49 protein-coding genes and 1 pseudogene (1 of these 50 cut by a window edge) are annotated in these 57,388 nt (G+C 66.2%); 28 read left to right on the top strand and 22 right to left on the bottom strand.

Annotation, left to right across the window (positions count from 1 at the left end):
- The 4 genes from ABE434_RS17650 to ABE434_RS17635 all read left to right on the top strand — a co-directional run.
- Positions 1–887: the 3' portion of an MFS transporter gene (locus ABE434_RS17650; RefSeq protein WP_346479731.1), read on the top strand. 601 nt of this gene lie to the left of the window's left edge; only the last 887 of its 1,488 coding nucleotides appear in the window; its start codon lies beyond the left edge, outside the window; it ends in the stop codon at positions 885–887.
- Positions 887–2,608: an alpha-amylase family glycosyl hydrolase gene (locus ABE434_RS17645; protein ID WP_346479730.1), complete on the top strand. Its 1,722-nt coding sequence runs from the start codon at positions 887–889 to the stop codon at positions 2,606–2,608. Before ABE434_RS17650 ends, ABE434_RS17645 begins: the two co-directional genes overlap by 1 nt.
- 92 nt (positions 2,609–2,700) lie before the next feature.
- The gene (locus ABE434_RS17640; protein WP_179459553.1) at positions 2,701–3,198 is read left to right on the top strand and encodes a GNAT family N-acetyltransferase; all 498 of its coding nucleotides are present in this window, start codon (positions 2,701–2,703) and stop codon (positions 3,196–3,198) included.
- A gap of 69 nt (positions 3,199–3,267) precedes the next feature.
- Positions 3,268–3,660, top strand: coding sequence for an SseB family protein (locus ABE434_RS17635; RefSeq protein WP_346479729.1), 393 nt, complete (start codon positions 3,268–3,270; stop codon positions 3,658–3,660).
- Between the two features lie 9 nt (positions 3,661–3,669).
- On the opposite strand, the gene ABE434_RS17630 is transcribed toward ABE434_RS17635, so the two are convergent.
- The 4 genes from ABE434_RS17630 to ABE434_RS17615 all read right to left on the bottom strand — a co-directional run bounded on the left by ABE434_RS17630 (position 3,670) and on the right by ABE434_RS17615 (position 9,239).
- The gene (locus ABE434_RS17630) at positions 3,670–7,254 is read right to left on the bottom strand and encodes a M1 family aminopeptidase (RefSeq protein ID WP_346479728.1); all 3,585 of its coding nucleotides are present in this window, start codon (positions 7,252–7,254) and stop codon (positions 3,670–3,672) included.
- A gap of 13 nt (positions 7,255–7,267) precedes the next feature.
- Positions 7,268–8,161, bottom strand: a complete 894-nt coding sequence (locus ABE434_RS17625) for an ABC transporter ATP-binding protein (RefSeq protein ID WP_346479727.1) — start codon at positions 8,159–8,161, stop codon at positions 7,268–7,270.
- A 68-nt stretch (positions 8,162–8,229) separates the two neighbouring features.
- Entirely contained in the window at positions 8,230–8,646 is a 417-nt protein-coding gene (locus ABE434_RS17620) for a hypothetical protein (RefSeq protein WP_346479726.1), read from the bottom strand.
- Positions 8,643–9,239: a sigma-70 family RNA polymerase sigma factor gene (locus tag ABE434_RS17615; protein WP_346479725.1), complete on the bottom strand. Its 597-nt coding sequence runs from the start codon at positions 9,237–9,239 to the stop codon at positions 8,643–8,645. Before ABE434_RS17615 ends, ABE434_RS17620 begins: the two co-directional genes overlap by 4 nt.
- A 113-nt stretch (positions 9,240–9,352) precedes the next feature.
- Here ABE434_RS17615 and ABE434_RS17610 point away from each other — a divergent pair, with 113 nt between their 5' ends.
- A complete protein-coding gene (locus ABE434_RS17610) occupies positions 9,353–9,679 on the top strand; it encodes a hypothetical protein (RefSeq protein WP_176990115.1) in 327 nt (108 codons plus the stop codon).
- Positions 9,680–9,697: 18 nt separating this feature from the next.
- Here the strand turns inward: ABE434_RS17610 and ABE434_RS17605 are convergent, their stop codons facing one another.
- Positions 9,698–10,729 (bottom strand): LacI family DNA-binding transcriptional regulator, encoded by a 1,032-nt coding sequence (locus tag ABE434_RS17605; RefSeq protein ID WP_179459549.1) that lies wholly within the window; start codon positions 10,727–10,729, stop codon positions 9,698–9,700.
- 312 nt (positions 10,730–11,041) lie between these two features.
- On the opposite strand from ABE434_RS17605, the gene ABE434_RS17600 reads away from it, so the two are divergent.
- The 6 genes from ABE434_RS17600 (at position 11,042) to ABE434_RS17575 (ending at position 16,224) form a co-directional block, all read left to right on the top strand.
- Complete coding sequence (locus ABE434_RS17600; protein ID WP_346479724.1) at positions 11,042–11,587, top strand: single-stranded DNA-binding protein; 546 nt, start codon at positions 11,042–11,044, stop codon at positions 11,585–11,587.
- Between the two features lie 160 nt (positions 11,588–11,747).
- Positions 11,748–12,041, top strand: a complete 294-nt coding sequence (locus ABE434_RS17595; protein ID WP_179459535.1) for a hypothetical protein — start codon at positions 11,748–11,750, stop codon at positions 12,039–12,041.
- Between the two features lie 235 nt (positions 12,042–12,276).
- Complete coding sequence (locus tag ABE434_RS17590; protein WP_346479735.1) at positions 12,277–13,179, top strand: TIM barrel protein; 903 nt, start codon at positions 12,277–12,279, stop codon at positions 13,177–13,179.
- A gap of 26 nt (positions 13,180–13,205) precedes the next feature.
- A complete protein-coding gene (locus ABE434_RS17585; RefSeq protein WP_346479723.1) occupies positions 13,206–14,891 on the top strand; it encodes a GMC family oxidoreductase in 1,686 nt (561 codons plus the stop codon).
- Entirely contained in the window at positions 14,891–15,466 is a 576-nt protein-coding gene (locus tag ABE434_RS17580; protein ID WP_346479722.1) for a gluconate 2-dehydrogenase subunit 3 family protein, read from the top strand. Before ABE434_RS17585 ends, ABE434_RS17580 begins: the two co-directional genes overlap by 1 nt.
- On the top strand, positions 15,466–16,224 hold the full coding sequence (locus ABE434_RS17575; protein ID WP_346479721.1) for a DUF1080 domain-containing protein: 759 nt from the start codon (positions 15,466–15,468) through the stop codon (positions 16,222–16,224). Before ABE434_RS17580 ends, ABE434_RS17575 begins: the two co-directional genes overlap by 1 nt.
- A gap of 39 nt (positions 16,225–16,263) precedes the next feature.
- Here ABE434_RS17575 and ABE434_RS17570 read toward each other — a convergent pair whose 3' ends face one another.
- Genes ABE434_RS17570 through ABE434_RS17550 form a run of 5 tightly spaced genes read right to left on the bottom strand, consistent with a single transcriptional unit; the run spans position 16,264 to position 20,907 of the window.
- Positions 16,264–16,554 (bottom strand): cytochrome c, encoded by a 291-nt coding sequence (locus ABE434_RS17570; protein ID WP_346479734.1) that lies wholly within the window; start codon positions 16,552–16,554, stop codon positions 16,264–16,266.
- 21 nt (positions 16,555–16,575) lie between these two features.
- Positions 16,576–17,454 carry a sugar phosphate isomerase/epimerase gene (locus tag ABE434_RS17565; protein WP_346479720.1) on the bottom strand — a complete coding sequence of 293 codons (879 nt, stop codon included), beginning with the start codon at positions 17,452–17,454 and terminating at the stop codon, positions 16,576–16,578.
- A 19-nt stretch (positions 17,455–17,473) separates the two neighbouring features.
- The gene (locus ABE434_RS17560) at positions 17,474–18,598 is read right to left on the bottom strand and encodes a Gfo/Idh/MocA family oxidoreductase (protein WP_346479719.1); all 1,125 of its coding nucleotides are present in this window, start codon (positions 18,596–18,598) and stop codon (positions 17,474–17,476) included.
- A 12-nt stretch (positions 18,599–18,610) separates the two neighbouring features.
- The gene (locus ABE434_RS17555; RefSeq protein ID WP_346479718.1) at positions 18,611–19,828 is read right to left on the bottom strand and encodes a nucleoside permease; all 1,218 of its coding nucleotides are present in this window, start codon (positions 19,826–19,828) and stop codon (positions 18,611–18,613) included.
- Between the two features lie 26 nt (positions 19,829–19,854).
- On the bottom strand, positions 19,855–20,907 hold the full coding sequence (locus tag ABE434_RS17550) for a sugar phosphate isomerase/epimerase family protein (RefSeq protein ID WP_346479717.1): 1,053 nt from the start codon (positions 20,905–20,907) through the stop codon (positions 19,855–19,857).
- Positions 20,908–21,002: 95 nt separating this feature from the next.
- Here ABE434_RS17550 and ABE434_RS17545 point away from each other — a divergent pair, with 95 nt between their 5' ends.
- Positions 21,003–22,010 carry a LacI family DNA-binding transcriptional regulator gene (locus ABE434_RS17545; protein ID WP_346479716.1) on the top strand — a complete coding sequence of 336 codons (1,008 nt, stop codon included), beginning with the start codon at positions 21,003–21,005 and terminating at the stop codon, positions 22,008–22,010.
- 89 nt (positions 22,011–22,099) lie between these two features.
- Positions 22,100–22,228, top strand: a pseudogene (locus ABE434_RS17540) (single-stranded DNA-binding protein); the annotation flags it as partial.
- 125 nt (positions 22,229–22,353) lie between these two features.
- On the opposite strand, the gene ABE434_RS17535 reads toward ABE434_RS17540, so the two are convergent.
- From ABE434_RS17535 to ABE434_RS17515, 5 genes are all read right to left on the bottom strand, one after another.
- Positions 22,354–23,058, bottom strand: a complete 705-nt coding sequence (locus tag ABE434_RS17535) for a hypothetical protein (protein WP_346479715.1) — start codon at positions 23,056–23,058, stop codon at positions 22,354–22,356.
- A gap of 97 nt (positions 23,059–23,155) precedes the next feature.
- A complete protein-coding gene (locus tag ABE434_RS17530) occupies positions 23,156–23,347 on the bottom strand; it encodes a hypothetical protein (protein WP_346479714.1) in 192 nt (63 codons plus the stop codon).
- A gap of 131 nt (positions 23,348–23,478) precedes the next feature.
- On the bottom strand, positions 23,479–24,585 hold the full coding sequence (locus tag ABE434_RS17525; RefSeq protein ID WP_346479713.1) for an MvdC/MvdD family ATP grasp protein: 1,107 nt from the start codon (positions 24,583–24,585) through the stop codon (positions 23,479–23,481).
- Between the two features lie 17 nt (positions 24,586–24,602).
- Positions 24,603–26,735, bottom strand: coding sequence for a peptidase domain-containing ABC transporter (locus tag ABE434_RS17520; protein ID WP_346479712.1), 2,133 nt, complete (start codon positions 26,733–26,735; stop codon positions 24,603–24,605).
- Positions 26,732–28,018: an HlyD family efflux transporter periplasmic adaptor subunit gene (locus ABE434_RS17515; RefSeq protein ID WP_346479711.1), complete on the bottom strand. Its 1,287-nt coding sequence runs from the start codon at positions 28,016–28,018 to the stop codon at positions 26,732–26,734. Before ABE434_RS17515 ends, ABE434_RS17520 begins: the two co-directional genes overlap by 4 nt.
- Positions 28,019–28,511: 493 nt before the next feature.
- Here ABE434_RS17515 and ABE434_RS17510 point away from each other — a divergent pair, with 493 nt between their 5' ends.
- Together ABE434_RS17510 and ABE434_RS17505 are read left to right on the top strand one after the other, a co-directional pair.
- Positions 28,512–29,537 carry an AI-2E family transporter gene (locus tag ABE434_RS17510; RefSeq protein ID WP_346479710.1) on the top strand — a complete coding sequence of 342 codons (1,026 nt, stop codon included), beginning with the start codon at positions 28,512–28,514 and terminating at the stop codon, positions 29,535–29,537.
- A gap of 15 nt (positions 29,538–29,552) precedes the next feature.
- A complete protein-coding gene (locus ABE434_RS17505; RefSeq protein ID WP_346479709.1) occupies positions 29,553–30,071 on the top strand; it encodes a GNAT family N-acetyltransferase in 519 nt (172 codons plus the stop codon).
- Positions 30,072–30,185: 114 nt separating this feature from the next.
- On the opposite strand, the gene ABE434_RS17500 is transcribed toward ABE434_RS17505, so the two are convergent.
- Positions 30,186–32,231: a TonB-dependent receptor gene (locus ABE434_RS17500; RefSeq protein ID WP_346479708.1), complete on the bottom strand. Its 2,046-nt coding sequence runs from the start codon at positions 32,229–32,231 to the stop codon at positions 30,186–30,188.
- A 221-nt stretch (positions 32,232–32,452) separates the two neighbouring features.
- Here ABE434_RS17500 and ABE434_RS17495 point away from each other — a divergent pair, with 221 nt between their 5' ends.
- The 8 genes from ABE434_RS17495 (at position 32,453) to ABE434_RS17460 (ending at position 39,364) form a co-directional block, all read left to right on the top strand.
- Positions 32,453–32,914: a DUF1801 domain-containing protein gene (locus ABE434_RS17495; RefSeq protein WP_346479707.1), complete on the top strand. Its 462-nt coding sequence runs from the start codon at positions 32,453–32,455 to the stop codon at positions 32,912–32,914.
- Positions 32,915–33,028: 114 nt separating this feature from the next.
- Complete coding sequence (locus tag ABE434_RS17490) at positions 33,029–34,153, top strand: metallophosphoesterase (protein ID WP_346479706.1); 1,125 nt, start codon at positions 33,029–33,031, stop codon at positions 34,151–34,153.
- A gap of 4 nt (positions 34,154–34,157) precedes the next feature.
- A complete protein-coding gene (locus ABE434_RS17485) occupies positions 34,158–35,051 on the top strand; it encodes an alpha/beta hydrolase-fold protein (protein ID WP_346479705.1) in 894 nt (297 codons plus the stop codon).
- Positions 35,052–35,132: 81 nt separating this feature from the next.
- Entirely contained in the window at positions 35,133–35,567 is a 435-nt protein-coding gene (locus ABE434_RS17480) for a pyridoxamine 5'-phosphate oxidase family protein (RefSeq protein ID WP_038689788.1), read from the top strand.
- A gap of 11 nt (positions 35,568–35,578) precedes the next feature.
- Positions 35,579–36,319 carry a DUF72 domain-containing protein gene (locus tag ABE434_RS17475; protein ID WP_346479704.1) on the top strand — a complete coding sequence of 247 codons (741 nt, stop codon included), beginning with the start codon at positions 35,579–35,581 and terminating at the stop codon, positions 36,317–36,319.
- On the top strand, positions 36,312–37,124 hold the full coding sequence (locus ABE434_RS17470; protein ID WP_346479703.1) for a DNA-formamidopyrimidine glycosylase family protein: 813 nt from the start codon (positions 36,312–36,314) through the stop codon (positions 37,122–37,124). The genes ABE434_RS17475 and ABE434_RS17470 overlap by 8 nt, the downstream gene beginning before the upstream one ends.
- A gap of 120 nt (positions 37,125–37,244) precedes the next feature.
- A complete protein-coding gene (locus ABE434_RS17465) occupies positions 37,245–37,922 on the top strand; it encodes a methyltransferase domain-containing protein (protein ID WP_346479702.1) in 678 nt (225 codons plus the stop codon).
- A gap of 215 nt (positions 37,923–38,137) precedes the next feature.
- On the top strand, positions 38,138–39,364 hold the full coding sequence (locus ABE434_RS17460) for an MFS transporter (protein WP_346479733.1): 1,227 nt from the start codon (positions 38,138–38,140) through the stop codon (positions 39,362–39,364).
- 147 nt (positions 39,365–39,511) lie between these two features.
- Here the strand turns inward: ABE434_RS17460 and ABE434_RS17455 are convergent, their stop codons facing one another.
- From ABE434_RS17455 to ABE434_RS17440, 4 genes are all read right to left on the bottom strand, one after another.
- Positions 39,512–41,710 carry a TonB-dependent siderophore receptor gene (locus tag ABE434_RS17455; protein ID WP_346479701.1) on the bottom strand — a complete coding sequence of 733 codons (2,199 nt, stop codon included), beginning with the start codon at positions 41,708–41,710 and terminating at the stop codon, positions 39,512–39,514.
- Positions 41,711–42,043: 333 nt separating this feature from the next.
- Positions 42,044–43,741: a malate dehydrogenase (quinone) gene (mqo, locus tag ABE434_RS17450; RefSeq protein WP_346479700.1), complete on the bottom strand. Its 1,698-nt coding sequence runs from the start codon at positions 43,739–43,741 to the stop codon at positions 42,044–42,046.
- A 152-nt stretch (positions 43,742–43,893) separates the two neighbouring features.
- Complete coding sequence (locus ABE434_RS17445) at positions 43,894–44,478, bottom strand: hypothetical protein (protein ID WP_346479699.1); 585 nt, start codon at positions 44,476–44,478, stop codon at positions 43,894–43,896.
- A gap of 81 nt (positions 44,479–44,559) precedes the next feature.
- Positions 44,560–45,465 (bottom strand): LysR family transcriptional regulator ArgP, encoded by a 906-nt coding sequence (locus ABE434_RS17440; protein WP_176990085.1) that lies wholly within the window; start codon positions 45,463–45,465, stop codon positions 44,560–44,562.
- Positions 45,466–45,599: 134 nt separating this feature from the next.
- Here ABE434_RS17440 and ABE434_RS17435 point away from each other — a divergent pair, with 134 nt between their 5' ends.
- Together ABE434_RS17435 and ABE434_RS17430 are read left to right on the top strand one after the other, a co-directional pair.
- A complete protein-coding gene (locus tag ABE434_RS17435) occupies positions 45,600–46,235 on the top strand; it encodes a LysE family transporter (protein WP_346479698.1) in 636 nt (211 codons plus the stop codon).
- Positions 46,236–46,374: 139 nt separating this feature from the next.
- Positions 46,375–48,348, top strand: a complete 1,974-nt coding sequence (locus tag ABE434_RS17430) for a S9 family peptidase (protein WP_346479697.1) — start codon at positions 46,375–46,377, stop codon at positions 48,346–48,348.
- Positions 48,349–48,425: 77 nt separating this feature from the next.
- Here ABE434_RS17430 and ABE434_RS17425 read toward each other — a convergent pair whose 3' ends face one another.
- On the bottom strand, positions 48,426–50,201 hold the full coding sequence (locus tag ABE434_RS17425) for an oligopeptide:H+ symporter (RefSeq protein WP_346479696.1): 1,776 nt from the start codon (positions 50,199–50,201) through the stop codon (positions 48,426–48,428).
- A 152-nt stretch (positions 50,202–50,353) separates the two neighbouring features.
- Positions 50,354–51,505, bottom strand: coding sequence for a heparan-alpha-glucosaminide N-acetyltransferase domain-containing protein (locus ABE434_RS17420; RefSeq protein WP_346479695.1), 1,152 nt, complete (start codon positions 51,503–51,505; stop codon positions 50,354–50,356).
- A gap of 223 nt (positions 51,506–51,728) precedes the next feature.
- Here ABE434_RS17420 and ABE434_RS17415 point away from each other — a divergent pair, with 223 nt between their 5' ends.
- The 3 genes from ABE434_RS17415 (at position 51,729) to ABE434_RS17405 (ending at position 57,331) form a co-directional block, all read left to right on the top strand.
- Positions 51,729–53,699, top strand: a complete 1,971-nt coding sequence (locus ABE434_RS17415; RefSeq protein WP_346479694.1) for an oligopeptide transporter, OPT family — start codon at positions 51,729–51,731, stop codon at positions 53,697–53,699.
- Positions 53,700–53,848: 149 nt separating this feature from the next.
- Positions 53,849–55,912 carry a S9 family peptidase gene (locus tag ABE434_RS17410; protein ID WP_346479693.1) on the top strand — a complete coding sequence of 688 codons (2,064 nt, stop codon included), beginning with the start codon at positions 53,849–53,851 and terminating at the stop codon, positions 55,910–55,912.
- 174 nt (positions 55,913–56,086) lie between these two features.
- The gene (locus ABE434_RS17405; protein ID WP_346479692.1) at positions 56,087–57,331 is read left to right on the top strand and encodes a DUF819 family protein; all 1,245 of its coding nucleotides are present in this window, start codon (positions 56,087–56,089) and stop codon (positions 57,329–57,331) included.
- Positions 57,332–57,388 lie beyond the last annotated feature (57 nt).

Here is a 57,388-nt window from a genome sequence, read left to right as displayed (position 1 = left end):
TGGTCAGCACCCGGGAATACTCACCGGCCGAACTGGCCCGCTTCGATGATGCCGAGCCGTCCGCGGTGCACCAGAGTGCGCGCGTGGCCGGACCGCCCCCGTGGGCGCAGATCGGCGGCTGGGTGGCGGTGGGTATCGCGCTGGCAGCGGCGATCACGTGGTACCAGGGCGACCGCATGCTGTACGTGCTGGCCGGCCTGTGCATCGCCTATGGCGTGCTGCTGGGCATCGCGCGCTGCGTGCCGGGGCCGCACATGCTGGCGACCATCGTCGACGACCTGCGTGCGATGCCACGCACCATGCGCCGCCTGGCCTGGGTGCAGTTCTTCTCCTGGTTCGCGCTGTTCGCGATGTGGATCTACACCACGGCCGCCGTCGCCGGCACCCACTTCGGCTCGACCGATACCGCCTCCGCCGCCTACAACGAAGGCGCCAACTGGGTCGGCGTGCTGTTCGGTGCCTACAACGGGTTCGCTGCGCTGGCGGCGTTGCTGATCCCGCTCATGGTGCGCGCACTGGGCCTGCGCTGGAGCCACCTCGTCAACCTGTGGCTGGGTGGACTGGGCCTGATCTCGATGCTGTTCATCCGCGACCCGCATTGGCTGCTGCTGTCGATGGTCGGCGTCGGCTTCGCCTGGGCCTCCATCCTGTCGCTGCCGTATGCGCTGCTGTCCGACAGCGTGCCGGCGGCGAAGATGGGCATCTACATGGGCCTGTTCAATTTCTTCATCGTGATTCCGCAGCTGGTCGCGGCCAGTGCGCTCGGCTTCCTGCTGCGCGCGTGGCTGGGGGGCGATCCGATGCACGTGCTCGCACTCGGGGGCGGCAGCCTGCTGCTGGCCGGCCTGTGCGTGCTGTTCGTGCCATCCCAACAGGAGAGTGTCTGATGTCCCGGTATTCGTCGTTGTCGCTGACCCTGTCGTTCGCGCTGTTGGCCAGCCCCGCCCTGGCCGTCGAGCGCCCGGACTATGTCGGCACGCGCGAGCCCTTCGCCAGCCAGGCGGTCTACTTCGTGGTGACCGACCGCTTCGTCAACGGCGATCCGTCCAACGACCACCGCGACCAGGGCGGCGCGCATCCCACGTTCGATATCCCGGTGCCGTGCCCGGACAAGGTGGACGGCAACATCGGCTACCTGGGCGGTGACTTCAAGGGCGTGCTCGACAACGCCGCGTACATCCGCAATCTCGGCTTCGGTGCGGTGTGGATCACCCCGATCATCGACAACCCCGACCAGGCCTTCACCGGCAGCAAGCCGATCAGCTGCACCAGCACGCTGACCGACCGCGGCAAGACCGGCTACCACGGTTACTGGGGCGTCAACTTCTACACGCTCGACGAGCATCTGCCGAGCAAGGGCCTGGACTTCGCCGCCTTCACCCGTGGCCTGCACGCCGCCGACCTGAAGGTGGTGCTGGATATCGTCGGCAACCATGGTTCGCCCGCGTGGACGATGCCGGTGGCGCAGCCACAGTTCGGCCAGATCTTCGACAGGGACGGCCGGTTGATCGCCGATCACCAGAACCTGCCGCCGCAGCAGCTGGACCCGGTCCACAACCCATTGCACGCGTTTTACAACAACATCGGCCCGGTCGACGGCAAGAACGGCTCGATCTTCGATGGCAACCTTGCCGAACTCTCCGACTTCAACGAGCACAACCCGGCGGTGATGGATTACCTGGTGGGCGCCTACCTGCAGTGGACCGCGCAGGGGGGGGATGCGTTGCGCATCGACACCATTGGCTGGCTGCCGCATCCGTGGTGGCATGCCTTCGTCAATCGCATCCGCGCCGAGCATCCGGGCATGTTCATGTTCGGCGAGGCATTCGACTACGACGCGGGCAAGATCGCCGAGCACACCTGGCCGGCCAACGCGAACGTCAGCGTGCTGGATTTCCCGCTGCGCGGCGCATTGTCGTCGGTGTTCGGCAAAGAGCAGAAGGGCTTCGAGACCCTGGCCGACCCGCTGCACCTGCTCGACGGTCCGTATGCCAATCCGTACGAGCTGATGAGTTTCTACGACAACCACGACATGGCGCGGCTGGATGCCAGCGATGCCGGGTTCATCGATGCCCACAACTGGTTGTTCACGGCGCGCGGCATCCCGGTGATCTACTACGGCTCGGAAACCGGCTTCATGCGCAGCCGCGCCGAGCACGCCGGCAACCGCGCCTACTTCGGGCAGGAGCGCGTCAACGACGCGCCGAAGAGCCCGATCTTCGCGCCGCTGCAGCGCATCGCCAGACTGCGTGAGGCCACGCCGGCCCTGCAGCGCGGCCTGCAGGTCAACGAGCGCCTGCAGGGCGATGAAGCGGTGTTCTTCCGCGTGCTGCAGCAGGGCGATACCGCGCAGACCGCACTGGTGCTGCTCAACAAGGGTGATACGGCGCGCTCCATCGAGGTCCGCCGCTACCTGCAGGCCGGTACCTGGCGTGACGCGCTGGGCGGTGCCAGCCAGACGGTGACGGGATCGCTGACCGCCGAGGTGCCCGCACACGGCGTGCGCGTGTTCGTGCTGGATGCGCAGGTCGAGCAGACGGCGCTGCAGCAGCAGTTGAAGGCGGCGGTGGACGACCAGCGTGCGCGCACCACGCGCCTGGCGAAGTAGCCGGAGCGTGCCCGGTCCGCCGCACTGCGGTGGCCCGGGCATTACAATCGGGTCCGCGACCGCGCAGTGCGGTCCTTCCGGGTCCGCTGTCCATGTCACGCCTGTCCCTGCACCACGCAACGCCCGACGATGCCGAGCGCCTGTTCCACCTGATGCAGTTCTACTACTTCGAGGCCTCGGCCTGGAGCGGAGAAGCGGTGCGTCCGGACGGCCTCTTCGATTGTGACCGGAGCGATGTCGAGTCGTCGCTGCGCGATGACCCGCAGTGGGCACGGTTGCTGTTCGTCGACGACGCGCTGGCCGGGTTCGTGCTGGTGGATCAGGTGGAGCGGGAAGGGCGCCACTATCCCGAGCTGGCCGACCTCTTCGTGCTGCCCACGTACCGGCGGCAAGGCCTGGCCGCGCATGTGGTCAAGGAACTGGTCCGCCCCGGCGACGGGCAGTGGCTGCTCGCGGTGTTCCGCGGCGACGTGACCGCGCATGCCTACTGGCTGCGGACGCTGCCGCGTCTCGGCCTGCCGCATGTCGCGCTGGCCGAGGAGGACGCGACCTTCCACCTGTTCCTGATCGGCGCCCCCGCGCGAGGGTAGTGCCGGCCGCTGGCCGGCTCCCGGTCACCCCGCGGGTACAATGAGGGATCCCCCGTATCCCTGCATTCCATGAACGACGCCGCCCCCCAGACCCCGATCGAAACCCTGCTCAAGACCGCGATGGACGGTCAGTTGCCGATCGGCCTGTTCATGAAGGCCTTCGTCGCCTCCGAGGTGGTGCTGCTCATCGGCAGCCTGGTGACCCCGGATGGCAACGGTTTCGATCCGCTGCTGTTCGACAAGCAGGGTGTCCTGCACGTGGCGGTGTTCACCGATATGAGCCGGGTCGGCTTCCACAGCCAGCAGGCCCCGCACACGATCCGCATGCTGATGCTGGAGGTGCTCAAGCGCGTGCCCGGCGGCTACGGCGTGGTGATCAATCCGGGTACGTCGCTGGGCTTCGAGATCTCGCCGTCGGGCGTCGGCGAAATCCTCAAGGACTTCGCCGACGGGCCGCGCTGACGCTGCGTCCTACTGCAGCGTCACCTTGCGCCGGTTGTCCGAGGAGACCCGGTCGATCAGCTTGTTGTACGGATCGAAGCCCGCCTCGTCCGGCTTTCCCTCCACCGTCACGGTGATCGACGGGCTGGCCGCGGTGACGTGGTGGCGCTGCAGGTACAGCACCTTCTGATCGCGCTCCTTGCCCGAGGGCGCGTTGGCGAACACGCCGATCTCGATCCAGTCGTCCATCCTGCCGGCGGTCTCCTTGCCATCGCCATCGGCGTAGCGCTTCTCGGCGTGCAGCGTCAGGGTGACGTCGTACTTGCCATCGGCCCGCTTGTGCGCGGTCGCGGCCAGCACCCGGTTGTCGTAGAAGCTGATCTTCTCGAACAGGTCGGTCACCAGCTGCTGGCGGTCGGCCGGCGTCTCGGCGCGGATGTACTCCAGCAGTTCGGTGGAGGTGGTGTAGGGCGGCTGCTGGAAACCCTTGTCCTGCAGGAAGCGCTTAAGCGCGCGGTTGAGCGCGGCCTCGCCGATCTCCTCGCGCAGGCGGTAGAACGCCAGTGCGCCCTTCTCGTAGTGGATGTACTGCTGGTTCTCCACCCGCGCCAGCGGCAGCTCTTCGATGCCTTCGCTACCGCGTCCGGACAGGTAGCCATCCAGTTCGGTCTTGAGGAACTGGCGCATCTGCTGCCGCCCGTATTCCTTCTCCATCACCATCAGTGCCGAGTACTGCGACAACGATTCGGAGAGCATCGTCGCGCCCTGCACGTTGGCGCCGATCACCTGGTGTGCCCACCACTGGTGCGCCACCTCGTGGGCGGTCACGTAGAACACGTAGTCCACCTTGTCGCGGTCGCGCAGGTCGGCGATGAAGCCGATCCCTTCGGAGTAGGGAATGGTGTTGGCGAAGGACTGGGCGAACCGCGCGTAGCCCGGGAACTCGATGATGCGTACCTGGCGGTGCTGGTAGGGCGTGAAGTTGGCTTCGTAGTAGGCCAGCGACTTCTGTACCGCTTCGATCATGCGGTCCACGTTGTAGCCATGGCGCGCATCGTAGTACACCTCGATCGGGATGCCCTTGTATGCCGCGCGCTTCACGTCCCAGCGGGCCGAGAGGTACGCATAGAAGTTGAGCATCGGCCGGTCCATGGCATAGCTGAAACAGCGCCGGCCGTTGACGGTGGCTGCGTGCTGCAGGTAGCCGGGCGCCAGCGCGATCTGGTCCGGTGCGGTGCAGATCGTGCTGCGGAACGCCAGCCAGTCGGCATCGTCGGTCACGTAGTTGTTCGCGCGGGCGGCCTGGTCTTCCAGCTTGGGCATGCGGCTCGGCTCGCCCAGGCCGCGCTTGCGGCGCTCGTTGCGGTCGGTGATCTGCACGCCCTGGTCGTAGCCGAAGGAGGGCAGCAGGCTGCTGTTGAAGAAGCTGCCGTTCTCCACCAGGTTGGTTGGTGCCTGATCGGCGGTGATGCCGGTCGGGTGCTGGTTCACGCGGAAGTGGATGCGGCGCTCCTCGCCCGGCTGCAGCGGGGTGGCCAGCTGGTAGATGCGGTAGCCCAGGTCGGCGTCATGCATGGCCAGGGTCTGGCCGCCAAGGTCGACCGCGGTCAGCTGCTGGTCGTCGTTCATCGCCACGTGGAGCTGGGCGATGGGCGCGGTGTGGGTGTTGCGCACGGTCCAGTACGCATCGATCACCACCGACTGGGTTTCCGGATGCAGGTCGATCCGGTTGTCCACGGCGACGATGCGCGGCTGTGGCAGGTCGCGGTAACGCGACAGTTCGCGCTCGTAACGGGCCTGCAGGTCCAGCTGCTGGTCCGGCGAGAGGAACGCATTGCGGATGTTGGTGCTCCAGTACAGCCAGCCACCCAAGGCGATGAAGCCCAGCATCGCCACGGTGGCGCCGAGCCCGGCCGGGCCCCGCAGGCGACGGCCGGCCAGCACCAGGCGCTGGCGCAGGCTGGTGCCGACGCCACGCACCCAGAACGCCGAGGCGACGCACAGCAGCGCCAGCAGGAACAGCGCCCAGTAGCCCTGGAAGGCCAGCTGCCCCGGGAGGAAGTGGCCGTAGCCGTTCATGTCCGAGTACGGCGCGATCGGCCAGCTGCCGAAGTTGTAGAGGTTCTGCGTGTAATCGAGCATGCCCAGCACGGCCTGGCCGATCATCACCACGATCAGCAGCGCGTAGCCGACGAACTTGTTGTTGGTCAGTACCTGCAGGACCAGCGCCAGACCGCCCATCAACAGGTAGACCACCGAGTCCAGCGCCAGCGTCTTGAGGTACACCAGCGGCTCGATCTGCGTATAGCCCTTGGCCAGCTGCACCCCGATCGCGGCGAGTGCGCCGATCGCCTGGAAGCAGGCGATCACCGCCACCAGCGTGGTGAACTTCGCCAGCAGCGGCACCCAGTTGGGGACGGGCATCGCATCGGTGACTTCATTGATCCGCGCCGCGCGCTCTTTCCAGACCAGCTCGCCGGCGAAGAACAGCACGATGATGATCAGCAGCCAGCTGAAGGCGCCCTGCAGGGCGGTCAGCATCTCCGAGGTGACCGGCCAGATCGGCGTGCCATACAGGGTCTGGCGGAACAGCGCACCGGGCAGGAAGTTGCACAGCCCCAGCACCAGCAGCACCAGGAAGGGCACGCTGCGCAGCACACCGCGGGTGTCGAAGCGGACCTGGTGCAGGAACTGCGCCCAGGCGGTAGCGGCGCCACGGCCCGGCACCACGCGGGGCACCACGACCTGGGCCGGACGCAGCGACGGCGCGGCCGGCGCGGCAGTGGCTTTGCGGCCCCAGCGACGACCGCCGCTGCCGCTGCGCTCGGTGCGGAACAGGGCAAACGTCGCGGCGTACAGGAGCGCGGCTACGCCCAGCCACAGCGCACGGTTGGCCAGCAGCTGCCCGGCCAGAGCAGGCAACCCGCTGTTGCGCTCGGCCACCGACCAGTAGCGGATGGTCCGCGACAGCGCGCGCAGGCCGAGCGGTTCGCTGAGTACGGCAATCCAGGTGTTGTCGATGTCGCTGAGCAGGGCCGCGCTGACCCCGTACAGCACGAAGTAGCCGATCACGCCGATGTAGACCCACAGGATCGATCGCGTGATCGCCGCCAGCAACGCCAGCAGGGCCGTGGTGAAGATCAGGTTCGGGATCACGATCACCCCGAATGCCCAGACGTAGCTGTACAGCGAGCCCGGCCCCATGCGTGCCGGATCGACCCAGGGCATGAGCGGTCCGAGCGCGAGGCCGAGCGCGATGATCACGTACACCAGCAGTCCGCTGACCAGGGCGGCGCCGATGCGGCCGGCCAGATAGTCACGGCGCTTGATCGGGCTGGCGAAGATCAGCTCGGCCGTGCCGAGATCGACGTCGCGCAGCAGCGCATTGCTGACGAACAACGTGGATACCAGCATGCCGAGCAGGGTGAAGACGCCCAGCATCGAGGCGATCACGGTCGGCGCATTACTGTGCACGTTGCCGGCGCCACCGCCGATCTGTATCGCGTCGGACGACGCGGCACCGAAGGCCATCAGCGCGAACAGGCCCGCCAGCAGCCACAGCAGGGGGGAACGGAGCTGCTCGCGCAGCTCGAAGCGGAAAAAGGCAGCGGTCATGGGCGGGCTCCGGTCAGGCGGCCCGCGACTGCAGGCGCAGTCGCTGGAAATAGACGTCTTCCAGATCGGGAGCAACGGCGGCGAAGCCGTCGCCGGGGTCGGTCGCGCTGTGCACGTGGATCACCGGCCGGCCACCGACCAGGCGCGTGGACAGCACCACATGGTTGGCTTCGTAGGCGGACAGTTCGGCAACGTCCACCTGCTTGCGCCAGACCTGGTGCTGCAGCGCGTCGATCGCATCGCTGGGCTTGCCGGTCAGCAGCACCTGTCCCTTGTTCATGATGGCCATGCTGGGGCACAGGTCGGTGACATCCTCGACGATGTGCGTGGACAGGATCACCGCTACGTTCTCGCCGATCGCCGCGAGCAGATTGAGGAAGCGGTTGCGCTCTTCCGGGTCGAGCCCGGCGGTGGGCTCATCGACGATCACCAGCCGCGGATCGCCGAGCAGGGCCTGCGCGATGCCGAAGCGCTGGCGCATGCCGCCGGAGTAGGTGCCGAGTTTGCGTTTGCGCGCATCCCACAGATTGACCTGCTGCAGCAGCGCCTCCACCACTTCGCGGCGCTGGGCCTTGTGGGTGAGCCCCTTGAGCACCGCGAAATGGTCGAGCAGGTCCAGTGCGCTGACCTTGGGATACACCCCGAAGTCCTGCGGCAGATAGCCCAACCGCCGACGCACCGCATCCTTGTCACGCAGCACATCGATGCTCGCCTCCCCGGGAATGGACAGGGTGGCGGTGCCGCTGTCCGCTTCCTGCAGCGTGGCCAGCGTCCGCATCAGCGAGGACTTGCCGGCGCCGTTGGGACCGAGCAGGCCGAACATGCCGCGGGGAATATCGAGCGTCACACCCGCAAGGGCATGCACACCATTGGCGTAGGTCTTGGACAGCGCGCGGATCTCAAGCATGCGAACAGCTTCCCCTGGGCGATACCTCGGTTATCCGCCCTATTCAGATAGGCTGCATCCGCCGTAAGTCATGGGTGCCTGCGGCCGGTCGTCCGCCAACGGGCCGCCAGCCACGATACCGCCACGCATCCGGCGCCAGCGAGCAGCCACCCGGTTGCTGCGCTGCCCGCCGCCTGCTCTATCGCGCTCCACCATGCCGGCCCGAACAGGGTGCCCACTGCCAGGGCAGCGATGGTCAGCACGGCCAGCAGCACCCGCGACACCCAGCGCTCGATGCCGGCGTCATGGCGGGCGATGCGCAGGGCGACCTCGCGGGCGAAGCGCATTGGCGGCCCGTTCTGTGGTGCGGAGGCGATCGCCTCGGCGATGCGCAGGTAGTCGACGTCGTCCGGGCCGGCGCGCTGGCCGTTCAGGGCGGCGCGCAGGCCACGTTCCTGCGCCTGCCATTCCTCGGGGTCGATCCGGGGATCGTCTGCGGTGCTCATGCGGGCACTCCAATACGGGATTCCAGCAGCTCGCGTAGTCGCTTGCGGCTGCGGAACAGGTGGCTCTTGATGGTGCCTTCGGCCAGGTCGGTCAGGGTGGCGATCTCTGCGATGGAGATCTCTTCCAGATGATAGAGCGTGAGCAGGGTGCGCTGCAGCGGCGGCAACGCGTCGATCGCGGCGTGCAGATGGGCGTTGATGTCCTGCTCGCTGGTCCGCGCCTCGAGGTCGTGGCCGTCGCCGATCTGGTCGATCAACGCGGCACCGTCTTCGGTCACGCTGTTGTCCACCAGCGGAATACGGCGTCGCTCCAGGTGGCGCCTGGCGATCGAATAGGCGACCTGCGCCACCCAGGATTTCAGTGCGCTCTCGCCGCGGTACTGATGCAGCGTCTGATGGATGCGAAGGAACGCTTCCTGGCACAGCTCGCGGGTGTCGTCCGGATGGCGGACCATGCGGTCGACCACGCGCCAGCACAGTCCTTGATACTCGCGCACCAGCTGCTCGAACGCCCCGGGCTGCCGCGACAGGATGGCGGCGACCAGGGCACGGTCGGCGTCGAGGCAGTCGGCAGGGGTGGGCGGCGCGCGCATGTCCCATAGGGATACGTCGAGTGCGCCATCGGTTGCAACCGGGGCCCGTGCAACCGATCCCGCCCCGGCTGTATCTCAGTGGACAAGCCCCTCCTCAACGGAACGTACGCACCATGGATTACAACCTGATTCTGCCCGTCGTCCTGATCCTCGGCATCGTGTATGCCATCAAGAGCGTGGTCGACGGCCACACCCGGCGGCGGATCGTCGAAGCCCGCGGCTCGGAAGAGCTGGTGCGCTCACTGCTGGCCGGCGACACCACCAAGCGGCGGCTGGCCGCGCTGCACTGGGGCTGCGTGATGCTGGCCCTTGCGCTCGGTTTCGGGCTGGTGGATGTCCTCGGCATCGACCGGGTCACGCCCGGGGCGATTGCGCTGCTGCTCGGTGCGACCGGGCTGGGCAATGTCGTGTACTTCGTGCTGGATCGTCGTTTGAAATAAGCCGACAGCGGTGGATGCTCAGCCGCGCAGCGAGGATTCCCGCAGCACCTGCTTCACCGCGATGCTCTGGCCTTCCACCGGCTGGCCTTCGATCAGTGCCAGCAGCTTTTCCACCAGCAGGTGCCCGGCCTGCTTGGTGTCCTGCTGCACGGTGGACAGCGGCGGGGACACCGAGGCGGCCAGCGGGATGTCATCGAAACCGGTGACGGCCACATCCTCCGGGACGCGCAGCCCATGTTCGCGCAGGGCACGCATCGCGCCGATCGCGATCAGGTCGCTGGCCGCGCACAGCCCATCGATACGCTCGCCGCCTGCCAACAGCGCCTGGCAGGCATCGAAGCCGGACTGCTCGGTGGTGATCGCATCGTGCTGCAGCGACGGCTCGGCGGTGAGGCCGCGCACCCGCATCGCCTCGACGTGGCCGCGGTAGCGCTGCTCGAATTCGGGATAGTGGCTGGAGGCGTGGCCGACGAAGGCGATCCGGCGGCAGCCCTGGTCGAGCAGGTGCGCGGTGATGTCGAACCCGCCCTGGAAATTGTCGCTGCCGATCGAGACACCCGGCTGGTCGGGCAGGGACGCTCCCCAGCGCACGAAATGGGTGCCTTGCTCGACCAGCCGCTGCAGGCGCTCGCGCGACTCGTGGTAGTCGCCGTAGCCGAGCAGGATGATGCCGTCGGCCTTGTTGCTGTCCTCGTAATCGGCCTGCCAGTCGGTGGACAGCTGCTGGAAGGAGACCAGCAGGTCGTAGCCGCGCAGCGCGCAGGCGCGCGTGATCGAGCCCAGCATGGCGTGGAAGAACGGGTTGATCAGCGAGTCGTCGTTGGTCGGGTCCTCGAAGAACAGCAGGGCCAGCGTGCCGGCATTGCGCAGGCGCAGGCTGGAGGCGTTCTTGTCGACCTTGTAGTTCAGCTCCCGGGCGATGGCCAGGATCCGCTGCCGGGTCTCGGCATTGACCATCGGGCTGCCGCGCAGCGCCCGCGACACCGTTGGCTGGGAGACGCCGGCCAGGTGGGCGATATCGAGGGAGGTGGCTTTACCGCGGATGGTCATTGCTGCAGGCGTGGGAACAGTGAACGGACATCATGCCATGCGCCGCCAGGGCCGGGCCGGGCGGAGGGAGGGCCCCCGCGCCAGCGGGCGGCAGCCTGCGGGCCCAACCGCCGTCACCCTTGCGGCATATGGCTCGAGCAGGTTTCCGGTCGCTTCCGGCCGGAATTCCGACAGGGCCGGGGACGATGGCAATGATAAGATGGGCCGTTCTGGATTCCCCCAATTTCACCTGGGGCGGCCCCGCGTATCTGCAGCCTGTCCGGGGCTGTGATATGACTGCGGCCTGCCCTCGGACAACGGAAGAGCAACCCTATGGCGCGCGGCATCAATAAAGTCATCCTGGTCGGCAACCTCGGCAACGACCCGGACGTGAAGTACACCCAGGGCGGTATGGCGATCACCCGCATCAGCCTGGCCACCACCAGCGTCCGCAAGGACAAGGATGGCAACCAGCAGGAGCGTACCGAATGGCACCGCGTGGTGTTCTTCGGCAAGCTCGGCGAAATCGCCGGTGAATACCTGCGCAAGGGCAGCTCGGTCTACGTCGAAGGCAGCCTGCGTTACGACAAATACACCGGCCAGGACGGCGTGGAGAAGTACTCCACCGACATCATCGCCGATGAGATGCAGATGCTCGGCGGCCGTGAAGGCGGCGGCGGTGGCGGCGGTGCTGGCGGCGAACGTCCGCAGCGCCCGCAGGCCCCGCGCCAGGAGTACGGCGGTGGTGGTGGTGGTGGCGGTGGTGGTCAGCGCGGCGGCGGTGGTGGTGGCTACGGCCAGCAGCGCCCGCAGCAGCAGGCCCCGCAGCAGTCGGCGCCGCCGATGGACGACTTCGCTGATGACGACATTCCGTTCTGATTCCTGATTTTTACGGATGCAGATGAAACCCCGGTAAGCCCCCGTGCTTGCTGGGGTTTTTCTTTTCTGCACGGGACGTTCGGGTTCCTGCGTGTCTGACGCCGGTCTTCCATCTCTGGTCGTGGCACGATGGGTCATTGCTCAAGGAAGGAGTGACGGCATGCGACTGACCGACCAGGAACTCAAGCACGTGCTCAATGTCGACTGGGGAATGCGGTTCTGGCGCTGGTTCCGTTGGGTGCTGCTGGTGATCCTGGCAGTGGCCGCGACCGGTGGTCATACCGGCCTGATGAAGCAGGCACCGAATGCGTGGCTGATCGCCGGCGCGGTCTATCTGCTGGTCGCCTGGCCGGGGCTCTGCCGCGCGTATGTCTATCGCTCGCTGCGCCGCATGATCGAGGCTGACCCGGAGGCGCGGGAGCAGCTGCGCCAGGCGATGCATCGCCGGCGATGAGCGGATGCCTGCCGCGCGGCGTCGCTGTCCTCCCGCAGCCCGGCGAACGCGATTGCGTGGCAGGCCGCCCTCCCATCGCACGCACGCGGCGACAGGCAGTACGCGCGTTGTGCCCCGCAACATGCGTTTTCGTGCACCGCGTCTTGCAAAAAAACGATCTCCTCCTCTATGGTGCAATCGATTGCATTGCAGCGGATCGTCAGCGTTTGATACCGGTTGGGAGGCCGGAAGACGGATGTCCATCCATTCGATCAGACCGGCGCCGGCATCGGGGCCGGGGATCACGCGGCGCGACGCACTGCGCCTGGCGGCCGCCGCGAGCCTTGGGCTGGGTGCTGCGGGCGTGCTGCCGGCGTTTGCCGCCGCCGCGCCGCTCAAGGGCAACCTGAAGCACGCCGTCGCCCGCTGGACCTTTCCGCAGCAGTCGGTCGCCCAGCTGTGCAGGACGGTGCAGGACATCGGGTTCGCCGCCATTGATCTGGTCGGCCCGGAGGACTGGCCCACGCTGAAGGCCCATGGCGTGGACAGTTCGATGTGCAACGGCGCAGAGCTGGGCCTGACCAAGGGCTTTGCCGGCCGCGAGTTCCACGACCAACTGGTGGAGCGCTACACGCGGCACATCGATCTGGTCGCCGATGCCGGCTACCGCAACCTCATCTGCTTCTCCGGCAATCGCAACGGCATGGACCCCGAGGAAGGCATGGCCCATGCCGAAACGGGGCTCAAGCGCATCCTCCGGCACGCCGAGAAACGCAACGTCGTGCTGGTGATGGAGTTGCTGAACTCCAGGGTCGATCATCCCGACTACCTCTGCGACACCTCCGCCTGGGGCGTCGAGCTGTGCCAACGGATCGGCTCGGATCATTTCGGCCTGCTCTACGACATCTACCACATGCAGATCATGGAGGGCGACATCATCGCCACCATCGGCAGGCATCACGCCTGCTTCAAGCATTACCACACCGCGGGCGTGCCTGGCCGGCACGAGATCGGAGACCAGCAGGAACTCCACTATCCCGCCATCTGTCGCGCGATCCGCGACACCGGTTTCGATGGGTATCTGGCGCAGGAATTCATGCCTGCAGCGCCGGATCCCGTCGGCTCGCTGCGCGAGGCGATCCGCCTCTGCGACGTCTGAAACGATATCCACCAGGTGAGAGATCCATGGCAGACAATCATTACGACGCCATCGTTGTTGGCTCGGGAATCAGTGGCGGTTGGGCGGCAAAGGAGCTGACCGAGAAGGGCCTCAAAGTCCTGATGCTGGAACGTGGACGCAACATCGAGCACGTGAAGGACTACGTCAACGCGATGAAGGAGCCGTGGGACTTCCCGCATCGTAACCGGCCCACCCAGGCGATGAAGGCCGCGTTCCCGGTACTGATGCGCGACTACGCGCTGGCCGAGAACCTGCAGGGGATGTGGGCCGACGAACAGGAATCGCCCTACATCGAGACCAAACGGTTCGACTGGTTCCGCGGCTATCACGTCGGGGGGCGCTCGCTGATGTGGGGCCGGCAGAGCTATCGCTTCTCCGATCTGGATTTCGAAGCGAATCTCAAGGAGGGCATCGCTACCGATTGGCCGATCCGCTACGCCGACATCGCGCCGTGGTACGACTACGTGGAGAAGTTCGCCGGCATCGCTGGCACGCGCGAAGGGTTGGATGTGTTGCCGGACGGCCAGTTCCTGCCGCCGATCCCGTTGAACATCGTCGAAAAGGACGTGGCCGCGCGGATCAAAAAGGCCTTCGGCGGCACCCGGCACATGATCCACTCGCGCACCGCCAACATCACCCAGCCCATGCCCGAGCAGGGGCGTGTCAACTGCCAGTACCGCAACAAGTGCATCCTGGGCTGCCCCTTCGGCGCCTACTTCTCGACCCAGTCGGCGACGCTGCCGGCCGCCATGAAGACCGGCAACCTGACCCTGCGCCCCTTCTCGATCGTCAAGGAAGTGCTCTACGACAAGGATCGCAAGCGTGCGCGCGGCGTGGAGGTCATCGATGCCGAGACCGGGCAGACCTACCAGTACACGGCCAAGGTGATCTTCCTCAACGCCTCCTCCTTCAACTCGACCTGGCTGCTGATGAACTCGGCCACCGATGTATGGGAGGGCGGGCTGGGCTCTTCGTCCGGCGAACTGGGGCACAACGTGATGGACCATCATTTCGGCGCGGGAGCCTCCGGCCGGGTCGAGGGCTTTGAGGACAAGTACTACTTCGGCCGGCGTCCCTGCGGCTTCTACATCCCGCGTTTCCGCAACGTCGCCGAGGAAAAACGCGGCTACATGCGGGGATTCGGTTACCAGGGCGGCGCGAGCCGCAACGGGTGGTCGCGCGAGATCGCCGAGTTGAACATCGGTGCGGACCTGAAGGAGGCGCTGACCGTACCCGGCGACTGGCGCATCGGCATGACCGGGTTCGGCGAGATGCTGCCGCACCACGACAATACGATCCGCCTCGACCCGGACCGCAGGGACAAGTGGGGGTTGCCGGTGTTGGCGATGGACGTTTCCATGCGCGCCAACGAAATGGCCATGCGCAAGGACATGGCCGCCGATGCCGCCGAGATGCTGGAGGCCGCCGGCGTCAAGGACGTGGAGATGCACGACAACGACTACGCCCCGGGCAAGGGCATCCATGAGATGGGGACCGCGCGCATGGGACGTGACCGCAGGAACTCCGTGCTGAACCAGCACAACCAGGTCTGGGATGCGCCCAATGTCTATGTGACCGACGGTGCCTGCATGACCTCCAGCGCGTGCGTGAATCCGTCGCTGACCTACATGGCGCTGACCGCGCGGGCAGCCGACCACGCCGTGCGCGAACTGAAAGCGGGGAATCTCTGATGGACCGCCGCGAACTGCTGAAGATGATCGTCGCCGCCACCGGTGCGGCCATGATCGGCCTGCCCGCGCTCGGTCAGGCACAGGCTCCTGCCGCAGGGCCGAAGACGCCCTTCTCCGACGCCGATGTCGGCACGCTGGACGAGATTGCCGAGACCATCCTGCCGCGGACGAAAACACCGGGGGCGAAAGACGCAGGCGCCGGTGCGTTCATGGCGACGTTCGTCACGGACTGCTACACGCAGAAGCAGCAGGCGGCGTTCCGCGCCGGCCTGGTCGATATCGACAAGCGCGCCGGGGGCCGCTTCGTTTCACTCGCGCCGCAGGACCGTACCGGCCTCCTGCGCACGCTGGATGCAGAAGCCATGAAGCACGGGGTCGACGTGACCGAGACCGGCACCGCCGAAGCAGGCGAGGCGATGCCGCACTACTTCACGATGATCAAGCAGCTCGCCATCTTCGGCTTCTTCACGTCGAAGGTCGGCGCGACCGAGGTGCTGAAGTATGTCGCCGTGCCGGGCCGCTACGACGGCGACCTCGCCTATGTTCCCGGTACGCCCGCTTGGGGGACCAGCTGATGGACCGCAGCATCATGACCCGCCCGTTGCTGATGGCGGTGGGCCTGCTGGCCACCGCAGCTGTGTCTGCACAGGCCAACAGTGATCCCGCGCGCGATCCAGCGAAGACCGAGGTGTGGACCCCCGTGCCCGCGAGCGTGGCCACGCCGCCGGGCGGTGCGCCCTCCGACGCGGTCGTGCTGTTCGATGGCAGGGATGTTTCCGCCTGGGAGTCCGAGCAGGGGGGGCGCGTGCCTTGGAGCGTCGCCGACGGTGCGCTGACCGTGGTTCCCGGCAGCAAGGGCATCCGGACCCGGCAGCGCTTCTGCGACATCCAGCTGCACGTCGAATGGCGCTCGCCCATCGCGACAAAGGGCTTCAACGGCCAGGATCGGGGCAACAGCGGCATCTTCCTGCAGGAACTGTATGAGCTGCAGGTGCTCGACAGTTACAACAATCCGACCTATGCCAACGGCCAGGCGGCCTCGCTCTACAAACAGGCCATGCCGCTGGTGAACGCCTCGCGTGCGCCAGGTGAGTGGCAGGCCTACGACATCATCTGGAAGGCACCGCGCTTCTCGCCGGGCGGCGGGCTCACCTCGCCCGCCCGCATCACCGTGCTGCACAACGGCGTGCTGGTGCAGAACGACACCGTCCTGGCCGGCAAGACCGAGTACATCGGCGCGCCTTCGTACTCGCCGCATGCGTGCGCGCCGATCTACCTGCAGGAGCACGATTCCAGGGTCAGCTACCGCAACATCTGGGTGCGAGAGCTGTAGCGCCGACACGAAACGGCTGCCGGCGCCGGCGCCGGCAGCCTAGTGCGCCAGGTAACTGGCGATATCGTCGATCTCCTGGGGCGACAGCTGTGGAAACGGCGGCATCAACCCGCCGCCCTTGCTGATCTTCTCCTTGATCTGCGCCGGCTGCAGCCGCTTGGCGACGTCGGTGAGCGCGGGGAACGTTGGCGGAACACCGGCGCGCTCGGCACCGTGGCAGGCCGTGCAGTGGGTTGCGTAGAGGGTCGCGCCGGCCGCAGGGTCGTCCTTGGACCACGCCTCAGGCACAAGCAGCGCAATCGACGCCAGTACGGCGAGGATCGGGATCAATCTGAAACACGTATTCAAGCATTACTCCTTTGCTGGCTGGCGCGGTGCGCTGGCGGGCAGGCGGGCAGTCAGGTGTCTGCGCAGGTAGTCCGCCCCGGCCTGGATGACCTTGGCCGGATCACGCGGCTGGTCGTGTTCGATGATGTACCACCGCACCCCGGCATCAGCCGCGGCCGGCAGGATCGTGTTCCAGTCGAGGACACCCTGGCCGACGGCGGCAAAGCCGCCTTCGTCTTCGGCGTGACCCTTCGGCGCATTGTCCTTGGCGTGTACCGCGAACAGGCGGCCGCGGAATGTCGCCAGCATGGCCGCCGGGTCATGACCCGCACGCGCGACCCAGGCCAGGTCCAGCTCGGTCAGCAGATCGGGTCCGGCGGCCGCGAACAGCAGTTCCAACCCTGTCCTGCCGTTGAAGTCGACCAGCTCGAAGTCGTGGTTGTGGTAGGCCAGCTGCATGCCCTTGGCCCGTGCCTGCCTCGCGATTCCGCCGAGTTCCCGGCCCAGTGCGGTCCAGCCTGCGGCATCGGTGGGCCGATCCTTTTCGTCCAGGTAGGGCACCACCAGCGTCGTGTTGCCGATGGACCGGTTGAAGGCCACCACGCCGTCCAGGTCCCTGCGCAGCTCGGCCAGTTGCACGTGGGACGAAATCGCCTTGATCGCGTACCTGTCCAGCAGCTGCTTGAGTTCGGCGGCGCTGACGCCCTGCGTGCCCACCGTTTCCACCGCACCCACGCCCGCGTCATGGACGATCTTCAACTGCTGGTCGAGCGAGCCGGCGTTGCGCAGTGTGTACATCTGCACGGCGATGGGCTGCTGCGGGGTGACCATGTCGTGCGCGAAGGCGGGCAGGGCAGCGAGCAGCAGAGCGAGGATTGCAGTTCCGCGAACAGAGGTGTTCATCAAGAGAGTCTCCCGGGAGTCAGCCGATGGTGGTCCAGGCACGTGTCCTGGCCGATGCGATGACGCGGTCTACGATCCGCGCCGAGCGCAGTCCGTCGTCGAAGGTGGGCAGGCCCTGCGGCCGCTCGCCTTCGATGGCGCGATAGGTGTCGGCGACGAACGCCTCGAAGCAATGGCCGTAGCCCTGCGCGTGCCCGGCTGGCAGGACAGACAGCCGGCGCTGTTCGGCACTGCCGGCCCCCGGCCCACGCACGAAGGTCTCCTCGCGCTGGTCGGGCAGGCCGATCCACAGCCGCTCGGCGTCCTCCTGGTTGAATGCCACGCTGGACCTGGCGCCATCGATCTCGAACCAGAGGCGATTGTGGCGTCCGGCCGAGACCTGGCTGACCGTCAATGACGCCAGCGTACCTGCGCCGGTCCTGAACATTGCCGCCGCCACGTCCTCGCTCGCGACCGCCTGCATAGCGCCACCGGCCACCGCGGTGGTGAAGCTCTGCCCAGTGTCGGTGCTGCGCTCGGCGATCACGGTGGCGAAAGCCGCGCTGACGTCGACGAAACGCTCGCCGCTGACCCATTCCACCAGGTCGCACCAGTGCGAGCCGATGTCGGCGAACACGCGCGACGCGCCGCCCAGCGCCGGGTCCACGCGCCAGTTGTTGCTGGCGGGGTCGAGCAGCCAGTCCTGCAGGTAGCTGCCGTGGATCAGGTGCAGCGGCCCCAGCTCGCCCTGCGCGATGCGTGCGCGTGCCTCGCGGACCACCGGGTGGTAGCGGTAAACGAAGGGCACCGTGGCGACCAGCCCGGTCGAGGCGGCCAATGCCGCCAGGGCCTCGGCGTCTTCCAGCGTCGTCGCCAGCGGCTTCTCGCAGATCACGTGTTTGCCGGCTTCCAGTGCCGCCTGCGCCATGGGGCGGTGCAGATGATTGGGCGTACAGATGTGCACGACCTGCACCTGGGGATCGGTGACCACCTCTTCGAAGTCACGATAGCCGCGCGGAACATTCCACGCCTGCGCCACCTCCTCTGCGCGTTGCGGCGAAGAGGCGGCCACGCCGCGCACCTCGGCACCGGCCAGCAGCGCCGCGCGACGATGCACGGCGCCGATCATGCCCGTGCCCACAATGGCGATTCCAAGCTTGCGCATCGGGTGGGTTCCTCAGTGCGTGGTGGGCGCGGCGGCAAGCACCGGCCGGTCGCGGAACAGCAGCAGGAAGGCGACCAGCACGACCAGCGCGACGCCGGCCGGGAACAGCCAGATCCGTTGCCAGTCCGGGCCCGCGGCGGTGGTGTAGTGCTCGACCACCGCGCCGGACAGGAACGTGCCGATCAACATGCCCACGCCGTAAGTGGCCAGGGTGATGAAGCCCTGCGCACTGCTGCGCGCAGCGGGGCCGGCATGCGCATCGGTGTAGATCTGGCCGGTGACGAAGAAGAAGTCGTAGCAGATGCCGTGCAGCACGATGCCGATCACCAGCAGGGAGAAGCCGCCGCCCGCATCGCCAAAGGCGAACATGGCGTAGCGCACCACCCATGCGGCCATGCCGACCGCCAGCATCGTCTTGACCCCCAGCCGCACGAACAGGAACGGCATGGCCAGCATCAGCAGGACTTCGGAGACCTGCCCCAGGGATTGCAGGCCGGCCGCGCCGCGCACGCCCAGGTCGTTGAGGTACGGGTTGGTGAAGTTGTAGTAGAACGACAGCGGGATGCAGATGGCGATGGATGCCAGGAAGAACACCAGGTACGAGCGCGACTTCAGCAGCCGCAGCGAATCCAGGCCCAGGATCTGCCCCAGCCCGGCGTCGCGCTGCTGCGCAAGCGGCGGCGTGTGCGGCAGCGTGAACGCATACAGGCCCAGCGCCAGCGACGCCATCGCCGCCATCCGGAACGTCAGCTCGAGCCGATGCGCCTGTTCCCAGCCCAGCCAGCCGATCAGCACGCCCGCTACGATCCAGCCGACGCTGCCGGCCACCCGCACCAGCGGGAAGTGTTTCTCAGGTGAGTGCATGTGCCGCATCGCCACGCTGTTGGCCAGCGCCAGCGTCGGCATGAACAGCAGCATGTATCCCATGACGTAGGCGGAGAAGGTGCTGAAGTCCGTCGCCGTGGACGCCAGCCACATCAGCGCCGCGCCGGCGAGGTGCAGCACCGCGAGGATGCGCTGCGCCGCGAAGTAGCGATCCGCGATCAGGCCGACCAGGAAAGGCGCGACGATGGCGCCGATCGATTGGCTGAGGAACGCCGTCGCTACCTGGCTCGCGCTGGCCTGCAACGGCCCCTGCACCAGGTACGTCCCCAGGGTGACGAACCATGCCCCCCAGATGAAGAACTGCAGAAACATCATCGCGCCCAAGCGCGACATGGTGTGCGTCATGGCTTGCCCTCCCAGGCAGTGATGGCTCAGATCCCCAGCATGCGTCGCAGGGATCCAGGATCGGTGCCGCTGTCGGCAAAGTCGTCGAAGGCGCGCCCGGTCACGTGGATGATGTGGTCGCGGATGAAGGCGGCGCCCTCCCGTGCGCCGTCTTCCGGGTGCTTCAGGCAGCACTCCCACTCCAGCACCGCCCAGCCCGGGAAGTCGTACTGCGCGAACTTCGAGAAGATCGCCTTGAAGTCGATCTGCCCATCACCGAGCGAGCGGAACCGCCCCGGACGATCGATCCAGTCCTGGTGGCCGCCATAGACGCCACTGCGCGCACTGGTGCGGTACTCCGCGTCCTTGACGTGGAAGATGCCGATACGGTCGTGATAGCGGTCGATGAAGCCCAGGTAGTCCATCTGCTGCAGCAGCAGGTGGCTGGGGTCGTACAGGATCTTTGCGCGGGGGTGGTGGTCCACCACGTCGAGGAAGCGCTCGAAGGTCGCGCCGTCATGCAGGTCCTCGCCCGGGTGGATCTCGAAGCACAGATCCACGCCGCAGGCGTCGAAGGCATCCAGGATCGGGCGCCAGCGACGGCCGAGTTCGGCGAAGGCTTCTTCCACCAGCCCGGGCGGGCGTTGCGGCCACGGATAGAAATAAGGCCAGGCCAGCGCGCCGGAGAACGTGGCATGCGCCGTCAATCCCAGGCGCTGGCTGGCCTTGGCGGCCAGCAGCAACTGCTCCACCGCCCAGGCCTGGCGGGCGGCCGGATCGCCACGTTTGTCGGGCGGCGCGAAGCCGTCGAACAGGCTGTCGTAGGCGGGATGGACGGCAACCAGCTGCCCTTGCAGGTGGGTGGACAGCTCGGTGATCTGCACACCATGTTCGGCCAGCATGCCGGCGACGTCGTCGCAGTAGGCCTGGCTGCGGGCCGCCTCGGCCAGATCGAACAGGTGGGGCGCGCTGGTGGGGACTTGTACGCCAGAATAGCCCAGACCCGCGGCCCACTTGGCCAGCGTGTCCAACCGATCAAATGGAGGTGTGTCGCCGATGAACTGCGCCAGGAACAGCGCTGGACCCTTGAGCGTCTTCAACGTGATTCATCCTCGATGCAATCGATTGCATTATCCTAGCAGGGGCTTTCGCAGGACGCGTTGTGCAGTGCACAGCGGACAGAAACACTAACGCCATGGCAACCATCTACGACATCGCCAAACACGTCGGCGTCTCCGCCGGCACGGTGTCGCGGGCGCTGTCCCGGCCGGAGAAAGTCCTGCCGGCCACGCGTACCCGCATCGAGCAGGCGGCCGCCGCACTCGGCTATGTGCCCAACACGGTTGCCCGCACGCTCAAGACCCAGCGCAGCGGCAAGATCCTGGTCACCGTCCCGGACATCGCCAATCCGTTCTTCGCCCAGATCCTGCAGGGGGCGGAGGATGCCGCGCAGGCCGTCGGCTACGCCGTCCTGCTGGGGGATACCCAGCATCAACCCGACCGCGAGGAGCGGTACGCGCAGATGCTCCGGCGCAACGAGGCCGACGGTCTGATCGTGCTGGGGCATCGCCTTCCGCCGACGGCGCGTGCGATCGTCCAGCAGCTGGGCGCCGCTGCGCCGGTGGTCAATGGATGCGAGTTCGATCCTGCGGTCGGGATTCCCAGTGTCCACATCGACAACGCGGCCGCCGCGCGCGCCGTGATGGACCACCTGTATGGACTGGGGCACGAACGCATCGCCGTGGTGGGCGGGCCGCCCGACAATCCCCTCCACCAGCAACGGCTCGAAGGGGTCCGGGCCGCGGGCAGGGCGCGCGGCCGCCTGCGCCACCTGAGCGTGGTGCCGGGCGACTTTTCCGTGGAGTCCGGCCATGCGGCGGGCATGGCGCTGCTGGCCCGCGCGCCCACGCCGACCGCGGTGTTCTGCTTCAGCGACCAGATGGCGCTGGGCGTCCTGGCGGCCTGCCGTGATCTGGGCATCCGCGTGCCGGGTGATCTGTCCGTGGTCGGCTTCGACGACCTGGCGTCGTCCTCCTATCTCACGCCGCCGTTGACGACCATCCGGCAACCGATGCGGGAGATCGGTGCCCGCGCGGTCAACCTGCTGCTCGCCATCATCGAACGTGTCGATGTGCCGCTTCAGCAGACGCTGGATTTCAGTTTGATGGTGCGGGGGTCGACGGCTGCGCCGGAGAGCAGGTGACCGCAGGGGGCGTGGGGGCAAGATCGCTCGAACCGCCACAACGCAACGGTGTGCAATGAAGACCGCAGGCAACGTGGCAGTACCGTGGTATCAACAAAGTCATCCGCGTCGACAACCTCGGTAATGCCCCGGGCGCGAAGTACACCCACGGCGGCATGGCGATCACCCGCATCCGCTTGGCCACCACCAGCGTTCGCTGGCACAAGGATGGCAACCCGTAGGAGCGCCCCGAGTACATTGCGCGCCGCGAGCCTTCGCGCTGGAGGGTGAACTTTGCGCGGGTGAGGGTGGCGGTTTCCCGTTGATCGACGTCCAAGGCGCGGCGCAGCTCGCCGGGCTTGGCCTACTTGTCAGGGCGAAGTGAAAGGTGCCTGCGGAATGTCGCATTGGGGCCGCGGCTTTGGTCAGGCGGAAACAGTGACATGAGGCCGGCGGCCACTGCTTTGGGCTGCATTTGAATGCCGATCCCCGAGGAGCTCTCTATGTCCACCTGACTGACGGTTCCATCTCGATTGATATGCATGATCCACACCAGTTCACCGTCATAACGATCTGGCGGAATCGAGGAATCGTAGTTTGGCCGGCCAAGAACATAGGGCAATCCTGGGGCCGTATGCGCGATCAGAGCATCCACAGTGTCGAAGACATCGATCTTGCGCTCACCGACTACGTCCTCCTGGTCATTCAGAAGAATCTTGTAAGTCCACGTCCCGGCCTTTGCAGTGGTTGGGAAATCTGCAGAAAAACACCTCTTGCTTCCGTCCACATCGCGATATGTCCTGCTGCTGACCAGCTCCCCGGCTTGATCTATCGCCCGCAGTTCCATGCTGCTGACCGCGATATCTTCGTTCAGGATCGCGACGCAGACCTGGTGATCAAAGCGCCTATCCAGTGCGAATGAGCGGGTCTCCTGCCTCGCAATGGCGCCCGCCGGTGTCTTTGCCCACAGAAACTCAATATAGGCGTCGGCCTTTGGTGGCGGGGTGCTCTGCGCCGCACCCGGCATGCCCAGCAACAAGGTCGTCAACAGGAAGTCAGTACGGCGCATGGATTACTCGTAGAAGGGAATATGCCTGGCAGCAGGGCATGCCCTGCCACCAGGCTTGCGCGCGAGCATCAACTGCCGGCGCGCAGATCAGAATGGATCAGAGGCTCGGATGGGTAGTGCCGGGCGGATCGCTCTTCGGGGTGCATGTCTGATTGTCCACCCAGCTATCCGTCGGCTGACTGGTGCCGTTTCCTCCGGCGACACTCAGGACTTCTTCGCGCGAGAGAATACGTCCGAGCACACGACCTTCGGATGCTTCAACACCCTGAACGACAGACTTCTTGAACATGAACTTCTCCTTGTTGGTAGCGGCTGTTGCCGCATGTCAGCCGCAGGTATCTCTGCGGCTGCGATGGTCACGAGGTGCGGGTGACCATTCGCTCCGTGCGCCTGCCTGCCGCAAGCGAATATCAATTCCATCTATTTCGAGATTAAACCATGCTCGTGCGCGGAAATTGTGACTTGCTTCAAGGATAATGCTGTTTGCGGCGGGCAGTAAGCGAAATTCGCCTTGCCATGCTCAAGAAACTGACAGAACGCATCCAGGAGTGGGAGATCCGGGCACCACGATTCAATGAATAGAAACTGCCCTGCGTCATTGACCTCCATGAAACACCATTTTTCATCTGGCGTGACAATGAAGTCGAACCCGCCACTGACGATCCTGAGTCGCGTCATCAATGCGATGCACGCTTGCTTCACCTCTTCGGGCATGAGTGCCGGCTCACAGCGTTCGATGGAACGCTGATCCAAGCGCCAGTCAATATCGCCGCTCTGTAGTTGCGAGGACTCGATACGGATGGCAAAGCAACTCGTGCCGAAGAACTGCGCGCGCACCTCATACGACTTTTCGATCTTCTCCTGGAAAATGCCCGGCGTGGCGCGCAGGATACGATCGGAGGGTAGGTCTTCAGTCGTCACGCCGGCGGTATAGGTCTTGCGTACCACTCCCTCCTCATCCCAGACGTGGCCGCCGAGCGGTTTGTAGATGTAGGCACGGTCGCTGGACAGGAACTGACGGATGTCGTCCGGGTCATTACTGATCAGTGTGCGGGGAATAAACAGTCCCGCGTCCTGTGCGTAACGTAGCTGGCGAGCTTTCGACTCGCAGAGAAGCGAGGACACATGAGGATTGACCCAGAATGCAGTAGCGAATGCTTCCGGATGGGAGCGCTCGGACATCCGCAGTTCTTCCGTTGCAAATTCCTCGTCGAGTGGGTCAACGTAGGAAGGGGCGGACAGTATGCGCCTGCGCCTGTGCCACACTACCTCCACGTCATCGGAAGAAATGTTGCCGTCTCTGGTGTGAAGCACCCCGTGCAGCCTGCCTTCGGCGAACCTGAGTGTGCTGCTGCTGGCTAACGGGACGTCGTTGCCCCTCCACTCTATCACCCGGTTTCCGCGTCCACGCAGTGCGTGGCCGACCACAGCCGCATGGAAATCCCCGTCTATCGTGTGGATCAGGATCGTACGCGGTCCACCTGGTTCTGCAGGTTGGAAGACGCCTGCTGCTGGATGGTCACTCAAGGTCTCGGGCTCCTTCATCATGGTGCGGCGGACTGAAGTGGAGAGGCGTCGCGTCCTTCCAGATGGGCGAATGCGGTCAGGTCTACTACCCGGTTCGCACTGGCAATGGTTTCCTGGCGGTGGGCGAAGACGATTCGCGTTGCTGCCAAGCCGGCGACGTGATGATTGATGACCTGTTCCGTCCTTGCGTCCAGGTGACTGGTGGCCTCGTCAAGTATGAGAATCAAGGGTTTCTTGTAGAACGCGCGCGCCAAGAGCAGTCGCTGCTGCTGTCCACCTGACAGCGCCGCGCCCATGTCCCCGACGAGCGATTCGTAGCCCATGGGCAGCGCGGCGATATCGCGATGGATGTCGGCGGTCGTTGCTGCTTCGATGATGGCGTCCATTGAAGCGGCATCATCAAAGAAGGCGATGTTGTCTGCGATGGTGCCTGCGAAGAGCGCATCGTCCTGCATCACCACGCCCAATAGATCCCTGTATCTGGCAAGGCCGAAGGAGCGGATGTCAACGCCATCAACCTCGACGGTTCCTTCGGATGGTTCGAGCAGGCCGACCATCAGGCGAGCAAGCGTGCTCTTTCCGTACCCGCTCGGCCCGACGATGGCGACGGAGTCACCTTCATTGAATTCGACCGAGACATTACGGAAAACCCAGGGATCCGATGGGGAGTATCGAAATCCCAGGTTTCTCAACCGGATGCGCGGACTTGGTGCCTGGCCACTGTGCGTGCTTTGCACATGCTGCTCCTGCTCTGCCAGCGCAATGTCCGCAATCCGTTCTGCATGCAGTTTCAGCATGCGGAACTCGACGATCTTGTCGACAAGACCACCGGTCTTCTGCGAGAACTGGTCGGCATATGCGACGAAGGCAATGAGCATGCCAGCGGAGAATTCGCCCAGCATCACCATGTGCGCGCCAAGCGCAATGATCAGGACGCGTTGCAGGCCAAAGAAGGTATTGCCCATGACGCCAAAGCCCAGCGTATGTCGTTGGACCTGCATGGCACGCTTGTTCGCCTCCATCGTTGCACTGGCCAGTCGCGCTCGACGCAGGGCCTGCTTGTTGCCAAGCTTGATGGCCTGGATGCCACGAATCGATTCCATGAGCTCGCTCTGCTGGTTTGCCCAGTAGACCAGCTGCTCTTCGGTGAGGTGCCACAGACGTCTGTACAAAGCCCATCGGGTAGCGACATACAGTGTGACCGTAGCTCCTACGAGCAGTGTCAGCTGGGCGCTGTAGAGCCAGATGATCACCAGCGCGAGGAGGCCCATCACGCCATCGAGCACCGCCTCGATGAAGCTTCCAGTCAACGTGTTCTGGATGGCATGAACAGACGAGAATCGAGAAAGCACATCACCCATGTGCCGCTTCTGGAAGAACGCCAACGGAAGTCTGAGCAGGTGGCTGAACAGGTTAGCAATCCACTCGGTGTTAAGCGCGGCACCAAGCCAGCTGATGATCCATGCGCGGACCAATTGTAGTGCCGCGGAAATGAGCAGGACCAGCGCAAAGCCTATCGTCATGACGGCAAGAAGGCTGCGGTCGGTCGACAGGATGACGTGATCGATGACCCACTGCGCCTGGAATGGCAGTGTCAGCGCCAGGACTTCGATGGCAAGTGCCAGGCCGAGTAGCTGGACGATCGATCCAGGCAACCCGGGCATGTCTCCCGCCAGTCGGCGGAGGCTGATGGATCGGCTTTCTCTGATCGGGGTGAACCCCGCGCGCGGGCTGAGCTCCAGCAGGACGCCGGTGAAGTGCCGCCCCGCTTCGGCTAGCGTCAACTGGCGTGCCCCTCTGGCGGGATCATGTATTTCCAGTCCACGCGCGGTCACGCGCTTGAGAACGACGAAATGTGTCATATCCCAGTGCAGGATGCAGGGCAGCCGGGCAGCGGCAACGTCCTCCAGGTCTACTTTGATCGGCCGCGACTCAAGCCCTAGCGAGTCGGCGATCTGCATCAGGCTGGCCAGGTGCATGCCCTTCAGCGACGTGTCGAACCGCCTGCGCAGGCTCGATAGATCAAGATCGTGCCCGTGGAAGTTGGCCACCATGGCCAGGCACGCCAATCCGCACTCAGCTGCTTCGGATTGATGGACCATCGGCAGTCGACGCGCACTTATCCACGCTAAGAATGACGACGTGCTCATCGCGAATCCATCGTTGCGACCTCTACGGCGCGGCGATTGACCGAGAGGCTGTACAGAGGGTCGAAAATCCATTCGATCAGGCGTCGGCTTTCAAGGCTGATGTCCGCGTCCAGCGCCATTCCAGGGCGCAGCTTCTCCTCCTTGCCGTACACTGAAATTCGTTGGCTCAGCAGCGCGACCTCAACACGGTATCGAGGTGCAGTCACGCTAGTGCCGAGCAGCAGGGCCTGGGCATCCGGTGGAGTAGCGCTGCGCGAGACGGACATGACCTGGCCGCGTTGCTGGCCGAACTTTTGGAATGGGTACGCCTCGTAGCGAATGGTCACAGGTTTTCCGACGTCTACAAATCCGATCGCACTGGATGGCACCCATAGCTCCGCGAGCAGTGGTGACTTCTCGGGTACCACGCTGAGCACGGTCTGCCCGGCCGAGACCGCTTGACCGGGTTTGATCAGCACATTGGTCACGGTGCCGGCTACCTTTGCGCGCAGCACCACGGCGGCAAGTGCTGCGTTCTCCACCAATGATTGCTCCACGTCTGCCAGTTGCCGACTTGTCTGGTTCTCGCGGCTTTTCAGGTTCGGCTCAAGCTGGGACATCGCGGATGTCGCCTCGCTGATCTGCTGTTCAAGCTGTCGCAGCTGCGTTTCCAGATCTATCTGGTTGGCGCGGTGCTGAAGCGCAGCGTCGCGCTGCTGGAGCAGCTGGTACCTGCTGACGATGCCAGCTTCTTGCACTCGCAGCCATTCTTCATACAAATCATTGGCGCTGTCGGCACGCTGTTTCTGCAGGCTTGCTTGTCGTGACTTTTCTACGGCCTGCGCGCGCAGGTTGATCAGGCGGTCATGCATCTCATCACGCTGCATCGTCCCGAGGTCGCGATGTAGAACGAGATCTGAGCGGAGCCGCGTCTGCTTGGCGCGCAATTGCGCGGCCACCAGGGTCTGTGTCTCTCCCAGGGCGACACTGTCCTGGGCGAGGGTAATCTCGACGAGCGGCTGGCCGAGCGCCACCGTTTCGCCTTCCTGGACCAGTACCTTGGAAACAACGCCGGAGCCCATCGGACTGGCGACAATCAGACCGTTTGCTGGCACCAGCATGCCCTGCACGCGCTCATGCCGCGTGTATCGGCCGACAACAAGCAGGCAGAAAATGCTCAATGCAGAGGCGATGCCGATGCCAAAGAATACCCAGCCGAAGCGGGGCGCACGCAGGCTCACCTTGCCAAGCTTCTCGTCGCGCCTGGCTTCCAGTACTTCATTTCGAAACAGCCCCTCGGACATCCATTGCCCTCATGCAGTAGCGACCAGGCCAGCGCGATACTTCCTTGATACCGGACTTGATAGATAGCATCGCCGACAAGGCGGTGTCAATTTGCTGCGTGTGCGTGATCGATATGTTGCGCCATTTCCAGACGCGAGCCGTAGATGCACGATTCTGGAGAATGTCTGGGGTGTTATTGATGAAGCTCGTTGAGAAAGAAAGGGTCGCCGGGAAAATCGCAGGGGCACTGCCGGAAACATGCATGATTCCGACAAACGGTGGGCGGGACATTTGGGGGCGCAGTCCGCGTGGTACCTGGCCTTCAACGGCGGCGCTCCACTATCTGAATGCTCTCGTGGGCGAGGGCGGGCTGCCTTCGCTGCTGTGGGTGAACGCGCGACACCACAGGGCTTGGCCAACCGGCAGGTCTGTTCATTGAACGGCGCTTTCAGGTTGCCCGCAGCAGGCGGGGGCACATCCACTACCATGGGCCACCCGTCAGGATGCGCCCGCATGTCGATAGTGATCCCCGCGTTGCCCAAGCCGCCCACCGCCCGCATCGCGGCCTGGGTGCTGATCCTGCTCGGCATGTGGCTGACCCTGAAGCTGGGCCTGGTGGTGACCTTGCTGTCGGGCCTGCTGGTATTCCACCTGACCCACCTGCTGGCCTCCACCGTCGAGGGCAAGCTGCCGCCGGGGCGCGCACGGGCCTACTCGGTGATCGTGCTGTCGGCGCTGATCATCGGCGTGCTGACCCTCGCTGCGATCGGCATCGCCTCGTTTTTCCGCAATGAAACCGGTGGCCCGGATGCGCTGCTGATGCGGCTGATGGACATCCTCAATACCTCCCGCCACCAGGTGCCGGACCTGCTGCAGCCGTACATCCCCGAAGACCTGCAGGCGCTGCGCACGGCGATGAACGACTGGGCCGCCACCCACCGCCAGCAGCTGGGCATCGCCGGCACCTCGGCGGTGCAGATCAGCGTGCGGATCCTGATCGGCATGGTGCTGGGCGCGATGATCGCGCTCTACGACGAGCTGCCGCTGCCGAAAATGGGGCCGCTGGCGCGCGAGCTGATCGGCCGCACCAGCCGCCTGGCCACGGCCTTCCGCCAGGTGGTGTTCGCGCAGGTGAAGATATCCCTGCTCAATACACTGTTCACCGCCATCTTCCTGCTCGGGGTGCTGCCGCTGTTCGGCGTACACCTGCCGCTGTCCAAGACACTGGTGCTGATCACCTTCCTGGCCGGCCTGCTGCCGGTGGTGGGCAACATCATCTCCAACACCGTCATCACCATCGTGGCGCTGTCGGTGTCCTTCTATGTCGCCGTGGTCGCACTGCTGTACCTGGTGGTCATCCACAAGCTGGAGTATTTCCTCAACGCGCGCATCGTCGGTGGCGAAATACAGGCGCGGGCGTGGGAGCTGCTGCTGGCGATGCTGGTGATGGAAGCTGCCTTCGGTCTGCCGGGCCTGGTCGCGGCGCCGGTGTTCTACGCCTACATCAAGCGCGAACTGCTGGACCAGCGCTGGATCTGAGCTGAGCAACGTCCCATGCCGTCGTACGACATCATCACGCTTACCACCGCCCGGCTGACCCTGCGCCCGCAGGTCATGTCCGATTTCCCGGCCTATGCCGCCTTCCTGGCCTCACCCCGCGCGGTCGGCGTGGGTGGGCCGATGGACGAACGTTCGGCCTGGGGCCTGTTCTGCCATGACCTCGCGCAGTGGCCGCTGCTGGGGCATGGTGCGTTGATGATCGAGCTGACCGCGACCGGCGAGTGCATCGGGCAGGTGGGGATCAATCATGGGCCGCTGTTCCCGGAGAGTGAACTGGGCTGGTTGCTGTACGCCGGCCATGAAGGCCAGGGATACGCCACTGAGGGCGCTGCAGCGTTGCGTGATTGGGCGTTCTCCGCGTTGGCGTTGCCCACCCTGGTCAGCTACATGACACCGACCAACGCCGCATCGGCCCAGGTCGCGCGACGTCTTGGCGGCGTGTTGGATGCGATGGCCACCCGGACCGACCCCAAGGATCTGGTCTACCGCTATCGGCCCCCCGCACAACGCTGATCAGCCGCGTGCGGCGCATCGAGGAAGGCGTGCCGCTGGACGAAGCGCAGTTCCGTGCCTGGGTGCAGCAGGCCAGCCGGCTGCCCGGCGAACGGATGTGAGGGCAGGGCTGCCCTAGAGCTTCAGGTTCAATGACACGTACGCCGAGCGCCCCGGTGCCGGCGAGAACATCGGCTGGTCATCGCCGCCCCAGAAGAAGGTGTCGTACCACGCGTAGGCGTAGTCGCGGCCGGTCAGGTTCTTGACCTGCACATCGACACTCAGCCGTTCGGACAGCTGGTACGACGCGCTGGCATCGAGCACCGCGAAGGCGCCGAATTTTCCCTGCGTGTTGCGCTCTTCAATATAGTAATCGCCCTGCATCCGGCCCTGCAGCCCGAAGCTCCAGCGTTGGTTGCTGCGGTAGTCGAGCCCGAGGTTGCTGATGTAGCGCGGCGTGGCGATGACCTCGTTGCCGGCGAGGGCGCTGCCGTCGGCGGTGAACGCGCGGACCACCTTGGCCTGCTGGATCGCGTGCGAAGCCCACAGCGTCCAGTGGTCGCCCAGGCGCGAGCTGAACTGCAGATCGACGCCTTCGCGACGGGTCTGGCCCAGGCCGACCGAGGTACCGGTGGCCGGCATGTTGGCGACTTCGTCGGTCGCGTCCTGGCGCCACACCGCGATGCGCGCGTCGGTGCCGACGGCCGGGGTGAACTTGATGCCCACCTCCTTGCCGGTATTGATCGAGGGCCGGAACGTGTCCTGGCCGGCGGTGAGGTAGGCCGGTGCGGTGGAACCGGTCAGCACCTGGAACGTCCTGCCCCAGTTGGCATAGACGTTGAGCGCGGGGGTGATCGCATAGACCACGCTCAGCTTGGGCTGTTCGATGGTGCCGTAGCGCTGCAGCGGGGCGGTGATGCCACCCGGCAGGCGGGTGCTGCCGGAGAAGCGGTCGACGCGGTAGGCCGGCACGATCTTCAACGCAGGCGTGGGCTGGTACACGGCCTGTACGTACGCACCGAAGTTGTCCAGCGTGTAGCGGTCATCGTTCTGGATCCGCGCCGGGGTCGAGAAATCGGTGGGAACGGAATGGGCGTAGCGCAGGCGACGGTAGGTGTTGTCCTGGTGCTCGGCGTTGAGACCGCCCTCGACCGTCAGCGCAGGCGTGGCTGCCCACGTCAGCGTGCTCAGCAGGCCGGTCTGTGTCTCATCCCACTGGCGGCGCTGGCGCGGTGCGTTGCCGGGCACGTAACTGGTGAAGGTCACCTGCCGGTCGTCCTCGTAACGGTTGTAGTACAGCTTGTTGCTGAGGTGCACCGTATCGCTGAGCTGCAGATCCAGATGGGTGCTGAGATGGCGCATGTCGCGGTCGTCGACGTCGTTGGCATTCTTGAGCGCGGATCCGCGGCGGTCCGTGGCTAACTCTTCAGCCGTCATGAAGCCGGGCTCGTCTGCTTCGTGGTGGTAGACGCGCGCGATCAGGCCGAGGTTGAACAGGTCACCGTCGCCGCTGTAGAACCACTTGCCGCCCAGCGAGTACTTCTTCGAACGGTCGTGGTCGCGGTAGCCGTCGGAGGCCTGCGAGGCCAGGAAGTAGTTCTGCGCGACACCGTTGGCTTCGCGTCCGATCGCGACCTGCGCTTCGCGGGTGTTGTAGCTGCCATACGTGAGCCGCGCATCGGTGTAGGTACCGCCCTGGCGGGTGCCGAGATTGATGTTGCCGCCGATGTTGTGCAGGCCGTAGCGGGGGTCGTTGGTGCCGCGCACGACCTCGATGTAGTCGATGTCCAGCGGAAACACCATGTCGATGAAGCGCTGGTTGCCGCTGTTGACGTTGCTGGGAATGCCGTCGATCAGGATCTTGATGCCGTTGAGGTAGCCCTCGCCATTGAACGCGCGGAAGGTGGCCTTGCCAGACTCCGCGCCCTGGCGGGTTTCGGTCAGCTGCATGCCCGGCATCTGGCCGAGCAGTTCCCAGCTGTTGGAGACGTTCTTCTGATGCACCTGGTCGCCGCCCATCACATCCACCGAGGTCAGCACGCGGTTCGCGGCGAGGGGACGGCGGGAGCCTTCCCGCACGTGCACGCTGCCCAGGGTGATTGCCGCATCGCTGGACTGCGCGCGCGCTTCGCCGGCGCACAGGGTCGCCAGCACGGCGGACACCATTGCCTTGGTTCTCATCTAGTTGTGCCTTTCAGTAGCCGTGGGAACAGGGGTGGGGCAAGCGCACGGAGGTCGCTCGTTGAGGGGGTGGCAAGAAAGAAATAATATAACATTGCATTGATGTTCGCCTCCCCCTGAGTGCTGCCACCGCCGCATGCTTGATGGGCCCTTCGATCGGGTCTATAAGGCGCACGAAGGGTGCTGCCGACCGGGCCGCCCATGGCGATCGGTGGTGACTCATGACCCAGCCCAAAGCCCGTACCATCCCGCGCGCTGCCGCAGCCAGCGAGCCGTCGGCATCGCAGCAGATCGATGCGCGCATCCAGTCGCTGGATGATTGGCGGGGCGAGACCCTGGCGCGCATCCGCAGCCTGATCCACCAGGTCGATCCGGCGGTGGTGGAAACCTGGAAGTGGCGAGGCGTGCCCGTGTGGGAGCACGACGGCATCCTGTGCACCGGCGAGACTTACAAGGCGGCCGTGAAGCTGACCTTCGCCAAGGGCGCGGCGCTGCCCGATCCGAAGGGGCTGTTCAATGCGAGCCTGGAGGGCAACACCCGCCGCGCCATCGATCTGCACGAGGGCGAAACGATCAACGCGGCCGCGTTCAAGGCATTGATCCGCGCTGCGATCGCGCGCAATCGGGCAGCGAAGCCCCCCGCCGCTGCAGCGCGTGCGAAGGCGAGCCAGCGCTCTGCCTGAATCATCACGACCTCCTGCACTGGAACACGCCGCGCGATTCGGCAACGATGAAGGGCTGGGCGAGGCAGCAGCGATGCGGCCGGCCCATTCCCCCAACGTTTCCAGGATGTGCCTGTGCTGAGTGTGATCGGCTGTTTGCTTGCGTTGTATCTGGTGTGGCGGCTGATCTGGCCGTTGCGGTTGCCGCGTCCGGTCCGGGTCGTACTGGGCCTGCTGGTGGTGGCGCTGGCGCTGCACCACCGGATCGTGGCGCAGTTCGCCGGGACCATGGCCTCGCCCGAGATTCCCAAAGCGGTGATCGCGGTGCTTGCGACCGGGTTCACCACGCTGCTGATCAGTGCGGTGTTCGTGCTTGTGCTGGATGCGCTGCTGCTGATCGCGCGACTGGTCCGGGCGCGGCGCGTGCTGCCGATGCTGCGTGCGCCGTGGCTGCGCCCTGCGGCGGGCACACTGGCGTTGCTGCTATCGGCCTACGGTATCTGGCAGGGCATGGCGGTCCCCAAGCCGCGCCAGATCGAGGTGGCCATCGACGGACTACCGGCCGCGTTCGATGGCTATCGCGTGCTCCAGCTCACCGACATCCACGCCAGCCGCCTGCTCACCGGTGCCTGGGTGGAGAAGGTGGTGGGCGAGAGCAACGCTCTACATCCGGACCTGGTGGTGATCACCGGTGATCTTATCGACGGCACTGTCAGCGCCCGCGCCAACGACTTCGCGCCCCTGGCCAGACTGCAGGCACCCGATGGTGTCATCGCGATCACCGGCAACCACGAGTACTACGCTCAGTACGCCGAGTGGATGCAGGCGTTCCGGGGGCAGGGCATGCAGGTGCTGGAAAACAGCCACACCGGGGTCCAGCGCCAGGGCGCCACGCTGACCATCGCCGGCGTCACCGATCCGGTGGCCGCGCGTTACGGCCTGCCCATGCCGGACCTCGCCACCGCGCTCGCCGGGGCAGACCCGCAGGCGCCGGTGATCCTGCTCGACCATCGCCCGGTGGAGGCGCGCGCCAATGCCGCGAAGGGCGTGGCGCTGCAGCTCTCCGGCCACACCCATGGCGGCCACATCGTCGGCATGGACCAGCTGGTCAAGCGCGCCAACGGCGGCTATGTGTCCGGCCGCTACGAGGTGGATGGCATGACGTTGTATGTCAGCAACGGTGCCGGACTGTGGCCGGGCTTCGCGGCACGTATTGGCGTGCCGTCGGAGATCACCCTGATCACGCTGCGGAGGGGATGAGCCGATGCCTTGGAGTGAACGCCAGGAATGCGCAGGTGGCCTGGAGGTGGCGGCACCGACTGCCGTGACCGGAGTCGTGCTGCCAGATACCGAGGCCTGGTGGGTCCGCGACCCGACGGGCCGGGACTACCCGGTGTGGGTGGCCCTGCCGGCCGGGTATGAGCGCGATACCCACCTGCGCTACCCGGTGCTGTATGTCACGGATGCGCTGTACAGCTTTCCGCTCGTGCGCAGCGTGCGCAACATGGTCGGGCAGGGCGGCGCGCACCTGACGCCGTTCATCCTGGTCGGGCTGCCGCCGCAGCAGGGGCTGAGCTCGCAGCAGAGCCGCTCACGCGACTACACGCCGACCCCGCCGGTGCGCTGTGCAGGCGACGACTACACCGATGGGATCATCTACGGCGGCGCTGCGCACTACCGCGATTTCCTGGAGGCGCATGTGCTGCCCCGGGTCGAGGCGCGCTATCGCACCGACCCGGCACAGCGCGCCTTCGCCGGCCATTCGTACGGCGGGCTGTTCGGCATGTACGTGCTGCTGACCCGCCCCGCGATGTTCCAGCGATACCTGCTGTCCAGCCCATCGTTCTGGTTCGATCAGCACGTGATCGACCGGATCGAGGCGGACTATGCGGGCATGCACACGGACCTGGAGGCGCAGGTGCTGCTGTCGATTGGTGCGCATGAAACGCCCACCTCCGATGCGCCGTTCGCCGCGCGCAACGACATGGTCGCGCATACCCGGCGCTTTGCCGCTCGTCTGCACGGGCGCGGCTATCCCGGCCTGCAGCTGGAAACGCGCGTGGTCCCGGACGAGGATCACCTGACCGTCTACCCGGCCGTGCTGATCCGTGCGCTGCTGGCGCTGTTCCCCAGTGCAACCCCGACCGCAACCATGTGAATGTCCCGCCAGTGGCCGTGCACGCCTCGGTCACTGCGCTGCGCGGAGGCTTGGCGTACAAGCCCTGACCCCGGAGATTCCATGACCACGCTGACCCTGCCCGAACTGGCCAAGAAGATGGCCAACATCGACTTCACCATGCTGCAGACCCATGCCGACAGCGGCGAGATCGCGGCGCGGCCGATGAGCAACAACGGTGATGTGGACTACGACGGCGACAGCTGGTTCTTCACCACCGAAGACACCGACATGGTCCGCGAGATCACGCACGACCCGAAGGTCGCGCTGAGCTTCACCGGCAGCAAGTCGCTGCTGGGCAAGCCGCCGCTGTTCGTGGCGGTGCAGGGCAGGGCGACCCTGATCCGCGACAAGGCGGTGATGCAGCAGCATTGGGTGAAAGATCTGGAGCGCTGGTTCGAGCAGGGTGTGGATAGCCCTGGACTGGTTCTGATCCAGGTGGCTGCGGCGCGCATCCATTACTGGGATGGGGAAGACCAGGGCGAAATCCTGCGCTGAAGGAGGCACGCATGGCCGCGTCGCGTATACCGAAGATCGGGTGTGCCGGCTGGTCGATCCCCAGCCGTTACGCCACGCACTTCGGGCCCGGCGACAGCCTGTTGGCGCGCTATGCCACGCGCTTTGACGTGGTGGAGATCAACTCCTCGTTCTACCGGCCGCACCAACGCGCGACCTACGCGCGCTGGGCGGCCACCGTACCGGCCAACTTTCGCTTCTCGGTAAAGCTGCCGCGGACCATCTCGCACGATTCCGGACTGGTCGGCGTGGGCCCACTGTTGGACCGCTTCCTGGACGAGGTGGGTGGATTGGGGCGTACGTTGGGCGCCCTGCTGCTGCAGTTGCCGCCATCGCTGGCACTGGACACGCGCCGCGCCGGAAGCTTTTTCCGCGCGCTGCGTCGACGCACCCCGGTGCCTGTGGTCTGCGAGCCCCGCCATGCCAGTTGGTTCAGCACGCAGGCCGATGCGCTGCTGCAGCGCCACGCGATTTCCCGGGCCGCGGTGGATCCGGCGCGCGTTGCCGCCGCCGCGCTTCCGGGCGGCGCGCAGGGCTGGCACTACTGGCGCTGGCACGGTTCGCCGCGCATGTACTACAGCGACTATCCCGATGCCGCATTGGCCTCTCTGGCGACACAGGTCGTAAAGCAGCCCGGGCAGGCGCAGGCACCGTGGGTGATCTTCGACAACACCGCCCATGGCTTTGCGATCGCCAATGCCCTGCGCCTGAAGGAGATCACCACGCATGCCTGAAGGTCCTTCCATCGTCATCCTGCGGGAAGCGGCCGCCAAATTCCGCGGCAAGACCGTGCGGCTGGCCACCGGCAACAGTTCGCTCGACCTCACCCGCATGGAAGGCCGCCGCGTGGTCGCGCTGCGCAGTTGGGGCAAGCACTTCCTGATCGAATTCCGCGGCTTCAGCCTGCGCGTGCATATGCTGATGTTCGGCAGCTACCGCATCGATGAGCGCAAGCCCTCGCCACCGCGGGTGTCGCTTCAGTTCGACAATGGCGAGCTCAACATCTATGCCTCGTCGGTGAAGTACATCGAAGGCGCGCTGGCGGACACCTACGATTGGCGCGGCGATGTGATGGATCCGGCGTGGGATCCGACACTGGCGCGACGTAAACTCAAGCAGCAGCCGGAGACGTTGATCTGCGACGCGCTGCTGGACCAGGACATCTTTGCCGGCGTGGGCAACATCATCAAGAACGAGGTGCTGTTCCGCACGCGCGTGCATCCCGAATCCACGGTTGGCGCGCTGCCACCGCGCAAGCTGGGCGAGGTCATCAAACAGGCGCGGCAGTACAGTGTCGACTTCCTGGACTGGAAACGACAGTTCGTACTGCGCCAGCACTGGCTGGTCCACACCAAGCGCACCTGTCCCCACTGCGGTGGCCCGCTCAGCAAGACCTACCCGGGCACGACCCGGCGGCGGACGTTCTTCTGCCCCGTCTGCCAGGTGCGCTATGGCACCGCGCCCGCCGTACGCAAGGCCCCGCCGATGCCACGCAAGGCGGCGCCGAGGCGTTCAGCCAGGTCTGTGCGCATGGCGTAGGATGGGGTCACACGTGCTTGCGCGCGTCCTGCGCGATCGACACCTGATCGCCCCCGCTCCTTTCTCCGAGCCCTTCATGCCGATCCCGGAATGAAGGCTCCCGTGTCCCACGGAGCGCACATGCCGGGCTATACCACCCGCATCCTCACCATCCCGGTCGGCGGCCACGACTTCCGCATCCGCGCGCTCAGCGACCTGCAGCAGTTCTCCGATCCCACCGGGCGCGCCGAGCGCGCCGGTATCCATTCTTCGCTGTGGAGCCTGTTCGGCCAGATCTGGCCGGCCGGCCGCGCGCTGGCCGACACCATGAGCCACTTCGATGTGGCCGGTAAACGCATTCTGGAACTGGGCTGCGGGCTGGGCCTGTCCAGCCTGGTGCTCGCGCATCGGGGGGCCGACGTCGTTGCGACCGATCACCATCCCCTGGCCGAATCGTTCCTCGCCTACAACGCGGGGCTCAACAACCTGCCGGCCGTCAGTTATCGCGACCTTCCCTGGGAAGTCCCCGATGGCTCACTCGGCCGCTTCGACCTGATCATCGGCAGTGACATCCTCTACGAGCGGGGGCATGCCCATCAGGTCGCGGCAATGATGCTGCGGCATGCCAAACCCGTGGCCGAGCTGCTGATCACCGACCCCGGCCGCGGCAACGTCGGGTCGTTCTCGCGTGGCATGGCCCTGCAGGGCTTCGACGTGACCGAAGAACTTGGGCTGTTCGAGGACGAGGGCAATGCGCCGGGCAATGGCCGGTTGCTGAGCTATCGGCGAGGTGCGGTCCGACCCGTGGCCGCGGCCTGAGCGCGGGCGGGGCGCGTTGCGACAACGCTGCGCTCCCGTGACGCGGCGTGCAGATCGGCTGTCGTAGGCTGTCGCCGTCCAGATGCGGCCGAGGCGGCCGGGAGTAGCCCGATGCGATTTCTTCCGCTGTCGATCCGCGATGGCCTGCGCGCCCACAGGAAGCACGCTTGAGCCCGGTGCCCACCGCGCCCGGGACGCGCCCACGTACGCGCTCGATGATCATTGCCGGCCTGTCGACGGTGGTGGAGTGGTACGACTTCACGCTCTACCTGTACCTGGCCACGGTGCTGTCCCGCGTGTTCTTCGGCGGTGGCGAGAATGCACTGCTGGCCACGCTCGCCGGCTTCGCGGTGTCGTACCTGATGCGTCCGTTGGGCGCGCTGGTGTTCGGCCACCTCGGCGACCGCTTTGGTCGACGCTACATGCTGCTGGCCTCGATGCTGCTGATGACCGTGGCGATGCTCGCCACCGCCCTGCTGCCCACCTTCGAGAGCATCGGTGCCGCTGCCGGTGTGCTGTTGCTGCTGCTGCGCTGCCTGATGGCGTTCTCGGTGGGCGGCGAGTACACGGGCGTGGTCGCATATCTGCTGGAAACCGCGCCGGTGCGCCGTCGCGGGCTGGTGACCTCGCTGGCCTCGGCCGCGAGCGAAGTAGGGGCATTGCTCGCGGTCGCGCTGTCGGCGCTTACCGTCGCGCTGCTCAGCACGGCGCAGCTGGATGGCTGGGGCTGGCGCATTCCGTTCTTCGTCGGGGCAGCACTGGCCGGTGCGATCCTGCTGGCACGCTCGACCATGCATGAATCGCCCGAGTTCGAGCGCCAGCAGGCCGAAGGCACCGTGCCGGTGTCGCCGATCCGCGACACCTGGCGCCACCACAAGGCCGCCATTGCACGCACGTTCGCGATCTCCGCGTTGGGCTCGATCACCTATTACGTCGGCATCACCTATGTGCCCGCGTTCCTGGGTTCGGCCGGCCAGGTCGGTGAATCGGAGGCGCTGTGGCTGTCCACCGTCGCGGCGGTGGCGGTGATCGTGGTGACCCCGCTGGCGGGCGCGTTGTCGGATCGGGTCGGGCGCCGTCCGGTGTTGATCGCATTGGCGGTGCTGTCGGCCCTGCTCCCGCTGACGATGTTCTCGGTGATGGCTGGTGGCAGTACCGTGGCGATCGGGCTGGCGGCGGTGGTGCTGGCCTGCCTCGCGGGCGGCGTGAGCGCGGTGGCGGCCCCCGCCACGGCCGAGCAGTTCCCCGGCGAAGGGCGGCTCAGTGGCCTGGCGCTGGGCGTCACCATGGCGACCGCGTTCTTCGGTGGAGCAACGCCGTTGCTGGCCGAGCTGCTGGTGCGGCACACCGGGTGGTCGTCCGCGCCCGGCGCGATGATCGCGGTGGTCGCGGTGCTGGTGCTGCCGGTGATATGGACGCTGCGCGAGACACGGCCCAGGTAGTGCCGGCCGCTGGCCGGCTCCACGCAATGCCGGGTCCTCGAGGAGCCGGCCAGCGGCCGGCATTACCGGTATACGGTGGGTTGCCACAAAACAGAACGGGCCGCCCGAAGGCGACCCGTTCGTTCAACTCAGCGATGTCGCCAGGCCTCAGTACTTCCAGCGCAGGCTCAACGCGACGAAGCGCGGTTCGCCGTAATTGTTGTAATCCAGGTTCGCCCAGTAGGTCTTGTCCAGCGCGTTGCGCACGCTGAGGGTGGCCGTCCAGCTGTCGCTGATGCGGTAGTTGGCATTGAACTGCACCAGCGCGTAGGCCGGCTGGTTCACCGTGACCGTGCCGCCGAGCGGGTAGGGGATGTTGTAGCCCTGCACCTTGCTCTGCCACTGCACGCCCGCGCCCACGCTCAGGCGCTCCAGCGCGCCGCGCAGTCGCACCTGGGTGTTGAGCTGCAGCAGATCTTCGGCCGGGTTGGCGTACAGCAGATCGGTGGCCGCGCGGGTCACCTTGACGTGGGTGAAGCCGGCATTGACCGTCCAGCCCGGCAGGATCTCACCGTTGACGTCCACTTCCCAGCCGCGTGCCTTGGTGCCGTTGATGCCGATGTAGGCCGAGCTGCCATCGCTGAGCGAGCGCTCCGGCACGCTCGTATCGAGTACCGCGTAGTTGTCCTGCTTGGCCTCGAACACCGCCGCGTTGGCGGTCAGGCGACCGTCGAACCACTGCGACTTGATGCCTGCTTCCAGATTGGAACCTTCCACCGGCGCCAGCAGGTTTTCGTTGCGGTCCTTGTAGTTCTGCGGATTGAAGATTTCGGTGTAGCTGGCATACGCGGCTACCTGCGGGGTGATGTCGTACACCAGGCCCACATAGGGCGTGACTTCATCGGTCACTTTGTAGGCGCCGCTCGTGCCGGTGTACGCACCGGCCGCGTTGTAGGCACGGGTCAACGTTTCCCAGCGGCTCAGGCGCGCACCGGCGATCAGCGCCAGCGGATCGGCCAGGCGCAGGCGGGTAGCCACGTAGAGGCCGCTCTGCGTGGTCTTGGCGACGCGGCGTGCGCCGGTACGCGAGTAGGTCACTTCGGAGATGTCGCCATCCCACGCGCGGATGTCCGGGATGTAGTAGCAGCGCTCGGTTCCGCACCGTGCCCAGTCGGTGGGGTAGCGCAGCGCGATGGTGTTCGTGGTGCCCTCGATATCCGCCCACTGGCCGCCCACGGTCAGGTCGTGTTCGCGGCCGAACAGGGTGAAGGTGCCACTCAGATAGGCATCGACGTTGCGGCGGGTGTCTTCCGAATCGCCGGCGGCGGTGCGCAGGAAAATGCCCGCGCCGGTGGCCGGATCGGGGTAGCCGCTGCCGTACACGCGCACGTTCTGCACGTTGCCCTGGGTGTAGGCGGTGTTGATCTTCAGCAGCCAGTTCTCGCCGAAGCGCTGTTCCAGGTTCGCGAACGCGGTGCTGGTCTCGCGCTGCCAGTAGCTCCACTTCGGGGCGACGTTGGTCGAGCGCGGCAGGTGCGCGAAGTTGCCCTGGCTGTCGAAGAAGGGCACGGTGCCCCAGGTCGAACCGACCGGATTGTTGTCCTGGGTCTGGTAGCCCACGGTCAGCGTGGTGCTGTCGGTCAGGTCACCTTCCAGCACGGCCATGCCGGCCATCTTGTTCTCGTGGTAACGGTCGTAATACAGATCACGGTCGGTGTAGGCGGCGACGACGCGGCTGCGGAACCGCCCATCGGCGGTCAGCGGCGCGGTGACATCGGCTTCCATGCGCTGGTAGTCCCAGCTGCCGGCGCTCACTGCGAAGGAGGCATCGAATTCCTTGCCCGGTCGCTTGCGCAGCAGGTTGACCGTGGCCGACGGCACGCCGGCCCCGCTCAGCAGGCCGTTGGCGCCGCGGATCACTTCAACGCGATCGTAGAAGGCGGTGTCGTATTCCTGGTTGGTCGAGCCGCTGTAGGTGGGGATGCCGTCCACCTGGAAATCGGTGATGGCAAAACCGCGCGCGTAGTACAGCGGGCGCTGGGTGTCATAGAAGGAGACGCTGACGCCGGTGACGTTGCGCATCACGTCGTTGATGCTGAACAACGATTCGTCCTGCAGCCGCTGCAGGCCGATCGAGGTCGCCGACTGCGGGGTTTCCTGCAGGCTGATCGGCAGGCGCGTGGTGCTCGACGGCATCGCGCGCGCACCGACCACGCTGACTTTGTCCAGGGTCTTGGCATCGGCACTGCCGCTGGCGTCGGCCAGCGCATCGGCGAAGGCCTGCGGAGCGGTCAGCGACAGGGCGGAAAGCAGGGCCAGGGCCAGCGGGGCACGGCGGGAGCGGAGCGGGTGGGCGCGGAGGGACATGGGGGTCTCTGGACGGGCAGTAAGGAATGAGAGCAACAGGCAGCAACGCCGGCGCACAGGCGCCAGGCACGGGGCAGATCCATCCTGGGAAAGGGCAGGGTGTGGGGCAGCGCCGGGGGTGACGGCAGTCCGTTGAAACCGTCAATCGCCCGGAGCGACACGCCTGCGGTACGTAAATGTAAATCGTTCTCAGTCGCTTTACAATTCTTGAACAAAACGCCGCGCCGGCGTAGAAGGCGACCGGGCGCGGGAAACCCCCAAACGCAACCGGCCACCGCGAGGGTGGCCGGAGGGAAACCGTGGCGAGGGCCCGCAGGCCCCGCCGGGGCAGGCTTACAGGGCCTGCAGTTCTTCGTTGGCGTTGCGCTTGGCCTCGGCCGGCTTGGTGGCCGGCGGCGGGGTCAGCATCACCGCCGGGCTGGTCGCGCCTTCCAGCGGAACGTCCAGGTAGGGCAGCTTCAGCGTCTCGCTGGTCAGGCGGCGGATCTCATTGGTCAGCGCGGGACTGTCGTTGAGCTTGCGGCCATACGACGGCACGATTTCCTTCAGGCGTGCTTCCCAGCCCGCGGCCATCTGCTCGGGGAAGGCCTTCTTGAGCAGGTCGAGCATGATCGGCGGCGAGGTCGAGGCACCCGGCGAGGTGCCGAGCAGGGCGGCCAGGGTATGGTCCTGATCGGTCACGATCTCGGTACCGAACTGCAGGATCGGGCCCTTCTCCGGGTCGTTCTTGATGATCTGCACGCGCTGGCCGGCGGTGACCAGCTTCCAGTCCTCACGCTTGGCGTTCGGGTAGTACTTGACCAGCTCGGCCTGGCGGTCGTCATCGTTCAGGCGCGCCTGGCCCATCAGGTACTTCACCAGGTCCAGGTTCTCCAGGCCCACGTCCATCATGCCGGCCACATTGTTGTGGTTGACCGAGGAATACAGGTCGAACCACGAGCCATGCTTGAGGAACTTGGTGCTGTACAGCGCGAACGGCCCGAACAGCACCACCGGCTTGCCATCCAGCTTGCGCGCATCCAGATGCGGCACCGACATCGGCGGCGAGCCGGTTTCGGCCATGCCATAGGCCTTCACCGAATGACGCCCGGCGATCGCCGGCGACTGGAAGGCCAGGAACTGGCCCCCCACCGGGAAACCGGCGTAGTTCTTCGATTCCGGAATGCCCGACAGCTGCAGCAGCTTGAGCGCGGCGCCACCGGCACCGATGAAGACGAAGCGCGACTTGAGGGTGGATTCGGTGTCGGAGGCCAGGTCCTTGACCGTGACGTTCCAGCTCTTGTCGTCGTTCTGGCGCAGGGCGCGCACTTCATGGTTGAGGTGCAGCTTGAAGTTCGGGCTGCGTTCCAGGCCGGCGGTGAGCTGGCGGGTGATCACCCCGAAGTTCACGTCGGTGCCCAGCGGCATCCAGGTCGCGGCGACCTTCTGCTTCGGGTCGCGGCCTTCCATCAGCAGCGGCGCCCACTGCTTGATCTGCGCGGCGTCCTCGGAGTACTGCATGCCGTAGAACAGCGGGTTCTTGACCAGCGCCTGCTGGCGCTTGTGCAGGTAGGCGATGTTCTCGTCGCCCCAGACGAAGCTCATGTGCGGGGTCGGATTGATGAAATCGCTGGGCTGGCTCAGGCGGCCTTCGCGGACCTGGTGCGACCAGAACTGGCGCGAGATCTCGAACTGCTCGGCGATGCCGACCGCACGTTTGGTCTCGATGCTGCCATCGGGCAGTTCAGGGGTGTAGTTCAGCTCGGCGAACGCGGAATGGCCGGTACCGGCGTTGTTCCAGCCGTCCGAACTTTCCAGTGCGACCCCGTCCAGGCGCTCATAGACCTGGATGTTCCAGTCCGGTTGCAGCTCCTGCAGGAAGGTGGCGAGCGTGATGCTCATGATGCCGCCGCCGACCAGGACGACGTCGACCGGCTTGTCGTTGCCGGCAGCCGGGACTGAACGCTGATGCAGCGGCCAGTACAGGAACAGTGCCGCTGCCAACAGCAACACCACGAGCAGGCCGAGGACGACCTTCGCTAGTTTTTTCATGGGGATCTCAGGTAGGGAGACATGGGAAGGATGCCGCCGCTGCCGGGAACGCCCGTGAAGACGGGCGTCACAGCGGTACCTTGGAGGCGATTTTAGCCCTTTCCGGTACGGATTTGGTGCAACGCAGCATCCGGTGGGTGTGCCGCGCCGGGTCAGTCGCTGGCCAAGGTGAAGTATTCAAGAAGGAAATAGCTGGCCTGATAGATCAGCGCTATCAGGGCCAGGGCCAGGTGGGCGCGGCGCTGGCGCAGGACGATGCCCAACCCCGCGATCGCCAGCATCACCACCGTGTGGACCCAGTAGGCATCGCCGAGCATCTGCCAGCGGCTGTGGCCCTTGATGGCGGTATCGACCAGATCGAGCAGGGTGACCAGCGCCAGCATCCCGAAGAAGCCGCCGCGCCGCTGCAGCAGGTAGTTCTCATAGCTGCCGAACTCGCGCACATCGTCGGGAAACAGCAGGACGCAGAGCAGGTACCAGGCGGCGCAGTAGGCGATCACGAACAGATACAGCTCGAAGGTCCACTGCCGGACCTGCCCCAGGCGGAACTCCCACCACCAGAACGTCACTACGGAGATCAGCGCCCAGACCACCCAGCACAGGTGGATCCACGACCAGCCGCGGCGCTTGGGGTGTTCGATGATCCCGGCCAGGCCGCGCAGCAGGGTGGTGATGCTCAGGCCGAGGATGATGCTGAGCACCACCCGGATGTGCAGGTAGACCGGATCGCTGTCCATCGAGACCCCCACGGCTGGATGGGCCGATCCTGCACCGGGCCGAGTCGGTGGCCTGTGTAGGGCAGGGCTGGGCCGCCGCTTTTACCGCTTCCGCCGCACCAGCGTCGCCGAGGCCGCCAGTACCGCGCGGGTCAGCAGTGCCATCGTCTGCACGTCGCCCTTCCAGTGCTGCCAGTACAGCGGCACGTCTTCCCAGGCGCGCTGTTTCATGTGCACCAGCCGGCCGGCATCGAGATGGCGCTTGACCAGCGGCAGCGGGTTCATGGTCCAGCCCAGCCCGCCGAGGTTGGCCTGGACGAACGCGCGGGTGGAGGGAATCCACCAGGTCGGCGCGGTCAGCGGCAGGTCGTTGCCGGCCAGGCGGCGGGCGAACCGGGCCTGCATGTCGTCCTTGCGGTTGAATACCAGCACCGGCGCCTGGGCCAGCGACTGCGCGTTGACGCCCTTGGCGAAGTACTGCTCATGGAAGGCGGGGGTGCAGGTGGCCGCATAGCGGATGCTGCCCAGCGCGTGGATCTGGCAGCCCTGCACCGGCTCATCCAGCGTGGTCACCGCGCCCAGCACGGCGCCCTGGCGGAGCAGGGCCACGGTGTGGTCCTGGTCTTCCGAGCGGAGGTCCAGCGTGGTGCCGGTCTGCCGTGCGAACTGCAGGGCCGCCTCGGGGAACCAGGTTTCCAGGCTGTCATGGTTCACCGCCACCGGGATGCTGGCGTGGGGCAGGTCCTCATCGGCGATACCCATCCGGTGCAGGGCATCGTGCTCGAGCAGGGCGGTCTGCTCGGCCAGCTGGACCAGCACCTGGCCCTCGGTGGTGGCCACCGCCGGGGACGAGCGCTTGACCAGCAGGCGGCCGACCCGGTCCTCCAGCGCCTTGACCCGCTGGGAGACCGCCGAGGCGGTGACATTGAGCGACTGCGCGGCACGCTCGAAGCTGCCTTCGCGTATCACTGCGGCCAGGGCACGGAGCTGGGCATGGTCGATGCGCATGATCTTAAGTTCTGCTAAAGATGGTTAAGTAAGTTTAGCTCTACTTTTTAATGTTGCGGCGCGACAATATGCGCCATCAGGTGCTGTACGCCTTGGCGAGGCACCGCCCCCCAGCAAGACACAGGTGGTATCCCATGTTTTCGATCCTTTCCGGCGGCGCCGGGCTGAGCGCGTGGCTCAGTGGTGCCGCAACCGGCATCGGCCTGTTCGCGGTGGTCGGCGCGCAGAGCGCGTTCATCCTGCGCCAGGGCATCCTGCGCAAGCACATCATTCCGGTGGTGGCCACGTGTGCCGCCATCGATGGCATCTTCATCTTCGCCAGCGTGGCCGGCCTGCGCACGCTGACCCAGGCGGTGCCGTGGCTCACCACGGTGGTGCTGTGGGGCGGTGTCGCCTTCCTGGCCTGGTATGCCTGGCAGTCGGCGCGACGCGCGCTGGCCGGTGGCGGCGGCATGCATGTGGACGACGGCGACAGCACCTCGCGCCGCGCGGTGCTGATCTCGGCGGTCGGGTTCTCGCTGATCAACCCGCACTTCTGGCTGGACATGATGGTCATCGGTGGCATCGCCGAGAACTTCGGCAACGCACGCATGGCCTTCGCCGCCGGCGTGTTCACCGCCAGCTGCCTGTGGCTCACCGCCCAGGGCCTGGGCGCGCGCCTGCTGGCCCCGTTGTTCACCAAGCCCAGAACCTGGCGCATCCTCGACGGCACCATCGCGGTGATCCTGTCGATCCTGGCGCTCAGCCTCGCGTTCCGCGGCATGCATTGAACTCTCTCCTCGATGCAGGCCCTGGAGATGGCACCGTTCGCGGTGCCATTTTTTTTTGGAAACGCCGCTGGTTGACCCGCCGGGCTTGCGCCTAGAATCGCCCTTCCGGACACGATGTCCAGTGGAGCTGGGGGGAAGGATGAAGCGTGCATGCCTGTGGGGAATGACCGTGCTGTTGGCCATGACGGGCCAGGCCGGTGCGGTGGACCTGGAGCACTATCTGCGCCGGGATACGTTTACGGACATCAAGATCTCGCCGACCGGCGCGTTCTATGCGGCCACCATTCCGATGGAGGACCGCACCGGGCTGGCGATCATGCGGCGCGAGGACGGCAAGCTGATCGGCTCGTTCGTTCCGCCAAAGAACAACCACGCCAATGACTTCGATTGGGTCAACGACCAGCGCGTCCTGATCGGGTTGGCGGAGAAGTTCGGCTCGCTGGACGAGCCGCAGCCGACCGGCGAACTGTTCGGCATCAATGCCGACGGCGGGCGGGGCGAGCTGCTGATCGGGTACCGCGTGCAGAACCGCGGGCTGGGCACGCGGATCCAGCCGAAGAAGGTCGAAGCGGTGGCTGCCTTCATGATCGATGCCTTGCCCGACCAGGACCGCCGCGTGCTGGTCAAGGTGATGCCGTTCTCGGCCGATCCGTTCACCTCGGCCGAGCGCCTGGACGTCAACAGCGGCCAGCGCACGACGGTCGCGCGCGCGCCGGTGCAGCGGGCCGACTTCGTCGCCGACGGCAAGGGGGAAGTGCGCTTCGCCGACGGCGCCGCCGGTGACAACGTCAACAAGCTGTACTACCGCGACGGCGCCGGTGCGGCCTGGAAAATGATCAACGATCAAGGCGTCAGCCAACGGATCGAGCGTGCGCTGGGCTTCTCCGAGGATGGGACGCTGGCCTATCTGCTGGTCGAGCAGCCCAGTGGCCCGGACACGATCGTGTCGTGGAACCCGGCGACCGACGAGCGCCGCGAACTGCTGCGCGACGCGGTGGTCGACCCGGCCAGGGTGATCTACCGGCGCGGAACCTCGATCCCGATCGGCGCGCTGTACCTGGGCGACACGCCGCGCACCCGCTTCTTCGATGAGACTTCGGCCGATGCCCGCCTGCAGCGCAGCCTGGAGCAGGCCTTCGGCGGCCAGGCGGTGTTCATTACCTCGTCCTCGCGCGACGGCAGGCTGGCGATGCTGCAGGTCTGGTCGGGGAGCAACCCCGGCGACTTCTACGTGTTCGATACGCAGGCCAAGAAAGCCGATCTGGTGGTGAGCCGCAGCCAGTGGGTGGATCCGGACACCGCGGCCGTGGTCAAGCCGATCGCCCTGAAGGCCCGCGACGGAATGCCGCTGCACGGGTTCGTCACCCGTCCCAGGGGCAGCGAGGGCAAGCGCCTGCCGATGGTCGTCATGCCACATGGGGGGCCCTTCTTCGTGTACGACGATGGCGCCTACGACATGGAAAGCCAGCTGCTGGCCGCCGCCGGTTATGCGGTGCTGCAGGTCAACTACCGGGGGTCGTCCAACTTCGGCCGGGCCCATGCCAACGCCGGCAGCCGGGAATGGGGCGGCGCCATGCAGGACGACCTGACCGATGCCACCCGCTGGGCGGTAGCCGAAGGCATCGCCGATGGCGCGAAGATCTGCATGTACGGTGCGAGTTATGGCGGCTATGCGGCCTTGATGGGCGTGGCCAAGGAGCCGTCGCTGTACGCGTGTGCGGCCGGCTATGTCGGGGTCTATGACCTGCCGATCATGTACACCACCGGCGACATCCAGCGCCGTGGCTCGGGCGAGACCTATCTCAGGGAATGGGTGGGGGACCGCACGACACTGGCGGCGGTATCACCGGTGAACCTGGCCGAGCGGATCAAAGTGCCCGTGTTCCTGGCCGCCGGTGGCGAAGATGAGCGCGCGCCGATCCTGCACACCCGGCGGATGGAAGCGGCATTGAAGAAGGCCGGCGTGCCGGTGGAGACGCTGTACTACCCCACCGAAGGCCATGGATTCTACACCGACCCGCATCGCCGCGAGTACTACACCAAGCTGCTTGCCTTCCTGTCCAACAGCCTGGGCGGGCAGACCGCCACGGTGTCGACGCCGGCCCAGCCCTGAGCGCGACGCGCAGGCAACACCGCTTCAACGACAACGGCACCGGAAGGTGCCGTTGTCGTATGCGCGGCAGGCAGGACTCACTTCACTCCGTGCATCATCCGCTTCAGCAGCGGCGAGCACATCAGCGCGACCGCGGCACACCCCAGGCCGATCCACATCAGCAGCCAGAACAGGTGCTCGTAGCTGGCGGCGGCGCTGGCGATGTCCATGGTCTGGCCTTCCGGCACCTCGATCGCGGCGAGCTTGCCGAACAGCGCGGCCAGCGTTTCCGAGAACGCGGTGGCCAGGAACCAGGTGCCCATCATCAGGCTGACCACGCGCGGCGCGGCCAGCTGGGTCACCGCCGACAGGCCGACCGGCGACAGGCACATTTCGCCGATCTCCAGGATCAGGTAGGCCAGCACCAGCCACCACACGCTGGCCATCTGCCCGGTCGCGCCGACGTGCTGGGCGGCCAACGCCAGGGGCACGAACGACAGCGCGGCGAAGACCAGGCCGATCGAGGATTTGACCGGCTTGGACGGGTCCATGCGGCGACGATCCAGCCACGCCCACAGCATCGCGAACAGCGGCGCGAGCACGACCAGGAACAGGCCGCCGAGGTAGGTCAGCGAGCCGGCGGTCTGCGGAATCACCAGGCAGTCGCGGATCAGCATCACCAGCATCGCAGCGACGATGACGATGAACAGCGTGCGGGGTGCGGACGAGCCGGGGCTGCGCTCGGACAGGCGCGCGGCCACCACGAACCCCAGCGGTGCCAGCAGCAGCGAGGCGATCGACCACGGCAGCGGCGTGCCGCCCTGGATCACCAGCGAGGGCACCAGGTCTTTGGTCAGCAGGCGATCGGTGAACGTGACCCACGAGCCGTAGGTCTGCTCGTACAGGGTGAAGAACACCAGTGCCATGAAGATCAGTGCCATCAGCGCGATCATCTGCTGGCGCTGCACCGGCGTGCAGCGGGTGCCGGTGAACCAGGCGAACCAGACCAGCACGCCGCCGAGCACGACGATCATCAGCATCAGCGCCAGGCTGATTTCCCCGCCGAGCGCGAACGCGCCATTGGCGGCCGCCCACATCAGGGCAGCGACCGGTACCACGCCGAGCACGGCCACCGCATAGATCAGCCATTCGCGGCGGATGCCCAGCACGCGCTGGCGCAGCGCCGGCAGGTCGGACGGTTCGGCATGGCCCTGCAGGTACTTCTGCCCCCACAGGAACATGCCGAGCCCGATCACCATGCCGATGCCGGCCGCGCCGAAGCCGTATTTCCAACCGTAGGCTTCGCCGAGGAAACCGCAGACCAGCGACGCGAACAGCGCGCCCAGGTTGATGCCGGCATAGAACAGCGAGAAGCCCGAATCGCGGCGTGGATCGTTTTCCGGGTAGAGCTTGCCGACGATGGTGGAGATGTTGGGCTTGAGGAAGCCCACGCCCATGATGATCAGCGCCAGCGAGAGGTAGGTGATGCCCAGTGCGGCGTCATCGCGCACCACCGCGCCATCGACGCGGACCGCCGCATGGCCTTCGAAGGCCATGCCGAGATGGCCGAGCACCAGCAGCACGCCGCCGAACACCACCGCCTTGCGCATGCCCAGCCAGCGGTCGGCGAGCAGGCCACCGAACACCGGAATGCAGTAGACCAGCCCACCGTAGGCGCCGAGCAGGTCCAGGCCGGCCTTGTCGCCGAACAGGTGGTATTTGGTGAGATACAGCAGCAACAGCGCCTTCATCCCGTAGAACGAGAACCGCTCCCACATCTCGGTGAAGAAGCAGATGTAGACGCCCTTGGGATGGCCGAGGAAGTCGTCGGTAGCGGGGGAGGCTGCGGAGGCGGGCAGGGCGGCTGCGGTCATCGAGGGATAGGGGCAGGGCGGACAAGGCGGCGAGTATAGGCCCGGGGCGAAGGGTCAGCCGTGCCGGGTCTGGCCGCTCCGCTGTGGTAGTGCCGGCCGCTGTCGTAGTGCTGGCCGCTGGCCGGCAGCCTCAGCAGCCCGGCATCGCGCGCTTACAGATAGCGAAGCCAAGCCAGATCCCGGCGCCGTGCCTTGAACCGCGCGAACGCTTTGGTCGGCCAGTACAGCGCCAGTCCCAGCACCGCGGTGATCACCCACAGGCTTGCCACGTGGTCGACCGCGAAGTACCCGCCGTGGGTCTGCCCCCAGCGCGCCTCGGCCAGCACGTAGAGCAGCTTCAGCACGTACAGATGCAGCAGGTAGAAGAACATCGGCGCCGCGCCGATGTCGGCCAGCGGCGCCAGCGCCCGGTCCACGCGCGGCTGCTCGTACAGGCGCAGCAACAGCAGGCCGATGCCCAGGGTCAGCAGCAGGAACAGCAGCGAGGGCGGGTACTTGGTGACGTTGAAGAAACTCATGATCGTGTCGCCGGCGCTGGCGAACGACTGCCACGGGCTGTCGCCGTAGAGGTTCACCGCCCGCAGGATGACGAAGGCCAGCAGCGCACCGGCGCCGGCCATCCACAGGCGGCGGTGGCGCAGGAGGGCATCGCCGCCGCGCGCGAACCACGGGCCGACCACCCAGCCCAGCGCAATGACGCCGATCCACGGCAGCACCGGGTAGGAGGTGCGCAGGCGCAGCCCGTCGGTCACGGCGATCCAGTCGCGCTGATGCAGCACCTTCCACAGCACGGCCAATGCACCGTCGCCCTGCACGCGGATGCCATCGAGCAGGTTGTGCCCGACGATCACGGACAGTGCCAGCACCGCCAGCACCCCGCGTGGCAGCCACAGCAGCCCGGCCAGCGCGATCATGCTGATCCCGATCGCCCAGATCACCTGCAGGTACACCACGCTGGGCGGGAACTGCAGGGTCCAGGCGAAGTTGACCACCAGCAGCTCCAGCACGACCAGGAACAGGCCGCGCTTGAGCAGGAAGGCCGACGCGGCCCGCCGCCCGTCTGGCTTGCCGCTGGCGTACAGCCAGGCCGACAGACCGGTCAGCAGCACGAACACCGGGGCGCACAGGTGGGCCAGCAGCCGGCTGACGAACAGCGCCGGCTCGACCTGGGCGACCGCCATCGGGTCGCCCACCTGCTGGTGCATATAGAAGGTTTCGCGCACGTGGTCGAGCAGCATCAGCACGATCACGGTGCCGCGCAGCTGGTCGATGGAGGTCAGGCGGGAGGTGGGGGAAGACGTCACAGCAGCGCCGGTTGTTCGGTGCGATAGGATATAACATAACTAAAATGGATGGGCCCGGCCCTGGACCTTGCCGAGTCCGGCGTGTCGCGGCTGCGTCGGCACGCGCAGCTCAACAGGGGCCTCGATCAAGTGGTGCAGGGTGGCCGGCCAGCAGCCGGCACTACTGGACTTGCCCGTACATGAACGCTAGCGTGGCAGGGATTTTTTGCCAGCAGGGGATTCCATGAACAACGACGCTGCGCCACGCCAGCTCACATTCCGCGCGGTGGTGCTTGCCATCGTGCTGGCGGTGATTCTGTCGGCCGCCAACGCCTACCTCGGTCTGTTCGCAGGCCTGACCATCGCCACCGCCATTCCCGCCGCGGTCATTTCCATGGGGGTGCTGCGCCTGCTCGGCGGTGGCACGATCCTGGAAAACAACATCGTCCAGACCGGCGCCTCGGCCGGTTCGTCGATCGCCGCCGGCGTGATCTTCACGATCCCCGCGCTGGTGATCATGGGCTACTGGCCGGACTTCAAGTACTGGTGGGTGCTGGGCATCGCCGGCCTGGGTGGCCTGCTGGGCGTGCTGTTCTCGGTGCCGCTGCGCCGTTCGATGATCGTGGAAGATCCGCTTCCGTTCCCGGAAGGCAAGGCCGCCGCCGAAGTGCTCAAGGCCGGTGAAAACCCGGGGCCGGGCCTGAAGATCCTCGCCGTGTCGGCGGTGATCGGCGCCTTCGTCAAGCTGGCGGCCGAAAGCGGCCTGCGCCTGATTCCGGATGCCTGGGCCACCTCGGCCTATGTGGGCGGCTCGAAGATCAGCGCCTTCATCGGCACCAACCTGTCCCCGGCGCTGCTGGGCGTGGGCTACATCGTCGGCCTGAATGTCGGCATCGTGGTGGTGTCCGGCTCGATCCTGACCTGGCATATCGCCATCCCGCTGTACCAGGCGTTCTTCATGAACACCGATCCGGCGCTGGCGGCCTCGATCGCCACGGCCTCCTCCACCGAGGCGGCCTTCGCCATCTGGGGCGCGAAGATGCGTTACCTGGGCGTGGGCGCGATGCTGATCGGTGGTGTCTGGACGCTGATCTCGCTGCGCAAGTCGCTGCTCAATGGCGTCAAGAGTGGCTTTGCCGCGGCCCGCAAGAGCGGTGGCCCGGCGCTGGCGGACACCGAGCGCGACCTGCCGATGAAGTGGATGCTGGTGGCACTGGTCGTCTTCACCCTGCCGCTGCTGGCGCTGTACCAGGCCATCGTGGGCCAGTGGCACGTGTCGATCCCGATGACGCTGATCATGATCGTGGCCGGCTTCCTGTTCGTCTCGGTCTCGGCCTACCTGGCCGGCCTGATCGGCTCCTCCAACAACCCGGTCTCGGGCATCACCATCTCCACCATCCTGTTCGCCTCGGCGGTGCTGGTGCTGCTGCTCGGCGCCGACGGCCTCAAGCCGGTGGGCGTTGGCGGGGCACCGCTGGGTGCCGTGGCCGCGATCATGATCGGCGCGGTGGTGTGCTGTGCGGCCGCGGTCGGCGGTGACAATCTGCAGGACCTCAAGGCCGGCTACATCGTCGGCGCCACCCCGTGGAAGCAGCAGCTGATGCTGGGCATCGGCGCGTTCTCGTGCGCGCTGATCATGGCCCCGGTGCTGAACCTGCTGGCGACTGCCTACGGCATCGGCGTCAAGTCCGAGCTGCATCCCAACGCGCTGGCCGCGCCGCAGGCGAACCTGATGGCCTCGGTGGCCAAGGGGCTGTTCGGTGGCGAGCTGCCGTGGACCTTCATCGGCATCGGCGCGGTGGTCGGCGCGGCGATCATCGCCTTCGACAGCTGGCTGAAGTCGCGCAACGCACGCTTCCGCGTGCCGGTGCTGGCGGCTGCCATCGGTATCTACCTGCCGCTGGAGCTGATGGTGCCGATCTTCCTGGGTGGCCTGATCGCCTATCTGGTGGAGCGTTTCCACAAGATCCGTGGCGACGACGAAGAAGGCCGCGACCGCGTGCACAAGCCGGGCGTGCTGTTCGCTGCCGGCCTGATCACCGGTGAAGCCCTGATGGGCATCGCGATCGCGGTTCCGATCGTGATCAGCAGCCGTGCCGACGTGCTGGCGCTGCCGTTCCGCCTGCCGGGCGCGCAGTGGATCGGTCTGGCCGTGCTGTTCCTGGTCGGCTGGCTGATCTACCGCACCGGCAAGCGCGCGGTCGGTTCGGTCTAAAAACGCCCCGGTCTGCGTCACGACAAGCCCCGCTCCGGCGGGGTTTGTCGTTTCTGCCCCCAGGCAACGCACCGGCATGACCGATGGCCTTTGCATGTGCGGCCCCTGCGGCCCTACCATCGGCGTTTTGCCGTTCCGCGGAGACCCCGATGAAACTTCGTTACGCCCTGCTGCCGTTGTGCCTGCTGACCGCGATGCCCTCGCTGGCGGCCACGCGTGGCCTGGATGTGCGCGACATGATCGCGCTGGATCGGGTCTCCAGCCCGCTGCTCACCGCCGATGGCGGCAACGTGATCTTCGCCAAGCGCGTGGTCGGTGCCGACAGCAAGGCCAGCACCGGCTTGTTCATCCGCAACCTGCGCACGCGTGACCTGGCCCCGCCCAAGCCGCTGACCCCGGCTGGCTGGAACGTCAATTCCGCCGCGCTGTCGGCCGATGGCCAGACCGTGTATTTCCTGAGCGCCAAGAACGGCAGCCAGCAGCTGTACGCGCAGCCGACCACCGGCGGCACCCCGCGCCAGCTGACCGATTTCCCGGTCGATGTGGACAGCTTCCACGTCTCGCCGCAGGGCGACCGCGTCGCCTTCAGCAGCGGCGTGTTCCAGGACTGCGGTTCGGACCTGGCCTGCACCAGCAAGAAACTGGACGCGCACAAGGCGCGCAAGAACACTGGTGAGGTATTCGACAGCCTGTTCGTGCGCCATTGGGACACCTGGGCCGATGGCCGCCGCAACACGCTGTTCGTGGCACCGCTGCCGGCCGCCAAGGCTGCCGCGGTGAAGGGTGCCTCGGCGATCAGCGCGACGCTGGCCGGCGATGCGCCGTCCAAGCCGTTCGGTGGCAATGACGACTTCACCTGGTCGCCGGACGGCAAGACCGTGGTCGCTGCGATCCGCGTGGCCGGCAAGCAGGAGCCGTGGTCGACCAACTTCGACCTGTACCGCCTGGATGCCGAGGGCAAGCAGGCGCCGGTCAACCTGACCGCGTCCAACCCGGCCTGGGATGCCGGCCCGGTGTTCAGCGCCGACGGCAAGACCCTGTACTACCGCGCCATGAAGCGCCCGGGCTTCGAAGCGGACCGCTTCGGCCTGATGGCGATGGACGTGGCCACCGGCAAGACCCGCGAGATCGCACCGAAGTGGGACCGCTCGGCCGGCGAGATCGTGCTGTCCGGTGACGGCACCCTGATCTACACCAGCGCCGACGACATGGGCGAGCACCGCCTGTTCGGCGTCGACATCGCCACCGGTGAGGCCGAGGTCGTGGTCGACGGCGGCAGCATCGGCTCGCCGGTGATCGCCGGCACCACGCTGGCGTATACGAAGAACAGCCTGAAGAGCGGCGACCAGATCGTCGTCGCCGCCTTCGATGGTGCGAACCCGCGCGAGATCACCCCGAGCGCCGGCGAGATGCTGCCCGATGTCGCCTTCGGCGATTACGAGCAGTTCCAGTTCAAGGGCTGGAACAACGAGACCGTGCACGGTTACGTGGTCAAGCCGTACAACTACCAGGAAGGCAAGCGCTACCCGGTTGCGTTCCTGATCCACGGCGGCCCGCAGGGCAGCTTCGGCAACGGCTGGAGCTACCGCTGGAATCCGCAGACCTACGCCGGCCAGGGCTACGCGGTGGTCATGATCGACTTCCACGGCTCCACCGGTTATGGCCAGGCCTTCACCGATGCGATCAGCCAGCACTGGGGCGACCGCCCGCTGGAAGATCTGCAGAAGGGCTGGGCCGCGGCACAGAAGCAGTACCCGTTCCTCAACGGCGACAAGGCGTGCGCGCTGGGCGCCAGCTACGGCGGCTTCATGGTCAACTGGATCGCCGGCAACTGGAGCGAGCCGTGGAAGTGCCTGGTCAACCATGACGGCGTGTTCGACCAGCGCATGATGGGCTACGCCACCGAAGAGCTGTGGTTCACCGAGTGGGAGCAGGGCGGCACGCCGTACGAGAAGGCCGCCAGCTACGAGAAGTTCAACCCGGTCAACCACGTGTCGGACTGGAAGAAGCCGATCCTGATCGTGCACGGCCAGCTCGACTACCGCATTCCGGTGGAACAGGGCCTGGCAGCATTCACCGCCGCACAGCGCCAGGGCATCGAGTCCAAGTTCCTGTACTTCCCGGACGAGAACCACTGGGTGCTCAAGCCGCAGAACAGCGTGCAGTGGCACGACACCGTCAACGGCTGGTTGAAGCAGCACATCGGCGAATAAGCCGGTTTGAAGCGCCGCCCCCAGGGGCGGCGCTTTTGCATCGCGGGTGCCGGCCGCAGGCCAGCATCTGTATCTTCATCCGTAGTGCCGGCCGCTGGCCGGCATCTGCACCGCGCTTTCAGTACTCATGAGGTTGCCGGCCCGCGGCCGGCACGACCCAGGCACCCCATCTCAGTGAAAGCACCTGCCCTGATCCAGAACGACATCGTCGTCTTCGGCCTGATCGCCGCCACCCTCGGTGCCGTGTTCTGGACCGCCTCGCGCGAGGAGGGGCTGTGGAAGCGCTTCTACACCTACGTGCCCGCGCTGCTGCTGTGTTACCTGATTCCCGGTGTGTACAACACCGTTGGCCTGATCGACGGCCAGAACACCCATCTCTACAACCCGGTCGCGCGTGACATCCTGCTGCCCGCCGCGCTGGTGCTGCTCACGCTGGCCGTGGACATCAAGGGCATCCTGCGGCTGGGCCCGAAACTGATCGTGATGTACCTGGGCGCCTCGCTGAGCATCATGATCGGCGCGGTGGTGGCCTTCCAGCTGATGAAGTGGCTGCATCCGGCCACCGTCGCCGGCGATACCTGGGCCGGCATGGCCGCGCTGGCCGGCAGCTGGATCGGCGGCGGCGCCAACATGCTCGCCATGCGCGAAGTGTTCGACGTCAACGCGACCACCTTCGGGCAGTTCGCGGTGGTCGACGTCGGCGTCGGCTACGTGTGGATGGCCGTGCTGATCTTCATGGCCGGGCGTTCGGCGAAGATCGATGCGCGCAGCGGTGCCGACACCTCGGGCATCGACGCGCTCAAGCTGCGCATCCAGGCCTTCCAGGCGCAGCACGAACGCGTGGCCAGTCTGACCGACCTGATGCTGATCGTGGCCGTGGCGTTCGGCGTGGTGGGGCTGTCGCATGCGATCGCCGGGCCGCTCTCGGCCTGGTTCAAGGGCCATGTGGCCTGGGCGTCGCAGTTCAGTCTGGACGCGCCGTTCGTCTGGGTGGTGGTGATCTCCACCACCTGCGGCCTGGCGCTGAGTTTCACCCGTGCACGCAACCTCGAAGGTGCGGGTGCCTCCAAGCTGGGCTCGCTGCTGCTGTACTTCCTGATCGCCTGCATCGGCATGCAGATGGACCTGCTCGCGCTGCTCGACCGCCCGTGGCTGTTCCTGCTCGGCCTGATCTGGATCGCCGTGCACATCGTGCTGCTGTGGGCGCTGGCGCGCGCGCTGAAGGTGCCGTTCTTCTACTTCGCGATCGGCTCGCAATCCAATATCGGTGGGCCGGCCTCGGCCCCGGTGGTGGCCGCGGCGTTCCATCCCTCGCTGGCCCCGGTCGGCGTGCTGCTGGGCACGATGGGCTACGCGACGGGCACGTATCTGGCCTACATCGTGGGCATCACCCTGCGCGCGATGGCCGGGCAGGGCTGAGGGCGGTAGTGCCGGCCGCTGGCCGGCAACCTCCTGGACAAGTGACGCATCGCCTGG

This window comes from Stenotrophomonas sp. TWI1183, from assembly GCF_039673115.1.
GTDB classification, from domain to species: domain Bacteria; phylum Pseudomonadota; class Gammaproteobacteria; order Xanthomonadales; family Xanthomonadaceae; genus Stenotrophomonas; species Stenotrophomonas maltophilia_AA.
This window is presented reverse-complemented; position numbering and strand designations above follow the sequence as displayed.

Excerpts from the sequence above, each read along its gene's own strand:
- ABE434_RS17590 (WP_346479735.1), top strand. The coding sequence starts at position 12,277 with ATGTCCATCCATTCGATCAGACCGGCGCCGGCATCGGGGCCGGGGATC.
- ABE434_RS17565 (WP_346479720.1), bottom strand. The coding sequence starts at position 17,454 with ATGAACACCTCTGTTCGCGGAACTGCAATCCTCGCTCTGCTGCTCGCT.
- ABE434_RS17605 (WP_179459549.1), bottom strand. The coding sequence starts at position 10,729 with ATGACCATCCGCGGTAAAGCCACCTCCCTCGATATCGCCCACCTGGCC.
- ABE434_RS17495 (WP_346479707.1), top strand. The coding sequence starts at position 32,453 with ATGACCCAGCCCAAAGCCCGTACCATCCCGCGCGCTGCCGCAGCCAGC.
- ABE434_RS17635 (WP_346479729.1), top strand. The coding sequence starts at position 3,268 with ATGAACGACGCCGCCCCCCAGACCCCGATCGAAACCCTGCTCAAGACC.
- ABE434_RS17620 (WP_346479726.1), bottom strand. The coding sequence starts at position 8,646 with ATGAGCACCGCAGACGATCCCCGGATCGACCCCGAGGAATGGCAGGCG.
- ABE434_RS17500 (WP_346479708.1), bottom strand. The coding sequence starts at position 32,231 with ATGAGAACCAAGGCAATGGTGTCCGCCGTGCTGGCGACCCTGTGCGCC.
- ABE434_RS17435 (WP_346479698.1), top strand. The coding sequence starts at position 45,600 with ATGTTTTCGATCCTTTCCGGCGGCGCCGGGCTGAGCGCGTGGCTCAGT.
- ABE434_RS17560 (WP_346479719.1), bottom strand. The coding sequence starts at position 18,598 with ATGCGCAAGCTTGGAATCGCCATTGTGGGCACGGGCATGATCGGCGCC.
- ABE434_RS17585 (WP_346479723.1), top strand. The coding sequence starts at position 13,206 with ATGGCAGACAATCATTACGACGCCATCGTTGTTGGCTCGGGAATCAGT.
- ABE434_RS17595 (WP_179459535.1), top strand. The coding sequence starts at position 11,748 with ATGCGACTGACCGACCAGGAACTCAAGCACGTGCTCAATGTCGACTGG.
- ABE434_RS17455 (WP_346479701.1), bottom strand. The coding sequence starts at position 41,710 with ATGTCCCTCCGCGCCCACCCGCTCCGCTCCCGCCGTGCCCCGCTGGCC.
- ABE434_RS17415 (WP_346479694.1), top strand. The coding sequence starts at position 51,729 with ATGAACAACGACGCTGCGCCACGCCAGCTCACATTCCGCGCGGTGGTG.
- ABE434_RS17510 (WP_346479710.1), top strand. The coding sequence starts at position 28,512 with ATGTCGATAGTGATCCCCGCGTTGCCCAAGCCGCCCACCGCCCGCATC.
- ABE434_RS17485 (WP_346479705.1), top strand. The coding sequence starts at position 34,158 with ATGCCTTGGAGTGAACGCCAGGAATGCGCAGGTGGCCTGGAGGTGGCG.
- ABE434_RS17425 (WP_346479696.1), bottom strand. The coding sequence starts at position 50,201 with ATGACCGCAGCCGCCCTGCCCGCCTCCGCAGCCTCCCCCGCTACCGAC.
- ABE434_RS17580 (WP_346479722.1), top strand. The coding sequence starts at position 14,891 with ATGGACCGCCGCGAACTGCTGAAGATGATCGTCGCCGCCACCGGTGCG.
- ABE434_RS17520 (WP_346479712.1), bottom strand. The coding sequence starts at position 26,735 with ATGAGCACGTCGTCATTCTTAGCGTGGATAAGTGCGCGTCGACTGCCG.
- ABE434_RS17475 (WP_346479704.1), top strand. The coding sequence starts at position 35,579 with ATGGCCGCGTCGCGTATACCGAAGATCGGGTGTGCCGGCTGGTCGATC.
- ABE434_RS17645 (WP_346479730.1), top strand. The coding sequence starts at position 887 with ATGTCCCGGTATTCGTCGTTGTCGCTGACCCTGTCGTTCGCGCTGTTG.
- ABE434_RS17630 (WP_346479728.1), bottom strand. The coding sequence starts at position 7,254 with ATGACCGCTGCCTTTTTCCGCTTCGAGCTGCGCGAGCAGCTCCGTTCC.
- ABE434_RS17460 (WP_346479733.1), top strand. The coding sequence starts at position 38,138 with ATGATCATTGCCGGCCTGTCGACGGTGGTGGAGTGGTACGACTTCACG.
- ABE434_RS17505 (WP_346479709.1), top strand. The coding sequence starts at position 29,553 with ATGCCGTCGTACGACATCATCACGCTTACCACCGCCCGGCTGACCCTG.
- mqo (WP_346479700.1), bottom strand. The coding sequence starts at position 43,741 with ATGAAAAAACTAGCGAAGGTCGTCCTCGGCCTGCTCGTGGTGTTGCTG.
- ABE434_RS17545 (WP_346479716.1), top strand. The coding sequence starts at position 21,003 with ATGGCAACCATCTACGACATCGCCAAACACGTCGGCGTCTCCGCCGGC.
- ABE434_RS17610 (WP_176990115.1), top strand. The coding sequence starts at position 9,353 with ATGGATTACAACCTGATTCTGCCCGTCGTCCTGATCCTCGGCATCGTG.
- ABE434_RS17470 (WP_346479703.1), top strand. The coding sequence starts at position 36,312 with ATGCCTGAAGGTCCTTCCATCGTCATCCTGCGGGAAGCGGCCGCCAAA.
- ABE434_RS17640 (WP_179459553.1), top strand. The coding sequence starts at position 2,701 with ATGTCACGCCTGTCCCTGCACCACGCAACGCCCGACGATGCCGAGCGC.
- ABE434_RS17440 (WP_176990085.1), bottom strand. The coding sequence starts at position 45,465 with ATGCGCATCGACCATGCCCAGCTCCGTGCCCTGGCCGCAGTGATACGC.
- ABE434_RS17515 (WP_346479711.1), bottom strand. The coding sequence starts at position 28,018 with ATGTCCGAGGGGCTGTTTCGAAATGAAGTACTGGAAGCCAGGCGCGAC.
- ABE434_RS17430 (WP_346479697.1), top strand. The coding sequence starts at position 46,375 with ATGAAGCGTGCATGCCTGTGGGGAATGACCGTGCTGTTGGCCATGACG.
- ABE434_RS17555 (WP_346479718.1), bottom strand. The coding sequence starts at position 19,828 with ATGACGCACACCATGTCGCGCTTGGGCGCGATGATGTTTCTGCAGTTC.
- ABE434_RS17480 (WP_038689788.1), top strand. The coding sequence starts at position 35,133 with ATGACCACGCTGACCCTGCCCGAACTGGCCAAGAAGATGGCCAACATC.
- ABE434_RS17465 (WP_346479702.1), top strand. The coding sequence starts at position 37,245 with ATGCCGGGCTATACCACCCGCATCCTCACCATCCCGGTCGGCGGCCAC.
- ABE434_RS17625 (WP_346479727.1), bottom strand. The coding sequence starts at position 8,161 with ATGCTTGAGATCCGCGCGCTGTCCAAGACCTACGCCAATGGTGTGCAT.
- ABE434_RS17615 (WP_346479725.1), bottom strand. The coding sequence starts at position 9,239 with ATGCGCGCGCCGCCCACCCCTGCCGACTGCCTCGACGCCGACCGTGCC.
- ABE434_RS17445 (WP_346479699.1), bottom strand. The coding sequence starts at position 44,478 with ATGGACAGCGATCCGGTCTACCTGCACATCCGGGTGGTGCTCAGCATC.
- ABE434_RS17575 (WP_346479721.1), top strand. The coding sequence starts at position 15,466 with ATGGACCGCAGCATCATGACCCGCCCGTTGCTGATGGCGGTGGGCCTG.
- ABE434_RS17530 (WP_346479714.1), bottom strand. The coding sequence starts at position 23,347 with ATGTTCAAGAAGTCTGTCGTTCAGGGTGTTGAAGCATCCGAAGGTCGT.
- ABE434_RS17535 (WP_346479715.1), bottom strand. The coding sequence starts at position 23,058 with ATGCGCCGTACTGACTTCCTGTTGACGACCTTGTTGCTGGGCATGCCG.
- ABE434_RS17600 (WP_346479724.1), top strand. The coding sequence starts at position 11,042 with ATGGCGCGCGGCATCAATAAAGTCATCCTGGTCGGCAACCTCGGCAAC.
- ABE434_RS17410 (WP_346479693.1), top strand. The coding sequence starts at position 53,849 with ATGAAACTTCGTTACGCCCTGCTGCCGTTGTGCCTGCTGACCGCGATG.